Origin of the sequence: Prosthecobacter algae, from assembly GCF_039542385.1 — a bacterium.
GTDB lineage: Bacteria > Verrucomicrobiota > Verrucomicrobiia > Verrucomicrobiales > Verrucomicrobiaceae > Prosthecobacter > Prosthecobacter algae.
The window spans coordinates 115343-172215 of sequence record NZ_BAABIA010000007.1 but is presented as its reverse complement, the minus strand read 5'-3'; the positions used below and the strand labels follow the sequence as shown (position 1 = coordinate 172215).

The 56873-nt window shown below is 58.8% G+C and carries 49 protein-coding genes and 1 tRNA gene (1 of these 50 cut by a window edge); 29 read left to right on the top strand and 21 right to left on the bottom strand.

Annotation, left to right across the window (positions count from 1 at the left end; genetic code table 11):
- The 3 genes from ABEB25_RS17170 to ABEB25_RS17160 all read right to left on the bottom strand — a co-directional run.
- Window positions 1–757: the 5' portion of a hypothetical protein gene (locus ABEB25_RS17170; protein WP_345737661.1), read on the bottom strand. It extends 50 nt beyond the left edge of the window; the window shows 757 of its 807 coding nt (coding positions 1–757); its start codon is at window positions 755–757; its stop codon lies beyond the left edge, outside the window.
- An 11-nt stretch (window positions 758–768) separates the two neighbouring features.
- Window positions 769–1080 carry a hypothetical protein gene (locus ABEB25_RS17165; protein ID WP_345737660.1) on the bottom strand — a complete coding sequence of 104 codons (312 nt, stop codon included), beginning with the start codon at window positions 1078–1080 and terminating at the stop codon, window positions 769–771.
- A 121-nt stretch (window positions 1081–1201) separates the two neighbouring features.
- Window positions 1202–1984 carry an NIPSNAP family protein gene (locus ABEB25_RS17160; protein ID WP_345737659.1) on the bottom strand — a complete coding sequence of 261 codons (783 nt, stop codon included), beginning with the start codon at window positions 1982–1984 and terminating at the stop codon, window positions 1202–1204.
- Window positions 1985–2136: 152 nt separating this feature from the next.
- On the opposite strand from ABEB25_RS17160, the gene rpsT reads away from it, so the two are divergent.
- The 4 genes from rpsT (at window position 2137) to ABEB25_RS17140 (ending at window position 8219) form a co-directional block, all read left to right on the top strand.
- Window positions 2137–2409, top strand: coding sequence for a 30S ribosomal protein S20 (rpsT, locus tag ABEB25_RS17155; protein ID WP_345737658.1), 273 nt, complete (start codon window positions 2137–2139; stop codon window positions 2407–2409).
- 140 nt (window positions 2410–2549) lie between these two features.
- Window positions 2550–3464, top strand: coding sequence for an aldo/keto reductase (locus ABEB25_RS17150; RefSeq protein ID WP_345737657.1), 915 nt, complete (start codon window positions 2550–2552; stop codon window positions 3462–3464).
- 28 nt (window positions 3465–3492) lie between these two features.
- Window positions 3493–4464, top strand: coding sequence for a helix-turn-helix domain-containing protein (locus ABEB25_RS17145; RefSeq protein ID WP_345737656.1), 972 nt, complete (start codon window positions 3493–3495; stop codon window positions 4462–4464).
- 101 nt (window positions 4465–4565) lie between these two features.
- Window positions 4566–8219 (top strand): hypothetical protein, encoded by a 3654-nt coding sequence (locus ABEB25_RS17140; RefSeq protein ID WP_345737655.1) that lies wholly within the window; start codon window positions 4566–4568, stop codon window positions 8217–8219.
- A gap of 80 nt (window positions 8220–8299) precedes the next feature.
- On the opposite strand, the gene ABEB25_RS17135 is transcribed toward ABEB25_RS17140, so the two are convergent.
- On the bottom strand, window positions 8300–9457 hold the full coding sequence (locus ABEB25_RS17135) for a sialidase family protein (RefSeq protein ID WP_345737654.1): 1158 nt from the start codon (window positions 9455–9457) through the stop codon (window positions 8300–8302).
- A 216-nt stretch (window positions 9458–9673) separates the two neighbouring features.
- Here ABEB25_RS17135 and ABEB25_RS17130 point away from each other — a divergent pair, with 216 nt between their 5' ends.
- Both ABEB25_RS17130 and ABEB25_RS17125 read left to right on the top strand, forming a co-directional pair.
- A complete protein-coding gene (locus tag ABEB25_RS17130) occupies window positions 9674–10558 on the top strand; it encodes an alpha/beta hydrolase fold domain-containing protein (RefSeq protein ID WP_345737653.1) in 885 nt (294 codons plus the stop codon).
- 9 nt (window positions 10559–10567) lie between these two features.
- Window positions 10568–11092 carry an SMI1/KNR4 family protein gene (locus ABEB25_RS17125; RefSeq protein ID WP_345737652.1) on the top strand — a complete coding sequence of 175 codons (525 nt, stop codon included), beginning with the start codon at window positions 10568–10570 and terminating at the stop codon, window positions 11090–11092.
- On the opposite strand, the gene ABEB25_RS17120 is transcribed toward ABEB25_RS17125, so the two are convergent.
- On the bottom strand, window positions 11080–11979 hold the full coding sequence (locus ABEB25_RS17120; RefSeq protein ID WP_345737651.1) for a cation diffusion facilitator family transporter: 900 nt from the start codon (window positions 11977–11979) through the stop codon (window positions 11080–11082). The two genes, ABEB25_RS17125 and ABEB25_RS17120, sit on opposite strands and share 13 nt — an antisense overlap.
- Window positions 11980–12045: 66 nt before the next feature.
- On the bottom strand, window positions 12046–12669 hold the full coding sequence (locus ABEB25_RS17115) for a DUF2238 domain-containing protein (protein ID WP_345737650.1): 624 nt from the start codon (window positions 12667–12669) through the stop codon (window positions 12046–12048).
- Between the two features lie 124 nt (window positions 12670–12793).
- Between ABEB25_RS17115 and ABEB25_RS17110 the strand changes: the two genes are divergently transcribed.
- Both ABEB25_RS17110 and ABEB25_RS17105 read left to right on the top strand, forming a co-directional pair.
- Window positions 12794–13744 carry a YihY/virulence factor BrkB family protein gene (locus ABEB25_RS17110; protein ID WP_345737649.1) on the top strand — a complete coding sequence of 317 codons (951 nt, stop codon included), beginning with the start codon at window positions 12794–12796 and terminating at the stop codon, window positions 13742–13744.
- 104 nt (window positions 13745–13848) lie between these two features.
- Window positions 13849–13921, top strand: a tRNA-Ile gene (locus tag ABEB25_RS17105).
- 406 nt (window positions 13922–14327) lie between these two features.
- Here the strand turns inward: ABEB25_RS17105 and ABEB25_RS17100 are convergent.
- Window positions 14328–14501: a hypothetical protein gene (locus ABEB25_RS17100; protein ID WP_345737648.1), complete on the bottom strand. Its 174-nt coding sequence runs from the start codon at window positions 14499–14501 to the stop codon at window positions 14328–14330.
- A 14-nt stretch (window positions 14502–14515) separates the two neighbouring features.
- On the opposite strand from ABEB25_RS17100, the gene ABEB25_RS17095 reads away from it, so the two are divergent.
- Window positions 14516–15565: a hypothetical protein gene (locus tag ABEB25_RS17095; protein ID WP_345737647.1), complete on the top strand. Its 1050-nt coding sequence runs from the start codon at window positions 14516–14518 to the stop codon at window positions 15563–15565.
- Between the two features lie 152 nt (window positions 15566–15717).
- On the top strand, window positions 15718–17142 hold the full coding sequence (gene rpoN, locus ABEB25_RS17090; RefSeq protein WP_345737646.1) for an RNA polymerase factor sigma-54: 1425 nt from the start codon (window positions 15718–15720) through the stop codon (window positions 17140–17142).
- Between the two features lie 64 nt (window positions 17143–17206).
- On the opposite strand, the gene ABEB25_RS17085 is transcribed toward rpoN, so the two are convergent.
- Both ABEB25_RS17085 and ABEB25_RS17080 read right to left on the bottom strand, forming a co-directional pair.
- Entirely contained in the window at window positions 17207–18469 is a 1263-nt protein-coding gene (locus ABEB25_RS17085) for a Glu/Leu/Phe/Val family dehydrogenase (RefSeq protein WP_345737645.1), read from the bottom strand.
- Between the two features lie 163 nt (window positions 18470–18632).
- Entirely contained in the window at window positions 18633–19928 is a 1296-nt protein-coding gene (locus ABEB25_RS17080; protein ID WP_345737644.1) for a hypothetical protein, read from the bottom strand.
- 170 nt (window positions 19929–20098) lie between these two features.
- Between ABEB25_RS17080 and ABEB25_RS17075 the strand changes: the two genes are divergently transcribed.
- Both ABEB25_RS17075 and ABEB25_RS17070 read left to right on the top strand, forming a co-directional pair.
- The gene (locus ABEB25_RS17075; RefSeq protein WP_345737643.1) at window positions 20099–20734 is read left to right on the top strand and encodes a hypothetical protein; all 636 of its coding nucleotides are present in this window, start codon (window positions 20099–20101) and stop codon (window positions 20732–20734) included.
- A gap of 58 nt (window positions 20735–20792) precedes the next feature.
- Window positions 20793–21875, top strand: coding sequence for a hypothetical protein (locus ABEB25_RS17070; protein WP_345737642.1), 1083 nt, complete (start codon window positions 20793–20795; stop codon window positions 21873–21875).
- A gap of 107 nt (window positions 21876–21982) precedes the next feature.
- Here the strand turns inward: ABEB25_RS17070 and ABEB25_RS17065 are convergent, their stop codons facing one another.
- The 4 genes from ABEB25_RS17065 to ABEB25_RS17050 form a co-directional block, all read right to left on the bottom strand.
- The gene (locus tag ABEB25_RS17065; RefSeq protein ID WP_345737641.1) at window positions 21983–22294 is read right to left on the bottom strand and encodes a hypothetical protein; all 312 of its coding nucleotides are present in this window, start codon (window positions 22292–22294) and stop codon (window positions 21983–21985) included.
- A 79-nt stretch (window positions 22295–22373) separates the two neighbouring features.
- A complete protein-coding gene (locus ABEB25_RS17060; protein WP_345737640.1) occupies window positions 22374–22751 on the bottom strand; it encodes a rhodanese-like domain-containing protein in 378 nt (125 codons plus the stop codon).
- A 167-nt stretch (window positions 22752–22918) separates the two neighbouring features.
- The gene (locus ABEB25_RS17055; protein WP_345737639.1) at window positions 22919–24169 is read right to left on the bottom strand and encodes a hypothetical protein; all 1251 of its coding nucleotides are present in this window, start codon (window positions 24167–24169) and stop codon (window positions 22919–22921) included.
- A gap of 134 nt (window positions 24170–24303) precedes the next feature.
- Complete coding sequence (locus tag ABEB25_RS17050; RefSeq protein WP_345737638.1) at window positions 24304–25494, bottom strand: MFS transporter; 1191 nt, start codon at window positions 25492–25494, stop codon at window positions 24304–24306.
- Between the two features lie 129 nt (window positions 25495–25623).
- Here ABEB25_RS17050 and trxB point away from each other — a divergent pair, with 129 nt between their 5' ends.
- The gene (trxB, locus tag ABEB25_RS17045) at window positions 25624–26556 is read left to right on the top strand and encodes a thioredoxin-disulfide reductase (protein ID WP_345737637.1); all 933 of its coding nucleotides are present in this window, start codon (window positions 25624–25626) and stop codon (window positions 26554–26556) included.
- 82 nt (window positions 26557–26638) lie between these two features.
- Here the strand turns inward: trxB and ABEB25_RS17040 are convergent, their stop codons facing one another.
- Window positions 26639–27124, bottom strand: coding sequence for a sterol desaturase family protein (locus ABEB25_RS17040; protein WP_345737636.1), 486 nt, complete (start codon window positions 27122–27124; stop codon window positions 26639–26641).
- 221 nt (window positions 27125–27345) lie between these two features.
- A complete protein-coding gene (locus tag ABEB25_RS17035; RefSeq protein ID WP_345737635.1) occupies window positions 27346–27984 on the bottom strand; it encodes an RNA recognition motif domain-containing protein in 639 nt (212 codons plus the stop codon).
- 462 nt (window positions 27985–28446) lie between these two features.
- On the opposite strand from ABEB25_RS17035, the gene ABEB25_RS17030 reads away from it, so the two are divergent.
- The 3 genes from ABEB25_RS17030 (at window position 28447) to aspS (ending at window position 33307) form a co-directional block, all read left to right on the top strand.
- A complete protein-coding gene (locus tag ABEB25_RS17030) occupies window positions 28447–29736 on the top strand; it encodes an outer membrane protein assembly factor BamB family protein (protein WP_345737634.1) in 1290 nt (429 codons plus the stop codon).
- A gap of 248 nt (window positions 29737–29984) precedes the next feature.
- Entirely contained in the window at window positions 29985–31340 is a 1356-nt protein-coding gene (locus ABEB25_RS17025) for a C40 family peptidase (protein ID WP_345737633.1), read from the top strand.
- A 134-nt stretch (window positions 31341–31474) separates the two neighbouring features.
- The gene (aspS, locus tag ABEB25_RS17020; protein ID WP_345737632.1) at window positions 31475–33307 is read left to right on the top strand and encodes an aspartate--tRNA ligase; all 1833 of its coding nucleotides are present in this window, start codon (window positions 31475–31477) and stop codon (window positions 33305–33307) included.
- Window positions 33308–33343: 36 nt separating this feature from the next.
- On the opposite strand, the gene ABEB25_RS17015 is transcribed toward aspS, so the two are convergent.
- Window positions 33344–34003: a hypothetical protein gene (locus tag ABEB25_RS17015; protein ID WP_345737631.1), complete on the bottom strand. Its 660-nt coding sequence runs from the start codon at window positions 34001–34003 to the stop codon at window positions 33344–33346.
- A gap of 141 nt (window positions 34004–34144) precedes the next feature.
- Here ABEB25_RS17015 and ABEB25_RS17010 point away from each other — a divergent pair, with 141 nt between their 5' ends.
- Both ABEB25_RS17010 and ABEB25_RS17005 read left to right on the top strand, forming a co-directional pair.
- Window positions 34145–34822, top strand: a complete 678-nt coding sequence (locus ABEB25_RS17010) for an ABC transporter ATP-binding protein (RefSeq protein ID WP_345737630.1) — start codon at window positions 34145–34147, stop codon at window positions 34820–34822.
- Window positions 34823–34881: 59 nt separating this feature from the next.
- Window positions 34882–38511 carry a lipocalin-like domain-containing protein gene (locus tag ABEB25_RS17005; protein WP_345737629.1) on the top strand — a complete coding sequence of 1210 codons (3630 nt, stop codon included), beginning with the start codon at window positions 34882–34884 and terminating at the stop codon, window positions 38509–38511.
- An 11-nt stretch (window positions 38512–38522) separates the two neighbouring features.
- Here ABEB25_RS17005 and ABEB25_RS17000 read toward each other — a convergent pair whose 3' ends face one another.
- Window positions 38523–39521, bottom strand: coding sequence for a hypothetical protein (locus ABEB25_RS17000; protein ID WP_345737628.1), 999 nt, complete (start codon window positions 39519–39521; stop codon window positions 38523–38525).
- A gap of 129 nt (window positions 39522–39650) precedes the next feature.
- Between ABEB25_RS17000 and tmk the strand changes: the two genes are divergently transcribed.
- From tmk to sucD, 3 genes are all read left to right on the top strand, one after another.
- Entirely contained in the window at window positions 39651–40370 is a 720-nt protein-coding gene (gene tmk, locus ABEB25_RS16995) for a dTMP kinase (protein WP_345737627.1), read from the top strand.
- Between the two features lie 57 nt (window positions 40371–40427).
- Window positions 40428–40850 (top strand): phosphoribosyl-AMP cyclohydrolase, encoded by a 423-nt coding sequence (gene hisI, locus ABEB25_RS16990; RefSeq protein ID WP_345737626.1) that lies wholly within the window; start codon window positions 40428–40430, stop codon window positions 40848–40850.
- A 212-nt stretch (window positions 40851–41062) separates the two neighbouring features.
- A complete protein-coding gene (sucD, locus tag ABEB25_RS16985) occupies window positions 41063–41968 on the top strand; it encodes a succinate--CoA ligase subunit alpha (RefSeq protein ID WP_345737625.1) in 906 nt (301 codons plus the stop codon).
- Between the two features lie 91 nt (window positions 41969–42059).
- Here the strand turns inward: sucD and ABEB25_RS16980 are convergent, their stop codons facing one another.
- Window positions 42060–45827, bottom strand: coding sequence for a PAS domain-containing protein (locus tag ABEB25_RS16980; protein WP_345737624.1), 3768 nt, complete (start codon window positions 45825–45827; stop codon window positions 42060–42062).
- 467 nt (window positions 45828–46294) lie between these two features.
- Here ABEB25_RS16980 and rplM point away from each other — a divergent pair, with 467 nt between their 5' ends.
- The 4 genes from rplM (at window position 46295) to ABEB25_RS16960 (ending at window position 49180) form a co-directional block, all read left to right on the top strand.
- Window positions 46295–46729 (top strand): 50S ribosomal protein L13, encoded by a 435-nt coding sequence (gene rplM, locus ABEB25_RS16975; RefSeq protein WP_345737623.1) that lies wholly within the window; start codon window positions 46295–46297, stop codon window positions 46727–46729.
- A gap of 21 nt (window positions 46730–46750) precedes the next feature.
- Complete coding sequence (rpsI, locus tag ABEB25_RS16970) at window positions 46751–47143, top strand: 30S ribosomal protein S9 (RefSeq protein WP_133796562.1); 393 nt, start codon at window positions 46751–46753, stop codon at window positions 47141–47143.
- Window positions 47144–47348: 205 nt separating this feature from the next.
- The gene (locus ABEB25_RS16965) at window positions 47349–48554 is read left to right on the top strand and encodes a PQQ-binding-like beta-propeller repeat protein (protein WP_345737622.1); all 1206 of its coding nucleotides are present in this window, start codon (window positions 47349–47351) and stop codon (window positions 48552–48554) included.
- Between the two features lie 146 nt (window positions 48555–48700).
- Window positions 48701–49180: a glycine cleavage system H family protein gene (locus ABEB25_RS16960; protein ID WP_345737621.1), complete on the top strand. Its 480-nt coding sequence runs from the start codon at window positions 48701–48703 to the stop codon at window positions 49178–49180.
- Window positions 49181–49225: 45 nt separating this feature from the next.
- Here the strand turns inward: ABEB25_RS16960 and argA are convergent, their stop codons facing one another.
- From argA to ABEB25_RS16945, 3 genes are all read right to left on the bottom strand, one after another.
- A complete protein-coding gene (argA, locus tag ABEB25_RS16955) occupies window positions 49226–50542 on the bottom strand; it encodes an amino-acid N-acetyltransferase (protein WP_345737620.1) in 1317 nt (438 codons plus the stop codon).
- A 74-nt stretch (window positions 50543–50616) separates the two neighbouring features.
- Window positions 50617–52686: an SGNH/GDSL hydrolase family protein gene (locus tag ABEB25_RS16950; protein ID WP_345737619.1), complete on the bottom strand. Its 2070-nt coding sequence runs from the start codon at window positions 52684–52686 to the stop codon at window positions 50617–50619.
- A gap of 151 nt (window positions 52687–52837) precedes the next feature.
- The gene (locus ABEB25_RS16945) at window positions 52838–53536 is read right to left on the bottom strand and encodes a hypothetical protein (RefSeq protein ID WP_345737618.1); all 699 of its coding nucleotides are present in this window, start codon (window positions 53534–53536) and stop codon (window positions 52838–52840) included.
- A 377-nt stretch (window positions 53537–53913) separates the two neighbouring features.
- Between ABEB25_RS16945 and ABEB25_RS16940 the strand changes: the two genes are divergently transcribed.
- The 4 genes from ABEB25_RS16940 (at window position 53914) to ABEB25_RS16925 (ending at window position 56796) form a co-directional block, all read left to right on the top strand.
- On the top strand, window positions 53914–54591 hold the full coding sequence (locus ABEB25_RS16940; protein WP_345737617.1) for a DUF1573 domain-containing protein: 678 nt from the start codon (window positions 53914–53916) through the stop codon (window positions 54589–54591).
- Entirely contained in the window at window positions 54588–55025 is a 438-nt protein-coding gene (locus tag ABEB25_RS16935; RefSeq protein ID WP_345737616.1) for a rhodanese-like domain-containing protein, read from the top strand. Before ABEB25_RS16940 ends, ABEB25_RS16935 begins: the two co-directional genes overlap by 4 nt.
- A gap of 20 nt (window positions 55026–55045) precedes the next feature.
- Window positions 55046–55828 carry a M14 family metallopeptidase gene (locus ABEB25_RS16930; RefSeq protein WP_345737614.1) on the top strand — a complete coding sequence of 261 codons (783 nt, stop codon included), beginning with the start codon at window positions 55046–55048 and terminating at the stop codon, window positions 55826–55828.
- A gap of 71 nt (window positions 55829–55899) precedes the next feature.
- On the top strand, window positions 55900–56796 hold the full coding sequence (locus ABEB25_RS16925) for an alpha/beta fold hydrolase (RefSeq protein WP_345737613.1): 897 nt from the start codon (window positions 55900–55902) through the stop codon (window positions 56794–56796).
- Window positions 56797–56873 lie beyond the last annotated feature (77 nt).

Below are 56873 nucleotides of genomic sequence, written 5' to 3'. Positions count from 1 at the left end.
GATCAGCAATCTGCTTATTGAGTGAATCCAGCCGATTTTTAATGTAAAATCGTTTGGAAGGAGTGGTGGCAGAGGCTGCTTCCGCTTCAGTCTTGGCCAGTTCAGACTCAAGATAGGGGAGCTCCTTTTTCATTTTTTCCAGATTTCGTCTGGCTGTTGTGAGCTGGTCTGAGATGGACTCCACGGGGGCCGTGGTGCTGGCAGGCGGAGTCGTCGCGGCAGGAGAGGAAGGCTCTGCTTTAGCTTCCTCACTGCCCATGGCCATTCCGAAACGGAAACGGTCTTTCAGTTCCTTGGGCAGCATTTCAGGGGTGAGCTTGGTGATACCTTCGGAGTGGCTGATCGTGGTGATGTCACCTTCGACTTTTTCAACCCGCACATTGCGCAAGCGGATGCCGCTGGGCAGGACAGGGTCCACCAGCACGAGACCTGAGGCTTGATTGCGAGAGACGGCAACGGCCTGGTCAAAATCTTTGCGGGCGGAGATCTGGGCCTGGCGGTGCTGCTCGATCTCGGTGCGGAGGGCATACGCTTCTTTCTGCATGATGCCGTAGGCGGTGAGCAGGGCCACAGCCTCCTGGCGCAGCTCGATGTATGCTTTCTGCTTTTTGACCAGATCTTCCAGAGAGCCGATCTGGCTGGTGATCGCGATCAGTTCTTTGTTGGCATCATCAATCTCAGTCGTGTGATAGATGCCGTAACCGGCACCCAGCATGGCGAGAATCAGGAAAAAATAGACGACGAATTTACCTTCCATGGAAAACAGAATTAGAAATTGCGGAACTTAGAGCGGTAGGCATCAACTTCTGCCTGCATGGACTCAGCCTTGATTTTTGCGGCCTCGCTTTCGGCCTTGAGCTGGACCAGCTCGTTTTTCTGGCGCTCAATCAGTTGTTTGAGTTCCACGATGTGAGCGGGCTGGGTGCTTTGATAACGCCCTAGGTTGCCCGTCGAAAGGATCTCATTTTCCAGCCTTTTGGACTGGCTCTGAAGCTCGGTCATGGTCAGCCGATGCTGTTCCGTCTCATAAGTAATTTGGGCTTTCTTGTTGCAGCCAGTAGCCAGCGAAAGCAGCAGCATAGAAACGGCGCATTGCACCGAGGAAGAGAATAAACCTGAGCGGGTCATTGGAAATTCAGTAGGTTCAATGCGAGTTTTAGCAAGGTTTTTTCTGGCTCGAAACGTAGGTTTTGCTCAGGTGTTAGCGAATAGGAGAAAAATCTGTGGCACGCATGTAGATGCTTTTGACCCCATCTGGCTGCGGCAAAGTCAGTGAGCCGTCTTTCTCACTTTCACCCTTCGCCTTGATCCAGGCTGGATCTGCCCGAAAGGCGGTGAAGGAGGCCAGTCCCGCTTCATGGCTGGCGTGGGAAAGGATGTACACCAGCTTGGAGCCTTCATCTTTCTGCCCTGCTGCCGGGACCCAGTAGGCGACATGGTTCATCCCGTGCTTGCTAAAAAGGGCCATGGTATGGTTTTTGAATCGGGCGTGTAAGGCATCCAGCTTGCCTGGAGGCGTGGTGTAGGTGCGCAGTTCAAAAACTCGGCCGCCCTCTGCCGTGCCGATTTTGACCGGCGGCGAATAGTCGGTGCTGCTCAAAAACAGGGATTCCGGGGGCTTAGCGAGGATTTTGCCTCCTTCTTCGCTGGCTTTGCGGGCGGCCTGCCATTCGGGATCTTTGCCAAAGTTGGCGAAGGCGGCCTTGGCCCCTTCCACGCTTTCATGCTTCAGGATGTAGATCAGCGTCGTGTCAGCCCCATCGGCCTTGGCCAGGGGGACCCAGTAGCCTACATTGGTGATGCCATGCTTTTCAAAAAGACGGCAGGTGTGGTCGCGGAACCGGGCCAGCAAAGCATCCAGCTTGCCCTCGTTGGTGGTATAGATGCGCATCTCATAGACCTCGGCTTTGGCTGGCAGGGCAGTGGCTGCGGAACAGGCGATGAGGAGGGAACTGAAAATGGGGAAAAGTCGGCGGCGGGTCATGGCAAAGGAAACTCACGGTCTCCCATGAGTCTTACCGCTTCGCGAGTCATTTGTGACAGCATTTACAGGCATTCAAGCAGATGCAGATTCCGATTTGACAGGTTCTAAAGAGTGCTCTATACACTCCGCCCTCTCTCTCAGCAGAATTTTATATGGCTAACATCCGCTCTTCAGAAAAAGACATCCGCAAGACCGCCAAGCGCACGGCGGCCAACCAATCCGTGAAGAGCCGCATCCGCACGCTTCGCAAGAAAGTGCTCAGCGCGATTGAAAAGGGCGATGCCGCCGCTGCCAACACCAGCCTGAGCGAATTCTCCGCCGCTACGGACAAAGCCTCCAAGACCAAGGTGCTTCACAAGAACACCTCCTCCCGTCTGAAGAGCCGCCTGGCTCTCAAAGTGGGTGCCCTCACCAAGAAAGCCTAACGGACATCCCGGCTTCGATTTCTAAAAACCCACCTCGCTTAACAGCAGGTGGGTTTTTTGTGTTCCCATAATGCTGGATGCGAGGGAAGGTAAACTTTTGCGTTTTCAAACGCCCGGTTACCCTCTTCAATCGCTCACTCATGATTCCCCGTGTTTCTCTCTCCCCCCAAGGTCCTGCTTTTTCCCGTCTCGTTTATGGCACTTGGCGCTTTCTGGATGATCCCGCGACTGCACACTCGGACGATCTTCTGAAGCGTCTCCATGCCTGCCTGGACTTGGGAGTTACCACGCTGGACACTGCTGAAATCTACGGACTTTATCGCGTCGAGGAATTCATCGGCCAGACCTTAAAAAAGGAGCCAGGCCTGCGCGAGAAATTTGAGATCGTCACCAAGTCTGGTATCTACGTGCCTTGTGATTTTCACCCGGACCGGAAGGTGGCCCATTACAATGCTACGGCAGCCCGGATCGTGAAGAGTGCGGAGAAATCGCTGCGGCTGCTGGGGACGGATTACATTGATCTGCTCCTGGTGCATCGTCCAGACTGGCTGACTTCAGCCGATGAAACGGCGGAAGGCCTGAACCGCCTGCTCAAGGATGGGAAGATCCGCAGTGCCGGCGTATCCAACTACAACGTTCATCAGTTTGAGCTGCTGAATTCGCGAATGGACCAGCCGCTGGTCACCAACCAGATTGAATTCAGCCTGCTGCACATGGACCCGATCTATGACGGCACGGCAGACCAGTGCCAGAAGCTGGGCATCAAGCCGATGGCATGGTCTCCGCTGGCCAAAGGAGCACTCATGAATCCTCAAGACCCGGCGGGTGCTCGTTTGCTAAAAAAGGCGGTGGAGCTGTCTCCCAAGTACGGGAATGCCACTTTGGACCAGCTAGCCTATGCCTGGATTTTGGCTCATCCGTCCCAGCCCTTGCCCATCATTGGCACAAACAAGCTGGAGCGGCTCATCGCCACGGCCCAGGCCGCAGACATCCGGCTGGAGCGGGAAGACTGGTATGGCCTCTGGGAGGCCGCGCAGGGCCATGGCGTTCCTTGAAATGACGGGCTTCGGCGCAATGTGAACCATGAAAGCACTGCCTGCTGCGACAGCGGATCTGCTGGCGTTTTTAGCGACTCAAAAGGCGGAGATCTTTGACCTTTCTGGGCGCATTGATTCACGGCGTTATCTGGGGCGGCGGTTCCCTGAGCCGCTGCCTTTGATCATGAGCCTGCAGCAGTATCCGGGCTACCGCCGCATGGTGGGGGAAAACTGGATGCACTGGCATGACTACTATGAGTTCTTTGTGGCCTTGAGCGGCCGAGGGGACTTTCGCAGTGGCAATGATCGCTTCCTTTTTGACCCGGGTGATGTGGTCATCGTGGATCCATTGAAGATCCACGGGGTCATGCGCATGGATGCAGCCCATACGGCCTTCGTCATCTTGTTTCCTGCCCATCTGGTGGCGCAGGCTGGGGCTGTGGTGGACCAGGGCTTTCTGCTGCCCTGGGACCGTCGCCGTGCAGGGGTGCTGCCGCTCCTGAAGGCGGACAATCCGCAGGCTCCTGCCGTGCATGAGGCCCTGTTGCGCCTAGCTCAATCTTGGTTCCAGGCGGAGGTCGGAGAGGAGAGATGGGTGGCTTTGAAATTCCATTTCATGGCCGTTTTGTTCCAGATGCGGCAGGCCTTTGCCGCAGCCTCCAGCCAAAGCATTCCCACCACTGACCGCGCGGTGCGGGAGGAGCGGCTGCGCCGATCACTGGACTACGTTTCACTGCATGCGCATGAGTCCCTTTCCCAGCCTGAAGCGGCGCGCGCAGCGGGCATGAGCACCAGTCGTTTTCGAGCCTTTTTCAAAGAGACCACTGGCTGGGGTTTTGCCCAGTATGTTCGGGAACTGCGGGTGGAGCGTGCGGCCAAGCTGCTGCGCGAGACAGATGACTCTGTGGCCACCATTGCGCACATGACTGGCTTTGCGGACCAGAGCCATCTGCTGCGCTGTTTTAAGGGCAAGCATGGAGATGCACCACTGGCCTATCGTCAGCGCCATCGCTCTTAAGTTGGCGAGCGAAATATTCTAATCTCCAAGCGATTCGTTCAAGCGGTGGGAAGCGTGGTTTCCTATTCTCATTGGAACCAACCCAACCCGTGCCAATGACCATGAACTGGATACGACCTCTCGTAATGGCAGCCTGTCTGCCCTGTGTGCCTGTTTTCAGCCAGCAGGTGATCCCGGAATCTCCAGCCATTTGGCGCGAGGTGACGGGTGTGATCAAAAACTACTCCGGTACGACTTACCTGAACAGCAGCTTCACCCGCCCGCACATGCCTGGTCTGCGCGTCACGCAGGACGGCCGTGTGGGCGTCATTGTGGAAGGCGGCGGGACCGAAGGTGGCACACCACGGTTTGCGCTGATGATGCCCGAAAAGATGTCTCAGCCGTTTCTGCTGAATCCCGCAGGCTCTCATACGATGAGCAGCACGACCTTCAAATGGATGGACGGTTTTGCCAGTGCCTCCGCCAGCCGCTTTCAATACACCGATGGGGTCAAAGGTGTGTCCCATGCCTGCATGTGGGATGATGCTCCGCCGACGGTGAATGGCAGCGGCCAGGACGTGTATGACATCAAGCTCTTCGTCACCAGCAACACGACAGACCCCGTGACGGCAGACAAACGCACGCAGTTCTTTGTCACGCCTATTCGCGTGATCGTGAGCAATCCCAAGACGACCAGTGCGGCGATTACTTCCATCACCAAGACAGGCACCACGCTGGCCGGGCCTGTTTACAGCTTCTCAGCCCAGGCGTTTGAGCCGATGGTCGTAGGGGATGGCCGTCTCCTGGTGGTCCGTGTGGGCGCAGGTTCCATGCCTTGGACAGATCCGGTGACGGGCGTGGCCAAGGCCGCCCAGGGCTGTGACATTGTGTACTCTTATTATCCCACCGGAGCGACGGCAGATCCTGCGCAGTGGACGAATCTGATCCCCATCACCCATGCGCCGTATGACACACGGATTAACAACAAGTTTGGTTTCGCCCGGGCGCCTTTCCGCGATACGGAAGGTAACTTGATCCCCGATGGTGAGGACATCGGGGGTTCCTATCCCTGGATGGATCGCCACGCGAAGAACCTGATCATTGAGGCCGGCTTTGACCGCCTGCACTACCTTTCAGGCGGCACCTGGAACAACAGCCGTTATCCACAAACTGGCGTGCCGGAAGAGACTCCGATCTATGATGCTGAAGATGGTGGCAAACATCAGTGCCTTTCCATCATCGGCCTGTGGACGCACGGCAAGCTGGTGCAGTTCGACAACCTGAACAATGACATGGACTACGCTGTGGGAGCAGGGGATACCACCATGGGGCCTCAGTCGCGCATGGTCACCCTGTTCCAGCCTGCCACGGGTCCCCTCGGCACGGAAAACGGCAAGATCCGTCTCGGCTTTGGCCGTGCCACCAAGCAGATGCCAGTGGGCGAAAATGACAATGGCAACATCATCGATTCCCTGGAAAACCTTTTCAACTACCGCACCAAGTTCATGCCCATCAGCCTGCGCGATGTGGCCTGGCCCATCACCAATGGCAAGCAGACGGATGAGCTGGCCTTTGATGATTACCTGGATCCGGATGCCTTCATCATCGCCAATATGAGCGGCCTGCTCACCTTCGTGAATTCGGGCACCGGGCAGAATTATTACACCCACCACAGCGGGTGGAACACCAGCACGAACACCTTTTCAAATCCGGTGAAACTGCAGAATGCGGCCACTCCTCTGGCGACGAACTGGGTGGTGCCCAAGCACGGTCTGGTGATCGGCAACGGCCGCCTGGAGCCCGCCGCCACAGGCGGTGTGCATGGCAAAGGTTTCTGGATGAATGGCAGCATCGGCCTGGAATTCAATGTGCTGACCCAGCCCCAAAGCGTGAGGGCGAAGAACTGGTACATCGGCATGTTTGTGGACTGCCGCACGGCGGATGATGCAGTGGAGCGTCATCTGGTGACCTTCCCAGATGGCACCTCCATCCGTCTCAGCGGCCGTCGCCAACTTTTCTATGCGAATGCCGCAGGCACCGTGATCAGCAAGATCACCCTGCCGCCGGTGAGCGCCATCACTCCGGCCAGTGCCATGGATGATCTCCTACCGGACACAGGCTGGGCACACCTTGCCTTCCAGGTGCGTAAAAACGGCACCGAGGTGGATTTTCATCTCAATGGCATCCTCTACCATCGCTGGCAGGACATTTATACCTCCCTCTTCCAGCCAACCGTCGGCAAGCTCACGCTGGGCAAACCTGCGGGCAGTTCCGTCACCGGGTTCACCGGCTGGATGGATGACTTCAAAATGATCGCCCATGCCGTGGATTATGAAACGGCCTGCAATCACGCCGGTGGCACGTTGATCGGCCTGCCTGCGACTTACACCGGTGAGTTCAAAACGAAGTTTGCCGACCGCTTCCCCACCTGGGCTCACGATGAGATCTCGCTAGCTTTGAAGCACAACGGCGAGGTCACACATCCCCGTTATGCGAACTTCTACAACTACCGCGCGGACAATGGTGTGCATCGTGGCAACATCCCCAGCGGCACGGTGTCTCTCCGCCAAAGCATCCACTTTCCCGAAGGGCCGCTGTTTTACAATGCACCCCGTCCGCACTCGGTGCAGAACAAGTTCTGTCTCACCTGCCATCACAGTGCCGGACAACCTGGCCTGGACCTGGACGCGATCACTTGGGACAATACTTTCAATGCGGCGGATGACAATCGTCGCCAGCCCATGCAGCCGCCGAAGCGCATCCATGGTCAGATCCCAGCCGGCCTCATTGACAGCACCAACCAGCCCGCCACAGCCACCGCATTGGCCGCAGGAGGCAAGCTGATTGACGAGTGGATGCTCCCTGCCAAAACGGCTGCACCCGTGGTGCAAACCTTCACCGTGGTGGATGCGAACACGGGCAATGATCTCATGCAGTTGACTGCCGGAGCCACCGTGGACCCTGCACGTCTGGGCAGCAACAATCTGACGATCCGCGCCAACCTCAACAGCGCCCAGGGCGCTGTGGTGATGCAGTATGACACTGCGGCCACCAACTCCCGCCCTGTGCCGCCTTATGCGGTCTTTGGCACCGTTGGGAATCCGCTCCAGGGCGCGGTTCTCACTGCGGGAAGCCATACGGTGAAGGCCACGCCTGCTGGCGGCACGATGTCCTCCATCACCTTCACGGTCGCAGGTGGTGCCACCCGAGTGGTGGCTGACTATCGTGATGACTTCAAGCCGGTGGCCCCGATGCCCGGGTGGAGCTACTGCTGGAATGCCGCCTCGGCGATCAGTGACCCCTCTGGCTACATCTCTCTGAACTGGAGCCCGACGGCGAACCGCTACATGTCCAATGGCTTGGCTTTCCCAGATACCACAAGCTTCTGCTCTTACGGTTCCCTCAACTCGACCGGCGGCCACCCTGGAAAGGGATCTACTCAAGGAGCCACGGTGGACCGTTTTGCCATCGTTGGTTATACCGTTAAGTATGCAGGATACTATGGCATCAACAGCAGCTATGTCACCCAAAGCAGTGCCCTGGGGAATGGCGGCCAAGTGGTCGTTTACAAGGACATCGACAACGGGGCGACCTTTACCAACACCTTCAGCGGCACCTATGCCCCGGCCACCACATTGAACTTCAATGGCAACGTTGGTTACCTGGAGCCGGGCGATACCATCTATGTCGGTGTCGGTCCGAATACAACGGATGGCAACGATGGGTTCAGCGTCGATTTCAGCATCGTCTATAAGGAAACCGGAAATCCTTTGTGATGCTAAAAGCAGAGGGAGGGAAGCCGGTTCACGGTCCGTGCTTTCCTCCCTTTGTCATGTTCAGGTGGTTGGCTGTAATTTCAGCGGGCAGGCTGCCGGACCCAGGCTTCATTAAAGCGCGCGACCGTCAGGCGGCTGTCTCGTTCGTAAAAGCAAAGGATGGTGCCATCTGGTAGCACGGCGAGGTCTGAATAGGCGCTCTTGCCAGATTCGAGCGTCTTGTTCACTTCCCAGGTCTGCCCATCATTAGCACTGAGCTTGATGGAAAGGTTCTCGCGCAGGCCGCGCCCGCCCGGGATGGGTTGGCCTGCAGCATCCAGCTTCTGCGTATGAGGATTGGCAAAGACCAGGGTGCCTGGTTTTTGCGGCAGGGCGGTCAGGCTGCCCATGCAGATGGGTTCCCACAGGGCACTGTCAAAACGCGGTGTGCTCCAGCCCGTGGCTCCGTCCGCGCTGGTGGTGATGAGTCGGCGGCTGGCCTGGGAGACGCTGCGGGAGTTGAGCATTACGCGCCCGTCCGCGAGCAAGGCCAGGGTGGTTTCATTCGGGTTGGCAAATTCGCCTTCATTCGGCACGGCGATATCGCCTGCCTTCCAGGTTTGGCCGTGATCATCACTGTAAAGGGTTCCGGCCATGGAGGGGGCGTGGTCGCCTGGCTTCGGGCCGTAGGCCAGCCACACGGGCACCACGAGCCGACCGTTTTTCATCTGGATGCCGTGGCCCGGACCCGTCGCCAGGACATTCCAGGGGCAGCGTGGTTTGAAACCTTCAAAAGCAGCGGTAATTTCTTTGGGCGAACTGAATGTTAGGCCGTCATCGCTGCTGCTCATGTAAAAGCAGCGTGCATAGTTCAGGCAATAAAGGAAGTGGATCGTGCCGTTCGTGTCCACAATGGCCACGGGGTTGTTCACGGTCTGTTCTTTTTCGCCGCCCTCTTTTTTGCGTGGATTGCCCTCGGCACGTTCTGCCAGGTGAGCAATGTGACGGGCCTTGTCCCAGGTCTTGCCGCCATCCATGCTGCGGCGCAGATGCACCTCGATCTCGCCCCAGTCCTTGCTGTCGTGGATGCGGGCCTCCGCATAGGCCAGCACCGTGCCTTTGCTGGTGACGACGATGCCGGGAATACGGTAGAGGGCAGCGCCTTTACCGCCTTCAAAGACATCCGTTTTTTCCAGGAAAGGCGTGGCCGCGTGGGCTGAAATGGAGAGCAGGGTGCTGAACAGAAAGGTCTTTAGCATAACAAAAAAGAAAGGATGCTGGTTGTTATTTAGATGTCGTAGGTGTCGTCATTTTTCATCCATCCGTGTGGAAGTACGAGCCAGAGTGGCTAAGGCGGCGAGTCTCTTCACGGCAACAGATGGGTGAGACAAAGACGGTGACCAATCATCCATGTTGCTGGTAAAAGCGTGTGACCATTGAAGAAGCCACTCTGCTGCCTGCGTACTCCTTTCCGCATGAAACTGCTTTTCCTTGCCGTCTCCCTCCTGCTCACCAGCCTGCCCACCCTGGCGCAGACCATCCCACCGCACACAAAGACAGGCGATGTGGTCTATGGCCGCAAGTTCGGCTTTGCCCTGACGCTGGATGTTTACCAGCCGGAGAAACCGAACGGCTGCGCCATCATCTACATGGTCAGCGGTGGCTGGGTCTCCGGTTATTCCCCCAACACTCCGCCCATCTATGCCCCCTTTCTGGAGCGCGGCTACACAGTCTTTTCCGTGCGCCACGCCTGCCAGCCGAAGTTCACCATTCAGGAGATCACCCAGGACATCCATCGCGCCATCCGTTACATCCGTCACCATGCCAAAACCTGGAATCTTGACCCTGAGAAATTCGGCATCAGCGGTGGCAGCGCCGGGGGCCATCTTTCCCTGACGATGGGCGTCCAGGGAGGGCCAGGAAACCCGGAGTCCAAAGACCCGGTGGACCGCGAGAGCAGTGCCATCCAGGCCATTGCCTGCTTGTATCCGCCAACGGATTTTCTGAACTATGGCAAGTCCGGCGAAGATGCCGTGGGTGTGGGCATTTTGAAAAACTACAAGGCCGCCTTCGGCCCTGAATCAGACACACCGGAAGGCCGCCAGCGTCTGGGCAGGGAAGTCTCTCCGATCTACCGTGTTTCTGCCAAGCTGTCCCCCACCTTCATCATCCACGGTGACAAGGATGAGCTGGTGCCGATCCAGCAGGCGGAAACCTTTGTGGCCCGTGCCACCGCCGCAGGTGTGGTTGCCAAACTTGTTGTTAAACCAGGCGCTGCCCATGGCTGGCCTGACCGCCAGCCCGACTACAACCAGTTTGCCGATTGGTTTGACGAGCATCTGCGTGGTCTGAAAAAATAGACCTTCACCATGACGGAAGCCGACATCGCCAAAATCGAATCCGCCCTGGGGCTGACGTTGCCGCCAGACTATCGCTGTTTTCTCACAGGGGAGGCAGAGCTGGATGGCGACATGGATGACACCACCGCGCTGCGTGAGGCAGACTCGATCATTGAGTCCACGCTGGAGTATCGCCAGGGTTTTGCCGGGCTGCCGCCCTGGCCTCAGCATTGGCTGTATGTGGGTGATGAGGCCGATGCCTGCCCCTACGTGCTCGATTGTCAAAACGGTCGGCTCCTGCGCACAGACAAGGGAAATCTCCATCGCCCTCTGCTGGATGAATACCCGTCTTTTGCGGACTTTGCGGCCAGCCGTGAAAACACAGCGATTGAGATAGATGACACGCCTGACACCTGGCGGGAAAGGATACGTAGTTGGCTGGTGATGGCAGCCGCTCTGCTGCTGGTTTTTGTGGTGCTGCCAGCAGTGGCCTTCAGCATCAAGCTTCTCTATCGCTGGCTCATCTATGGGGAGGTGCCACGCTATGAGCCCTGATGATCATGCTCGTCATGGTGGCCGTAGGGCTCCACGTGTACGATGACATCCAGAAAGCGGCGGTCGGAGGCCAGCAGCGCACGCTGCACATCGTGGCCGATGCGGTGGCCCTCATGCACGCTCAGGCTGCCATTCACCTGCACATGAATGTCCATGTGATAGCCCAGGCCGGATTTTTTCATGCGCAGTTTTTCGATCATGCACACGCCCGGTACCGCGGCCCCGATGGCCCGGGCTTCCAGGTACAGATCTTCCTGTGCCGCTCCATCCATGGTCTCATGCAGGGTGGCTTTGAAAAGCTGCCCCCCATTGATGAAAATGATGATGCAGCCCACCAGCGCGGCCACATCATCGGCCATCTCAAAGCCATCCCCACCGATGAGGGCGATGCTGATGCCCACCAGAGCTGCGCCCGAGGTGATGGCATCCGCCCGGTGATGCCACGCATCTCCCTTGAGGGCCGTGCTCATCGTCTCATCACTCTTCCGCATGGCATAGCGGGACAGGCCTTCCTTGACCACGATCACCAGCACCAGCACCGGCAGCGTGAACCACGCGGGGGAAGAGTGTCGGTGCAGGATGTTATGAATGCTGTGGTAGGCAATGGTTCCCCCGGCCAGCAGCAGGGACAGCGCGGAAAACAGGCCGGCAAGCTGCTCCGCCCTGCCATGGCCATAGGGGTGATTTTTGTCCGGTGGTTTTTCAGCCACCTTCAGCCCCACCAGCACCATCAGCGAAACAAAGATGTCATTCACCGACTCGATGCCATCTGCGATAAGCGCATAGGAGTGCCCGGCAATGCCCACGCTGACCTTGATGCACGCCAGCACCGCATTGAGCGCAATGCTCCATGCGACGGCTTTGATGGCGACCTGGTTTTGGCTCATGCGCGGGGAGGGGGACTAAAGCGGGGGGCGAGTATCGGAACCACGCCTGATAAGTCAACCGCAGCTTCATCCCTGCTGGCCTGCCTTTAGCCGAATCCATACGGCGGCAACAAGTGCCCCCACCAGATTCGCCACCAGATCCCAGCCCGTGTTTTCATAGCCGCCCACGTTTGTGTTTGGGATCGTGAGCACGGCGATGAATTCAATGACTTCGTTCAGCGCCCCAAATCCCACACCTGCCGCAGCACACAGCGTCATCATGCCCAGCGTCGGCCTCAGGCGGATGGCAAAGGCCTGCTTCAAGGCTGTGCTCAGCCCATGCCAGCAGAGCCAAGTAGTGACGCCAAAGCCATAAGCGTGGACGATCTGGTCATACTTCAGCTTTTCCGGAATCAGCCACAGGCTGTACAGCACCCCGTGTTCACCGTGGTAGGGCCAGCCTTCCGGCACAGGCACCAGCCCCCCGGCCATGTGCATCAGGCCCCACACAGAAAGCGCCCACAAAAGCGGCGTGCTGAGCCCCACCCGGCGATGGACCAGGGCCATGACACCGATGAGCACGCACATGATCACGATGTAAAAGATGAACTCACGATTGCCCTTGATCATGGAAGCCGCCACAGCCGCTGCCATGTAAGCTGCATTGAACAGAAAGACGGGCAGCAGGCGCGGAGCGGGGGTGTCAATCATGCGTGCATGACATCACGTCCCACTGGCTCTGTCCAGCCAGACTTCCCAGAGCGGGCCGACTTTAGTTTGGCCAAAAAAGCCCGGGCAGAAGGCCAAAGCCGCCACTCAGGACGATACCCCTGGTATGAAGTGGAAGCGCCTCCGGCAGAACCGCGTATTGAACTTGCTCTATCAGGCGGTGTGCAACTGGATTGATGACGGCGCACTGCAGCTCAGCGCCGCCTTGGCCTACTACTCGGTTTTTTCCATGGCCCCATTGCTGATCATCGCCGTCAGCATCTCTGGCTTAGTCTTCGGTGAAGATGCCGTCCGGGGCCAGTTGGAGGCACAGTTGCAAAACTATGTGGGAGACCGCGTGGCGGGCACCGTACAGCAACTGGTGCAAAGTGCCGCCCGCCCGAATCAGGGTTGGATGAATGCTACCACAGGCTTTGTCATCCTTTTGGTGGGGGCCTCCAGTGTCTTCGCGCAGTTGAAGGATGCCTTGAACACCGTCTGGGGTGTCAAAGAAACCAAGTGGCGCGGCTTCATGAATTTTATCATGACTCGCCTGCTGAGCTTCGGCATGGTTTTGGTCATCGGCTTTCTGCTGCTGATCTCGCTCTTCCTCAGCACCGCCGTGGCAGGCCTCAGCAAATACGTCAGTTTCGTCTTTGGCGTGCCGGTGGAGGTCTGGGGCATCGTGGGGATGATCATCTCGTTGATGCTGGTCACCCTGCTGTTTGCCATCATCTTCAAGGTGCTGCCCGATGTGGCCGTGAGATGGCGGGACGTCTGGGTGGCCGCTGCCATGACCGCCGTGCTCTTTGAAGTGGGAAAGCACGGGCTCAGCTATTATCTGGGCCGTGAAAGCGTGACCTCCAGCTACGGAGCCGCAGGCTCGCTGGTGCTGCTTCTGCTCTGGGTCTATTACGCCTCCTGCCTGCTGCTCTTCGGGGCCGAATTCAGCCAGGTTTACTCCCGTACCGTCAGTCCTGACGTCATCGAAGACCCCGAAGAAATGCCTCCCAAAAAACGTCCAGGCGATCTGGATGCCGAACCTCTGAAAAAACACGGCGACCGCAAGCCGTGGTGACAGGATGGAGTGCCCGATATCAAGCTTACAGAACGAAGTGGCTGCCTGAAATGCTCCCCGGTTGCATTTGCTGGCGAAACGTTTTAAACAGCCCCTGTCAAAAGGCGCTTGTAGCTCAACGGTTAGAGCAGGGGACTCATAATCCCTTGGTTCTCGGTTCGAATCCGGGCGGGCGCACTTGTGGATGTCACTGTGCAGGTGAATGAACGGCGGGCTGGCGGGATTCGTAATCTGCGTCATAGTTCTTGCCACATGGTCAATGGTGTCGTCAGCCTGCGCTGCCCTGCTTGCACGCGTCCGTTTCTTTCTCTGCCTCAGCAGGCGGGGGCGAGGGTGACTTGCCCGCATTGCGCAGGCAGTGCTCCTTATGAGGCTTTTCCGATTGCGGCGAGCGCTACGGGGCAGGCCGTGACCAGTCTGCCGATTCAGCGAAGGGTGATTCCTGCGCGGCCCGCTTTCCAGCCGACTCCTCCATCAGCCAATTTGACCCCGGCGGCGGTTTTTTCTCCGCCTGCGCAGCTTCCTGCGCAGCTTCCTGTGCAGCCTCCGGCGTGGCCGCCTGCACCGGAGCAGCCGCCGATTTTCAGTCCTTCACCGCCATCTCCATCTCCTTTTCCACCAGCTCCGGTGGCGACGCCTGCTTGGCCGCCGGTGATGCCAGCGGGGGCGTCGCCTTTCGGGGTGGCGGCAACTGCTTCTCCTGCTTTGTTTCAGCCTCAGTCGGGGGCACCTGTGGCGGATCCTGTTGGGCACGCATCCCCGATGCAGGAGGTGCCTTTGATGCCCCAGCAGCCTGCGGTGAATGCATCCCCTGCGGATCAGGCTTACACGCCGGGGCCTTCCTGGAAGCCTCAGCGGGATGAGCGCAATGTGCCGCTGGGGATTCTGCTGGTTTTGGTTCTGGGCTTTGGCGGGTGGCTGTTTTGGCAAAGTTTGCAGACTCCTTTGTCGGTTGAGTTTGAGGCTCCTGAAAAGCCCTCTGCGGTGGCAGAAGGTGCGCCGGAGGAAAAGCCGACTGCTCCTGTGCCGGAGGCTGCCATGGTGGCCTCGCCTACGGAGCCTGCGGTCATGCCTGCGCCTGAAATCCGCCGTGCGGAACTGCCCCTGACTCCTGGGGCGGTGCCTGTGGCCCAGGCTGCGGCGGAGGTGGATCTGGTGGCGGCTGGCAAGGCGGCGGAAAGTTTGGTGAAGGTTCTCTTGGGGGCCTCCACCCTGGACGAGCGGCTTTCAACCATTGCCCAGGCGGATGAGCACCGGGTGGATATGGAGGAGTTTTTCGGTGAGGGCTCGCCGAAGCTCAAGAGCTTTAAGCTTGCGAATGCGACGCCCCGCACTCTGCCGGGACAGGAGCTGGTGCCGCTGTTTCAAATCACCACGGACCTGAATCCGAAGGCTGGGGCGCTGATGCGTGGGGTGCCGCAGGAGGGCGGGGGATTTCTCATGGACTGGCCGCTGTTTGCTGAAACGCATGCTCGCCGTCTGGACTCTTTCTTGGAGAAAAAATCTGAGCAGCCTTCGTGGTTCCACGTCGTCCTGCGCCGCAGTCACGGGCTGGAGCTTCCGGAGGCTGTGCGTGTGCAGCATCTGTGCGTGAATCTCCAGGCCAGTGCGGATGAATCTGTGCAAGGGGTGGCGGTGACTCCGGCGGACACGCCGCTGGCGCGTTTTTTGGAGCGGGAAGCGGAGTGGGGAACGGTGTATGTGGGGCGGCTGCTGTTGCAGCATCGTCCGCAGGCGGGGGGCGGTTCGCTGGTTGTCATTCTTGACTGTGAAGGGGCGGTGACGGGGGCTGTGTTTCCCAGTGGTGCGCTGAAGCGCTGAAGGCCTTTTTGGCCTGGTGCGTGAGGACGGCACGGAGATGCAATTGCGTGCCAGGAATGTTTTTTCTCACCAATCCTCAAGGAAAGTGATTTTTGGCCCGATCTCTGCTTGATAGTGTTGTGCGCCAGTGAAAGGGGTGCCGCCAACCAACCATGGCAGATCAAGGACTTTACCAAACCCAGACCCAAAAGCTCGCCATCGGCCCCCAGATGCAGCAGAGCCTGCAGATTCTGCAGGCTCCGACGCTGGAGCTGAGGCAAATCATCCAGCAGGAGATCGAGATCAATCCAGTGCTGGAGCTTGAGGCTCCTGAAGTGTCTCTGGAGGATGCTGTGCCGGATGATCCCGATGATCGTGACGGGGGGGAGCGGGACGAGCTGGATGTGATGTCCCAGATGGATGAGGAGTGGCGTGAATACTGGGCGCAAAGCCGCATGCAGACCACGAACCGATCTGCGGAAGACCAGGAGCGCTGGCAGTTCCTCATGGACTCCATTGTGGCTCCCACGACCCTGCAGGAGCATCTGGTGACGCAGCTACGCACGGCGGAAATCACCGATCCTCTGCTGGTCAAAAATGTGGAGTTTCTGATCGGCAGCCTGGATGACCGGGGCTTTCTAAATTCCTCGGTGGAGGACATGAGCTTGCTGCAGGGCATTCCTATTGATGACCTCCATGCGGCCAAGGCGGTACTGATGTCGTTTGACCCCGTGGGGGTCGGTTCCGATGACTTGCGTGAATGCCTCATCGTGCAACTGGAGCGGCTGGGTAAAAAGCACAGCCTGGCGCACCGGCTGGTGGAGCAATATCTCGAAGACCTCGCCAACAAACGTTACCCCATCCTGGCGAGGAAGCTGGGCGTGCCTTTGGAGCAGGTGTCTCGTGCGGCGGATTTCATCAGCACGCTGGACCCGCGACCTGCCTCCCGTTTCAACCCCAGCAGCAACAATTACGTGAGCCCTGACATCATTGTCGAGCGGCAGGGCGGTGAATGGGTGCCGGTGATGAACAATGACGACCTGCCCAGCCTGCGTCTCAGCAATGCCTACAAGGATTTGCTCGGGCAGGCCAGCAGCAGCGGCGAGGTGCGTAACTACATCCGCGACAAGATCCGCAGCGGGAAGTTTCTCATCCGCTCCATTCATCAGCGCCAGCAGACGATTCACAAGATCGCTACCCAGATCCTGGCCCACCAGCGGGAGTTTTTGGACAAGGGGACCAGCTTTCTACGACCGCTCAACATGGCGCAGGTGGCGGATGAAGTGGGGGTCCATGAGACCACGGTCAGCCGTGCCATCTCTGGCAAGTACATGGCCACGCCCTATGGCGTTTTTGAGCTCAAGTTCTTTTTCAGCCACGGCGTGAAGACGGATTCTGGCGAGGACCTCAGCAACACCAGTGTCAAAAACGCCATCGCCGATCTCATCAAGACTGAGACCAAGGCCAAGCCGCTGAGTGATGACAAGCTGGCCAAGCTGCTGGACAAGCAGGGCATCAAAGTCGCACGCCGCACCGTGGCCAAGTATCGCGAGGCTCTGGGCATCCTTCCCAGCCACCTGCGCAAGTCCTTCTCATAAGGGAGTCTGGCAGATGTGAAGGGCCTCTTTCGGTCCTCCAGTCCACCCTGGCCACCAAAAGCGTTCAAGGATATAAACCGCGCGTCTGTTTGGCCTCCCAGACCCGCTTGATGCCCAGGCTGAGCGCCGCAAAGCGCATGGAGACTTGGCGTTTGCGATGAAACTGCAAAGTCTGGGTGAAGGACTGTTCCAGGATGCGGAACAGTTTGTCCATCACCTCGCCCTCGCCCCAGAAAAAGCTCTGGAGGTCCTGCACCCACTCAAAGTAGGAAACGATCACGCCACCGCTGTTGCAGAGGATGTCCGGGATCAGGAAGATCTCCGGGCGCTGTTCCAGGATGAGGTCGGCTTCAGGGGTGGTCGGCCCATTGGCACCCTCGGCCAGAATCCGACATTGGATCTTGGCCGCATTTTCACCGGTGATCTGTCGTTCCAAGGCCGCAGGGATGAGGATATCGCAGGGAATGAGTAAGAGTTCCGAATTGGTCACGGCCTCTGCCCCCGGGAAGCCGACGACAGTCCGAGTCCTCGCCACATGGTCATTGAGGGCGGTGAGATCCAGCCCGGCAGCATTGTGAATGCCGCCGTAGGCATCGCTGACAGCCAGGATCTTCACGCCTTGTTTGGCCAATGAGGTGGCCGCGACAGAGCCGACATTTCCATATCCCTGAATCACAGCGGTGGCTCCTTCGGCCCGCATGCCTAGGGTGTCCATGGCTCGGGACACCAGGTAGGCCACGCCGCGTCCAGTTGACTCGCGACGTCCGAGTGAGCCGCCCAGGCCTACGGGCTTGCCGGTGACCACCCCAGGCACGCAGTGGCCAATCTGGAGTGAATAGGTGTCCATGATCCAGGCCATCACCTGCTCATTGGTCCCCATGTCTGGAGCAGGCACGTCCAATTGAGGGCCGATGAATGGGATCAGTTCCTGCGTGTAGCGGCGGGTCAGCCTTTCCAGTTCACCGGCGGAGAGCTGGCTGGGATCACAGCAGACGCCTCCTTTGGCACCTCCGTATGGCAATCCTGTGAGGGCGCATTTCCAGCTCATCCACATGGCCAGCGCGGCCACCTCTCCCATGGTCACATCGGGATGAAAGCGGATACCGCCCTTGGTTGGCCCAAGGGTCAGGTGATGCTGCACGCGGTAGCCGGTAAAGACGGTGGTGCTGCCATCATCGCGGCGGACAGGGATGGAAACTGTCAGTGCCCGGCGGGGCATCTTCAGGCGGTCCCGAAGACTTTCAGGGATTTCGAGGAAATCAGCCACCAGGTCAAATTGATGGCAGGCCATGTGAAACACAGGGGAGTCGTAAACGGAGGTGCTCATAGCAGATGTGATTAAAGAACGTCTCAGGCGTTTGCCAAGATCATTGATAGACCGTCTTTCCTTAGTTCTGTATGCATTCTGCCGGAGGCAGGTGAGATTGCATAAAAAATGCGAAGCCGATGAGGGCTCCGCATTCTTCAAATGCTAATAAATTTGCGAGGGCTTAGTTGCCTCCGCTCGCGTTATTGGCCGGTCGAGGCCCCTGGGAAATACCGCCACCGAGACCCATGCCATTGGCACTCGGTGCTCCAATGGTGACTCCATTGATGGTCGGTGCCTCCCCTGACTGAGCCGTGTTTTCACCGTTGACGTCCACGGAAGGTCCGCTTGCACCAGGGCCTGCGTCGCTGCCAGTCACAGTGACGTTGCCATTGGCATCCACAGTGATGGTGAGGTTGGTTTGGCCATCGGCTTCCACGGTGGTCACCTGATCACCTTCGGCATTGGTGGTGGTCTTCACCGTCACGCCAGAGCCGCTGAAAGTTACGTTCGCTGCACCCGTGATGGAGACCGAGTAGGAAGTGAAAGCTGGTGGGTTGAAGTCAGGTTCCCAGCGCAGGGCGATGTAGCGGGACTTGATGGCCTTGCCGGGTTTGGCTTTCACAAAGCCGGAACCGGAGGTGTCTTCGGCCTTGGCCACGGGCTCTGCGGCATCAAAGACGGTGGGGTCAAAAGCCAGGCGACCGCGCCAGTCTTCCTTCTCAGGCAGGCTATCAAAGGCGTAGACAGAAAAACGAACCGGACGAGGAGAATGGACTGAACCAAACTCACTCAGCGTGCGCACCTGGCCAAGATCGTAAACCGCCGTGCGATATTTTTCGTCAGACTCTGGGAACTCCAGAACGCTGCTCTTGACTGCATCGTTGCGGGAACCGAAAAGCTCAGGGCTGATGTAAAGCAGACGGCCACCACCGATGCCGGCGGCAAAGTTCACCGGAGCTCCGGTGCCATCGGCGTTTTGGCTGACGGTGTAGTTGGCATCGGTGCTGGTGCCGATGGCCTGGAAGCTGCGGATCACACCCCCGCGGACCAGGTCAAACTGCATTCTCAGGAAGCGTCCCTGGGCAGCACCGCCATCCAGCTTGATCACGCGGTCAGTGGCGGAGAAAACTTCATTGTCCACGGGGCTCCAGGCGTTGCCGTCTGTGCTGGTGGAGAGGGCGACCTTGCCTTCGATACCGTCGTTCACGAAGGAGACATTCTTGACCACAGACTGCTTGGCGAACTTGAGGACCGCTTCGCTCTTGCCAGCGGCGAGGTTCACAGGCTTCACGGGATCGCCCATGAGCAAGGCGTTGGCCGGATTCAGACCTTTGGAGTCGTGGACGGTAGTGCCGGCGAGAATCCCGGCGATGCTCACAGGTTTCTCATCCACAGAAGGCAGCCTGCTCCACTTGGCCTGGGTTTGCAAAGTCAGGGAAGCCAGGGCTGCCAGGGTGAATAAATGGTATTGTCTCATGATAGGCGGTGCTGGGGGGTATGGGTCGAAACGGCTCAGCGCAATAAACGGACCATGTCCAAAGAGATTTCAATCACAGCGTTGATCGGGTGTAAACACTTTTTTCGTGAACAATCTTACTCTAAAGAGAATTATATTGCTGAAGTTGAATTTTAGATTTTATTGAAAGTATGAATTGTCCACATTGCTCGGCCCCTCTGGCATCCGATGCGGATGAATGCCATCAATGCCGATTCAGTGCCACGGCCATTCGGTCCTACCTTGGCTCTGAGTGGGTGCGCCTGGAGCGCCTCACGGACAATTCCAATGCGCTCAGCCTCAGGGAGCAACGTCAACTGGAGGTGGTGCTGGATGATTTTGAGCGCAGTTTTCCGCAGTGTTTTTTCGCCGTCTATCTTGGCGTGCTGCCCACGATGATCACCGCCCGGGACCTTGGGTTTTGGCTGATCAACCACGGGGCTTTTCACACGCAGCAGATCGCCAAACGCAACGATTTTGGCTGCGCTCTGGTGATTGACAGTCAGCGTGGCATTGCTGCCCTGACCTTAGGTTATGCGCTGGAGCCTTATGTCAGTGAAGCGGATGTGACCCTCCTTCTTGAGCAAGTGCGGTCCCCGCTCATTCGGCAGCTTTACGGGCTGGCGGTGGAGCGTGCGGTGGCCATATTCGGGAAAAAATTGAGTCAGTCCGCCAGCTCCGCTTCGCTGGATGGAGGCATGATTTCCAGCCCGACCGATTTGAACGGACTGGGACTGCAAACTTTGCGAAACGCGCATCGCTCCTCCCGGCCGATGACCAAGCATTGATCTACGTATGAAGGCTTTTTTGACAGCATGGGCGTTCTGCTGCTTGTCGGCAGTCTCCATGCTGTTGCTTTCCAGCAGCCCGTTGGCGGCTGCGGATGAACCCCCGCTACCGACTTGGGATGGGCAGGCCTGGGAGTCTCCTGTGCTGACCCCTGGGAGCCAGTTTTCGGATTTGCTTCCCGAAAATACGGCCTCTGACAGCGTCGATGGATTTTTCCTGGAAGGGTCCGGCCCTCTGAAGTCGCCTCGGCTGATGGTGGATGATTCGGGACTCAGTTCCCATGACCTGTCGCTGTTTCTGCGTGGAGGTCTTCTGAACACGCCTCAGGAACCAACTCTCCATCGCCCCACACCCAGCCTGGCTCTCCGCGATGTACCGACCTCCGTGCTGGAATCCCTGAGGCAGGTACCGGTCAACGAATACCTCATCAATCCGCAGTCCTTGGTCACTGAAATGCCGATGCTGGATCTGGAACGGCTGTTGCAGTTCCATTCGACGGAATGCCGCATTCGCCTTTACATCCTGGTGCTGGACCGTGACCAAAAGCTCGCTTCCACAGCTCTGCTGAATCCGCTCATTTCGAGACTGCGCAACCAGCGCGAAATTTGCCTAGCCATCTACCCCCTGGGCGAACCATGGCGGGCACGTTTCATGGTCAGCCCTCTCATCAGTCAGACGAGCTCGCTGGCCAGCATGACTGAGATGGCTGAGGACTGCATCCAGGATGCGATGCAGGTGAATGATGCAGAGCAGCAGTTGCAGCGGTTTGCCGTCCGGCTTTCTACGCGTCTGTTTTGGTTGGAGAAATCCTTGCCACCAGCAAACAGCACCGTCCATGCGACTGTGGCTGGATTGACGGAGGTGGTCACCTCGCCGCCTGGTGCTGTCAAAGCTTCGGGTGACGCCACTCATGGCGGCAGCTTTCTCATGACGGTGGTCACCAGCCTTCTTTCCCTGGCTGCGGCTGTGGGCATCTATGGCGGCATCCGCTACTGGTTACGACTCCGCGTGGCGAGGGGAAAGCAACGTGTCTGGATGCTGCCGGAAACCGAAGTGGCACCGCGGCTGGGCGGGGCCTTTTCAGGTGGTGCCGGTGCGATGATTCAATATGGCAGCAAGACTCGGACTTCTGGGCAGTGAGCAGACTGGCGAAGCCACCATGGCCAGGAGTCTCGAAATGAAACAGGTCTAACAAAAAGGGTCGCTGAAGAGCGACCCTTTCAAATGTAATGTATGAGAGCCGGAGCTTACTTTTTCGCCAGGCTGAGGATCTGGTAGTTCTTGGCGTAGGTGCCCAGGGCCTCGGTGGCCGTTTCCTTGGTGATGCTGTCATTGTGGGCCACAACGATGAGCTTCTGCGTCTCAGGTGTCTCGCCAGCCTTCACATCCACACTGACGACGTCGGTGAGTTTCTGACTCAGGGCAGCGGTGATGTGGGCCTTGCAGGAAGCGCAGACGACGCCGGTGATCTGGCCTTCGTAAGTGACGGCCTTGGGAGCATCAGCAGCGTTAAGGGTAGCCGTGACGAGGAGGGAAAGGGCGAGAAGAAACTTTTTCATGAGCGCAAGGGATACTACGGATATAAAAACGCCGGGATGCTGGTTTGTCCAGCACCCCGGCGTGAATCAGTTCAGAGAATTACTTCTCCAGGGTTTCGCCAGCCTTTTTCCAGCCGGAGATGCCAGCGGAAAGGTGCTTCACGTTGGTGTAGCCCAGGGCGGTGGCCTTCTTGGCAGCAGCCTTGTAGGCGTTGCAGCTAGGGCCGCCACAATAAGCGACGACGAGGGCGTTCTTGTCAGCAGGAAGGACTTTCTCGAGTTCGCCACCTTTGGCTTCGAAGTCCACTGCGGTTGGCACGCGGCCTGCCGTGAAGGAGTCGGAGCCATTGACATCAATGACAGTGACTTTCTTCTCAGCGATGGCGGTCTTCAGGTCGGAGATGCTGATGTCCGGATACTCAGCGGCCATTGCGGAGGCGGCGATGAGGGAGAGTGCGAGTGCGAGCAGTTTCTTCATAGGATGTTCGTTGGTTAGTTTTATCGGTTTGGTCAATTGCACGGATTCCTCCAGTAGAGGGCTGTCGTGCACAGCTTTCAGACGCAAGGCCTGGAAATTTATTCCCGGTCAGGATGATTAGTTTTCATAACGAAGCGAAACGTTGAATCGTGCACGGAATCGTCACGTTAGCGCCACCAAGCAGGCAGACCGGGCAGGGTTTCTTTCAGAATGGCGCGGATGGCACGTTTCTCTTCTGGCGGGAGGTGTGCATAGGCGGGGTTGGGGTTTTGATCACGCAGGCCCTCGGCCATTTTGAAATAGACACGCTCCCGCAGCATGGAGGGCAGCTTTTGCCAGGAGTCGGTGTACAGCATGTAGCTGCAGCGGTATTTGAAGATGCGGTTCCGGAGGTCAAAGTCCTTCAGGGAGGGGCCGGCGTTGACGGGCTTTTTGTTACGCTGAAATTCGCGGATGAATTCCGGGTCGCCCTCGATGCCATCGGGAGGCAGCTTGGCCTCATCGGCGAAGAGGACATATCGGGCCAGCTCTTCAGCCAGTTCTTCCATCTCCGGCTTGGCCTTCATGGGCAGGCTGCCGCGCCCTTCGGCTAGGAGTTGGCGCATGACGTAGGCGGCATGGAAGACGCGGTTTTCAAAGCCGATCTGGTGCTCATGCACCAGGTGGGGCAGGATGTCGCTGGTGGGCAGCAGGTGCAGGCCGAGATCAGACATCTGGCCTGGCTCGATCCGGGTCTTTTCAAAGCCGCGCGAGGAACTGGTGCGGCCCATCATGTTGGCCAGGTTGTCTTTGAGATGGTGCTGGCCTGTGAGGTGCCAGCCGCCAAAGCGTTTCTCCAGGGGGATCTGGTGTCCCTGCTCATCGCGGCGGTAGGTCTCCAGGCTGGCTCCACTGAGCATGGGCAGGAGGGATTCTGCGATCAGGCCAGGCACCCGCCGGGTGGCATTTCCGGCATGGCAGTTGAAACATTTGTCCGACCTCATCATGGGCGGCACCTCTCCTCCGGGCCGAAGTTTCTCAAAGATATAAAACATGGCTCCCATCTCGGGATCCATGGCAATGATCTCCACCTTTCCTCCAGGAACAAAACCCACGTAGGTGTCCTCATTGAAGTACAGCGCCCGAGGGTTGCGAGGGTTGATGATCTCACTCTGGAGGGAGCTGGCGGAAAACACCAGGAGCTGGGATGAAACGGGGATATCCAGTGACTTCAGGATGCTGGTGAGGAAGCTTTTATCATCGGACGTATCCAGCTTCACCTCGCCCTTTTCGATCTGTTTTTGAAGCCGGGCAAAGCGGTCATCGGGCTTGTGTTCCAGGTATTTGTGAGGTGCCTCCCGGAAAGTCACCGGCGTCTCCAGCGCCTCCAGGGAGGAGGCTAAAAGGAGGAAGGATAGAAGACCGAGGCGAACCGTCATGCAGCACATACGAAGGGGAAACGGATGAACATCGCTCTTTTTTGATTTCATTGTTTCCAATCAGGCACGGAATCACCCCATGACCTTGTTTTCAGCATGAGGCTTAGCTTTATGGACGAGGGGGGCTGCCGCTTTTATTTCGCCGCGTGGATGCCGCGATAGGCGAAGGCAAAGAAGAGGCAGACGAGGGCCGTGAGGGCGGATTCCCCTAACCAGAAGCGGGTCCAGTCTGTGATGCCGCTGTGGGTGCAGGCGGCATACCACCAGCCGCCACCGAGGTAACCGATGAGGTTGCCCACACCGCTCATGAGGAGGTAGAGCAGGGCCTGGGCGCGGACACGCCATTTGCGGTCAATGCGCTCTTCCAGGTAGATCTGGGTGGTGATGAAGTAGAGGGTGAAGGCGAGGCCGTGAAGGGTGGTACCGACCATGATCCAGCCCTGGGTATCCAGCGCATTGATCGCGTAGCGTAGGACACAGATGATGATGCCGCCGAGGAAGACCCATTTCAGCCGGATGCGGGCCAGGACGCCGGCAAGGAGCAGCATGGCGATGATCTCCGTGGTCTGGGCGAGGGAGATGACGGCGGAGATGTTCTGGGTGCCGAGGTCTTTCAGGTGCCGCGCTGTGTAGGGGTAAAAGGCGGCGAGCGGGATGCTGTAAAGGGCGGCGGTGATGAAGACGACTCGGTGGTCGCGATGGCGGAGAAGATCCAGGGCATCGAGGCCGAGGATCTGGCGGAAGCTGCGTTTTTCCTGAATGTCGGCCGGCTGGATGAGGGGCAGCATCCAGGAAAGGCCCATGACGACGAGCCAGAGCCCGGCGGCCGTGTAGCCTGCGACGAGGGATTCATCGGCATGGAGGACGAGAGAGACGATCCAGCACCCCGCCATCCAGCCAAAGGTGGCGCAGGCACGCAGGGGGCCAAACTGGACTTTGGGACTGTGGAGCTGGGAAAAGACGATGCTGCTGGCGATGCTCCAGACTGGGGTGGCCACGAGGGCCTGGATCTGGGCGCAAACGAGCACGGCGGAGTCGCTCCAGCCCAGGGCCAGGGAAGTGCAGGTGAGGGCCAGGGCGGCACCAGTGGCCAGGGCCAGCCAGCGGAGCAGGAGGGTGGGGGAGAGTTTTTGATCTGCCAGGGCGCCGACAAAGAGGGGCGAAATAAAAGCGGCAACGGCCGTGGTGGCTAGAACCCAGGGGACCAGATGCCCGCGCCCATAGGCGGTGTAGATGTTGGCGAGCGGCACGCTCCACATCCCCATGGGCATGGCGGTGCAAAAGAAGAGAAGGGCGAGCTTGCTGCGGCTGGTGGGGACGTCCACGGAAGGTTAGGTAGGAATAAGGGAATAGCGCAGGACTTCTTTTCCTCCAACTGACAACCTCTGGAAAAAGCACATCTTGCACCCGCCCTTGGCCTCCCCATCATTCGTTACCTCTTTTACACCCTCATCATGGAAAACGTCATCATCATCGGCACCGGCTGCGCGGGTTTCACCGCCGCCATTTACACGGGACGCGCAAATTTGAACCCTCTGATTCTTTCTGGCAACCAGCCGGGTGGGCAGTTGACCACGACCACGGAAGTGGAAAACTTCCCCGGTTTCCCGAATGGCATCATGGGGCCTGAGCTGATGATGAACATGCAGTCGCAGGCGGAAAAATTCGGGGCACGCATCGAGTATACCTTGGTCAACAGCGTGAAAAAGACGGCGGAAGGCCATTTCGAAGTGGTGAGCGACGATGGCACGGTGCGTGAGGCACGCACGGTGATCATTGCTACCGGAGCTTCCCCCAAGCACCTGGGCCTGCCTAATGAAAAGGGCCTGATCGGCCATGGCCTGACGAGCTGCGCGACCTGTGACGGCGCTTTTTACCGCAATGTGCCGGTGTGCGTCATCGGTGGTGGCGACAGCGCCTGTGAAGAGGCGGGCTTTTTGACCAAGTTCGCGAGCAAGGTCTATCTGATCCATCGCCGCGATACCCTGCGTGCCTCGAAAATCATGGCGGACCGCGCACTGGCCAATCCAAAGATCGAACCCGTGTGGGACAGCACCGTGTGCGAGTACCTGACCGACGAAAAAGGCGAGATGCGCGCCGTGATGCTGGAAAACCTGGTGACGGGTGAAAAGCGCGAACTGGAACTGAAGTGCGTGTTTGTGGCAATCGGCCATGTGCCCAACGCTGGCTTCCTGGGAGACCTAGTGGACACGGACGAAGGTGGCTACATCCTGCAGACCCAGGGCACCCGCACTAAGACGGAAGGCCTCTTTGCTGCTGGTGACGTGGCTGACCACGTTTACCGCCAGGCCATCACCGCCGCAGGGCAGGGATGCGCAGCGGCGCTGGAAGCCGAGCGTTACCTCGCTGACATCGGCGTGCATTGAGCCGCCCAAACCGAGCAACAAAAAGCCCCGCTGTTTTCGGACAGCGGGGCTTTTTATTGGGGAGGTTTCCTCAGCGGCTTATTCAGGCCCGGGGCTGCACGTCAGGGACGGAGGGGCCCATGGCCTGGGCAAAGCGAGTCTTGGCGCGTAGCATGAGGGTGCCCAGGCAAAGATCCGCCAGAGGGAAGACCACATTGAAGTTTTTGTGCATGTAGCGGTGATGCAGAAGGTGGTGGCCATTCAGACGACGGAAGAGCCAGGACTGCTCCAGGCGACGCGACTTTGGCAAGTGCATGCACCAGTGGATGCGCTCATACATGACGTAGTAGCTGGTCATGCCGATGGCGGCTCCCGTGACGAGGCCCCACTGGCCGATGAACCAGGAAACGAGGGCAAAAGGGATGGCGCTCAGCAGGATGAGAACCGGGCCATTCCACCATGCCATGGGTATGGTCTCCTTGTCATGGTCATGAATGAGGTGGTAGGTGTGGTCCGCCTTGAAGACCTGATGGTGAACCACGGCATGGGCGCGGAAGGCATATTGAAATCCACCGAAGGGACGGTGCATGAGGAACTTGTGAACCGACCATTCAAAGAACGATCCGTAAATAACTGCGAGTGCGAAGCCAATGAGTGACCAGATCCAGAAAAAATCCATACAGGTTGATGAGAGCGCGGGCATTCGTTGCAAATGCCTTGCTAGTCAATACGAATTGCAGAGCGATAATGGGACAAAAAAGCCCGCCGACCCTCTCGGGAAGACGGGCTTCAAAGGAGAACGAAGGGCGATTAATTGTCGCTGCTTTCGTCGTCGCGGCTGTCGCGGCCTTCGCCAGAGCCGATCGGCTTGGCTCCGCTGAGCTGGAGGGCGCGATTCATGAAATCTTTGCCACCCAGTTCCTGAACGGCACGGCGAGCTTCATCCACGCTGCCCATGGTGACGAAGGCGAAGCCTTTGGAACGCTGGGTGCGGTTGTTCACCACGACTTCGCAGTTGCGCACGCTGCCCAGACCGCTGAAGAGCTCGAAAAGGTCGCTCTCGGTGGCATCATAGGACAGGTTGCCGACGTAGAGACGCTCGGTGGTGATGTCGGCCGGACTGACGGAGGCTGGCTCACGACGGGGTTTGGCCTCGCGCGGTGGGCGGCTGTCACGGTCGCGGTTTTCGCGGTTGCCGGAAGATTCCGAGCGGGGGCTGCTGTTGCTGGTGCTCCGTGGCTGCGGGGTGGCAGCACGGGGAAGGGACTTGGTTTTGCCGAGCAGGCCAAAGGAGATGGCGCTGAGGAATTTCTGAAGGCCGGTTGGCTCCTGGTGGCCGGCACGTGGGGTGCTGCCTGGGCGTGGACCCTGGCTGTTAGAGCCTGGGCGATTGCGGCCACCACGGTTGCGGCGGCGGCGATTGTTTCCTTGGGTAGTCGTGTCTGACATGGGTCGTTCGTTCTGGGGTGGGTTGGGTTCTGGGCACCGCGCCATGAGGCGTGCTGGGGTTCGGCAGTGGGGATGGACTCCAGGTCACATCCACGAGGCCGGGCCGGGTGACGGACCGCCGATGCGGATCGTCGCAGCCCCATTGGGTGCCGCAGTCGACTGAGCCGGACCACACGGGGTCCCGGTGCGTGTGACCACAAGTCACGATGAGGCCGCCCCGCGATGCTATCGCTGGTCCATTCATAGCTTTAGGCACGATCAGAGGTCTGGCGTGGCACATTCCGCAAGGTTAGGTGGGGGTAGTCGGCCTCAGAGCACCGATGCTCTGATTAACTGCAAAATCAGCCTAACTGTCTGGACGAGACTGGTCAACTGCCGATTCTGAGGGGGCGGGGAAAGTCTTTGGCGAAAGAAAATGGGCCTCGCCAACGATACAAGCGTCCGTCATTCTGCCCGCTATCCATGAAAGTCACCTTCGCCCTTGCCCTCCTGTTTGCCACTTTCGCCTCAGCCAAGACGGACTGGAGCCGCTTTCGTGGACCTAACGGCACGGGGGTGGCTGAAACCAGCGGCCTACCAGAGTCAGTAACGGCGGAATCGACGCTCTGGAAGGTGGAACTGGACAAGGGGTGGTCTTCCCCTGTCCTTTGGGAGGACAAAATTTTCGTCACGGCAGAAACCGGCCCAGGAAAACATGCGGTGATTGCCCTGAGCGCTAAAGACGGCAGCGAGCTGTGGCGGCACGAAGAAAGCTTTGCGGAGCATAAAAAGCATAATTTCAACAGCTTTGCCAGCAGCTCGGTCTTTGTGGATGCAGAGCGCATTTACGTGAACTGGGGGACGGGCACGACCATTCAGGCCCTGGCCTTGGACCACAGCGGCAAACAGGTGTGGAAGAATGAGCATGTGGCCGATTACATCCATGAGCACGGGACGGGGATTTCTCCCATCGTCGTGGACGGCATCATGATTGTGCGCAGCGAGTTCGACTGGCAGCGTGACGGGAAGGTTTACACCGAGGACCCTGAGCAACAAAAATGGAAAAGCTGCGTGGTGGGCCTGGATTCCAAGACGGGCAAGCAGGTCTGGCGTCTGGAAATTCCGAATTGCCTGAACACCTACTCCACCCCTGTGCTGAATGTGCGGGCCGATGGCAAAAAGGAAATCATCTGCACCAACAATGCGAGTGGCGTGATGGGCATTGACCCGGCCACGGGTAAGATCAACTGGCAGCATAACGAAGGCTACAAGCAGCGCAGCCTCGGCTCCGGCGTCCTGCATGATGGTGTGTACTTCTGCACTTTCGGCACAGGTGGCGGAGTGAAGGAATTTGCCGCTATCGACATCACTGGCGCCAAGCCCAAGCCTGTGAACTTCACCTTCAGCAAGGGGCTGCCCTATGTGCCCTCACCGCTGGTGATGGGTGACAACATGTATCTCCTGGGTGATGGCGGCATCTTGAAGACCGTCAAATTCAAGACGGGCGAACTCATCTACGAAGAGCGTGTGAATGGCAGCAGCGGCAGCAGCAAGTTCTTCAGCAGCCCGGTGGCCGGCGATGGCAAAATCTACTGCGGCAGCCAGCAGGGCGATCTCATCGTCCTGAAAGCCGGTGACAAGTTTGAGCAGCTTTCTGCCAACAAACTCGACAGCACCATCAATGCGACTCCCGCCATTGGCGACGGCCGCATCTATGTGCGCACGGAGAAGATGCTCTGGTGCATCGGGGCGAAGGGTTCCCCGCTGCCATAAGTCGCCGACTGTGCGGCTGTGAATATGGTTTCTCGCCTGACTTGTAATCAGGCGAAATGCCCGATTGGTTGCAATGGCTGGGGCGTTTTGCCACGGATGTAACCGACATAGGGCTGGGCATTCGGATAGACTCTCCTGGCCAAGATGGAGATTCTTCCCCTGGTAAATGCGGGTTTTAGACCCGTGCAGAAGGCGTGAAATGAGGCGGATGTGAACAAACGGCCCCGGCCTTGCTTCAAAAGTAGAGTATGAAACGAATCTTAACGTTCGCTCTGGTGGCTTTTGCCGCGATGACGCAGGCCCAGACTTCCGAGAAAAAGGGCAGCAAGTCCGGCTCTTCCTCCAAAGCTGCTGCGGAGAAGAGCAGTGCAGCCAAACCGAAGGCGGATGCGGCCAAAGCTGACACCAAGGAATCCGATGCCATCAAGGAAGGGCCATCTACGGAAGGCCCCGCTGTGGCAGCCGTCAGCAGCATTGAAGTGGAAGACATCCAGAATTTCGAACACTACGCGCCTCAGATCCAGCAGCTCATTCGCAAATCGCTGGGTCTCACCAAACTCAACCTGACCTACACCTTTGGTTCGGCGGATCCGAAGAAAGGGGGGATGGATTGTTCCGGCACCATTTATTATGTGCTGCATGATTTTGGATTCAAAGGCGTGCCCCGGCAATCGAATGAGATGGCGGCTTGGGTGAAGGATAAGACCTTGCTGCACCGTGTCCAGAAGGCCGATGCCCTGACGCACCCCGAATTCTCGGCTCTCCAGCCGGGGGACCTGCTTTTCTGGTCCGGCACTTACACAACCGCTCCGCGTGAAATCCCAGTGACCCACGTCATGCTCTATTTGGGCAAGCTGAAAAATAGCGGCAAGCATGTGGTCTTTGGTGCCAGCGATGGCCGTGCGTATCAGGGCAAACGCCGCACAGGCGTGAGTGTCTTTGATTTCTCTCTGCCTAAGTCCACCAGCTCCGCCAGCTTCTATGGTTTTGGCATGATCCCTGGAGTGGGCAAGATCGAGATCAAACCTGAGCCTCCTAAACCGGAAGTGGTAGTGGCGACTTCTACCGAAACCGTCGCTGCTGACGACGCTGGAAAGATGGCCCAGCCCTCTAAGGTCGCCGAGTCCCCGCCTGAACAGAAAACAGACATTTCCAAATCTGAGAGCCCGGGGGGCAAGAAGACTGAAGTCGCTTCCAGCAAAGCCCCGGCCTCGAAACCGGACCTGCCGCCTGCTAAAAAGGAGATGGTGGAAACTTCCGTGGCGTCGGTTTCTGAGGAGGTCCGTCCGGCGATTCGTGTGGAGTCGGAGACCAAGTCCATGGCTTCAACCTCTTCTGAGAAAGCTGAGGCAGACAAGCCTGCGACCTCTTCGAAATCCAAGGCTTCGGCAGACAAGCCGTCGTCGGCCAAGGTAGCGAGCACCTCAAAATCAGCTCCCGCGAAGCCGAAGAGCACGACTCAGAACCGCTCGACAACGACCAAGTCAAAGTCGGTGGCGAAGGCAAAACCCGCACCGCCGCCCCCCACTCCTTTGGACAAAGCTAAAAGGGCCGCAGGTGACTTTTTTGAAGATGTTAAAAGGTCGCTCCCGTCCGGACGATGAGGGCAGTGTGGATGGGGTGGATGAACGCACGGCGGGTTCTTGAGCCGTTGCATTTTGGCCTTTGAGCAGGGCAGGGCACCAAGTAGCTCTTGCACTCTGGCGTTTTCCCCCGAATTTCCGCGCCCCTTTCAGCCATGATTCCGAACGCCTACCGCTCCCTTCACTGCAACGCCGTCCGCCCAGAGCACATCGGCCAGACCGTCACACTTTGTGGCTGGGTGAATTCGGCCCGTGATCATGGCGGCGTGATCTTCATTGACCTGCGCGACCGCGAAGGCCTCACCCAGGTGGTTTTCCGCCCGGAAGAAAACGCGGAAGTCGCTGCCCAAAGCCATGTCCTGCGTGACGAAGACGTGGTGCAGATCATCGGCAAAGTTTCCGCCCGCCTCACCGGTACGGAAAACGCCAAGCTGCCAACGGGCAGTGTTGAAGTGGTGGCCCTGGAACTCAAGGTGCTGAACAAGTCCGACGTGCTGCCTTTCCATCTGGATCGTGAGCTGTCCAACGAGGACATGCGCATGAAGTACCGTTACCTGGACCTGCGCCGTGAGCGGATGAACAAAAACATCCGCACGCGTCACAAGATCACCAACGCAGCCCGCAACTACCTGGACGGCAACGGCTTTGTGGAAGTGGAGACCCCCATCCTTTCCAACCCGACCCCCGAAGGTGCCCGCGATTTCCTGGTGCCGGCGCGTCTCAGCCCGAGCAAGTTTTTTGCCCTGCCTCAGGCCCCGCAGCAGTACAAGCAGCTCCTCATGGTGGCTGGCCTGGAGCGCTATTTCCAGATCGCCCGTTGCTTCCGCGATGAAGATCTGCGCGCCGACCGTCAGCCTGAGTTCACTCAGATTGACATCGAGGCCAGCTTCATTGAGCAGAACGACATTGTGACCCTCGTCGAAGGTTTGCTCGGCAGCATGTTCAAAGCCGGACAGGGCGTGGACATCCCCACTTCGTTCCCGCGCATCACTTACCAGGAAGCCATGGACCGTTACGGCTCTGACAAGCCGGACACCCGTTACGGCCTTGAGATCACGGACATGGCCGATGTGTTCGCGGAGAGCGGCTTCAAAATTTTCCGCAGCACGCTGGAAAACGGCGGTGTGGTGCGTGCCATCAACGCCAAGGGCTTCGCGGGCATCACCACCGGGCAGATGATTCGCCTGAACGAACTGGCGATCCAGGCTGGCATGAAGGTGAAGCAGCTGGCTTTCATCAAAATCGAAAACGGTGAGTACAAGTCTCCGCTGTGGAAGTTCTTTGGTGAGGTCGAGCAGAAGGCCCTCGTCGAGAAGATGAATGGCGAAGAAGGCGACATCATTTTCTTCTATGCCGGCACCTGGGAAGACGCCTGCAACATCCTGGGCAAGGTCCGTCTGGAAATCGCCAGCATGATGCAACTGACGAAGGGCAGCACCGCGCTGAACTTCCTCTGGGTCGTGGACTTCCCGCTCCTGGCCTACAGCCCTGAAGACCAGAGCTGGGTGGCGGTGCATCACCCCTTCACCCGCCCGAAGGCGGAGGACGTGCCGCTGCTGGAAGCTGGCGAATACGGCAAGGTGCGTGCAGAAGCCTATGACGTGGTCCTCAACGGCTACGAACTCGGCGGCGGCTCCATCCGAATCCACGAAAGCGACCTCCAGGCCAAGATGTTCAGCGTTCTCGGCGTCACGCCTGAGGAACAGCAGCTCAAGTTCAGCCACATCCTGGAAGCCTTCAAATTTGGCGCACCTCCGCACGGTGGTCTCGCCCTCGGTTTGGACCGCATCGCCATGCTGGTTTGCGGTGAAGACAGCATCCGCGAGGTGATTGCCTTCCCGAAAAACAACAAGGCCTGCGACCTCATGACCGACAGCCCTACGAACGTGGACTTCAAAGCCCTCCGCGAGCTCTACATCCAGAGCACTTGGAAGGAAAAGAAGGCCGAGGCCGCGGCGGGGACCGTGCCCGGGGCACCGATTATCTGAGAACAGTTGATTTGATTTAATTTTGGGCCGTTGGAGTCATTCTCCAACGGCCCTTTTTCTTCCTGCCAGAAGTGTCACGATGAGGACGAAGAAGCACATCACGACGGAGAAGAGCGGGAACTGGAGAGCGGCGGGGAGGCTGTAGATGAGTGCCAGGGCTGGGATCCAGACGAGCCAGTTGGTGACCATGACGGCTGGGCAGGTGCGCATCCAGAAATGGCGGTCCAAGGAGGCCCAGGTGCGCTTCCAGCTGGCTCCCAGATCAATCCAGCGAAGGGCAATGAGGTAGGTGGGTACAAACCAGACCGGGCTGAAAAGGAACTGGTCGAGAGCCACCTTTTTGAGGAGGGTGAAGACATCATTGCCATCTCCAAAGACGAAACCCTGAAAGCGGTAAAACAGGTCGATTTCCATGCCGCGATAGCCCCAGAACAGCATGCTCAGGATGAGGTGTTTCCACCGTGCGCCCTCTGGCAATGTGCCCATCAGCGCCTGAACACAAAAGGGAAGAACGGCGGCGGCAAAGATCGTGGAGGTGAGTGAGAAGGCGAAGGACCAGCGCAGTTTAAAATTGCCAATGGCCTCCCAGACTCCCGCCACTGCGGGGACTTGGTAGTAAGAAGTCACCAAGGTGATCACCAGCACATTCAGCAGCAGACAGGCGGTCCGGTTCTGCCGGAAGGCGGCTCCAATCATGGTGAAAATTCCTGATGATTGGGGAAGAGGAGATTGCATGAATCGCAGGCAGGGAAGAATGTAAAGGTGGCAAGAATGCCATTGCTATGAGTCAGACTGCTGCGCAACTGGAGCTTCATTACGCACGTTTATCTACTACCCATGCCTGAAGCCATTCTTGCCGCTACCGATCTTCATCGCAGTTATGCCTTGGCTGAGTCGGCCGTGCCTGCGCTGCGCGGGGTTTCATTGAGCCTGGATGCAGGCGCTTTTGTGGCGGTGATGGGGCCTTCAGGGTGTGGCAAGTCCACCCTTCTCCAGCTTTGCGGGGCGATGGACAAGGCGGACTCGGGCTCGCTGAAACTCGACGGTCGTGAGGTGACCACGATGAATGATGCTGACCTCACCCGGCTGCGGCGGGAGAGGATCGGCTTTGTGTTTCAGTTCTTCAATCTGCTGCCGACTCTGAGCGTGCTGGAAAATATCGCCATGCCGCTTTTGCTGGCACGGGTGAGTGAGAAAACGGCTTTTGAAAAAGCCCGCTCTTTGGCCCATCGGGTCGGCATTGACCATCGGCTGGACCATTACCCTAACCAAGTGTCTGGCGGGGAGGCCCAGCGTGCCGCCCTGGCCCGTGCGGTGATCCATGAACCGGCGCTGCTGATTGCCGATGAACCGACGGGCAGCCTGGACAGCAGCAATGGCCAGCGGGTGCTGGAGCTTTTCCAAGAACTGAACCGGGATCTCGGCATAGCCATTCTGATGGCCACTCATGATGCCCAAGTGGCGGCGGTGGCCAAACAGACTCTGCGAATGAAGGACGGCCGAGTGGTGGAATGAAAAACGCGATTCAGCCTATGAACCGTTTTTCTTTATTCCGATGTTTCATCCTTCGCCCGATGCTAGCCGAGCCTGTACGCACGGCATTGACTGCGCTGGGGGTGATGTTGGGTGTCGCGGTGATGCTGGCCATCCAGCTGGCGAACAGCGGTTCGCTGCGTGGCTTTTCAGCGGCCTTGGATGCAGTCTCTGGCAAGGCCGCCCTGGAGATCACCTCGGCACCTTTAGGCGTGGATGAAACATTGCTGCCTGGCCTGTCTTGGTTGCGTGAGTTTGGCATCGCAACACCTGTCATAGAATCCGATGTCATGGCCGTCGCTGGAGAAAGCCGTGAGATGCTGCGGATCATCGGCGTGGATGCCATGCGTGATCCTGCGCTGCGTGACTATGCCGTCTCTGGCGGGAACACGGGCACAGCCTCAGGGATGGAACTCATGGCGCTGCTAGGGAAGCCTGATTCGCTTCTCCTCACCCGCACCTTTGCTCAGCGTCATCAGCTCAAGCAAGGCGATTCGCTGAAGCTGCTAGTGGGCGATCGTGAGCGGATGTGCGCCATTTCGGCGATTTTGGGGACAGGGGAGGCTGATGGGAAAAAGGGGCCCCAGTCTGCCCTGGCGGCGCAGTCTTTGGCCATCATGGACATCGCGAATGCGCAGGTGATCCTGGACAAACCTGGGCGCATTGATCGCATCGAGCTTCGCCTGCATGAGGGAGCCAAGGTGGAGGATGCCGAACAAGAAGTGAAACAACGGCTGGGAGTGGGCCTTTCTGTTTCGCGACCCCAGCGCCGCAGTGCCGCCGTGGAAAAGATGCTGGCGGCTTTTCATTTTAATCTCACCATGCTCTCTGGCATCGCCCTCGTGGTGGGGCTGTTCCTGATCTACAACACGGTTTCTGTGGCGGTGATGACCCGGCGGCGGGAGATCGGCATGCTGCGCACATTAGGGGTGACCCAGGGACAGGTGCTGCGATTGTTTTTGGGGGAGGCAACCCTTCTGGGACTCATGGGAGCTTTGCTGGGCGTGCCTTTGGCCAAGGTGATGGCTGAGGCGGCCATCGCGCTGACCTCCACCACAGTGGACACGCTCTATGTGGCGACCGCCGCCCAGGTGCCTGCTTTGGCATGGGGGCATTGGGCCATGGCGTTTGGGGTGGCCCTGCCTTTGTCCCTGCTGGCAGCTGCGCTGCCTGCACGCGAGGCGGCCCAGGTGACACCGATGGAAGCCATGCGTGAGAGTGGTTCCGCCGCGCAGAGCCACTCGGTTGGATCCAAAAGGAAGTGGGGGCTGTGGCTGCCTGCTGTTCTTTGTCTCATCGTTGGTTATGCTGCGGCAAGGCAGCCCGCTGTGGCAGGTCTGCCCTTGTGGGGCTATTTTGCCTGCCTATGTGCCATTGCCGGAATGTCCCTGCTGGTGCCGATGGTGCTGCGCGGAACGGCGCAACTGCTGCGCGGGATTTTAGGGCGAATTTTTGGCATTGAAGGCCGATTGGCGGCTTCGCAAATCCGGGCCTCGACCCATCGGCTTTCTGTGTCTGTCGCAGCGCTGGCGGTAAGCCTGGCCCTGACGGTGGCCATTGCCGTGATGGTGGGCAGCTTTCGGCAGACGGTGCTGTATTGGGTGGATCAAACCCTGGGTGCGGATCTCTATGTGCGTCCAGGTACTCCGCCGCGCAGCCAAAGCCCGCCGACCTTTTCAGAAGCCACACTCAAGACGCTGCGCGAGCACCCTGCTGTGCTGACCTTTGACGGGTATCGTTCCATGGACCTGCCTTATCAGGACCGCATCATCAAGCTGGGCACCGGAGATTTTGAGGTGCAGATGCAGCATGGACGGATCTCGATGAAGACGCGTGGGGATGCCAAGGCGATGATGCGTCAGGCCAAGGACAAAGGGGAGGTCTTCGTCTCGGAAAGTTTTGCGCTGCGTTTTGGCGTGAAGGAGGGAGATCTGGTGACACTGCCCACTCCGAAGGGGGATCACGCTTTCCGAATCGCGGCGCAGTTTTATGATTACTCCAATGACAGCGGCACCCTGACCATGGACAAGAGCTTGTTTCAAAATTGGTTTGGCGAGAGTCTGCCCACTCATGTGGCAATGTATCTGAAGCCTGGGACCGATGCTGAGGCGGTGAAGACAGAACTGGTGCAGCAGCTCGATGGACGGGGTTTTGTCGCCATCTTTACCAACACCGGTTTGCGGCAGGAGGTGCTTCGAATCTTTGACAGCACCTTTGCCATCACCTGGGCGCTGGAGATCATCGCCATCCTCGTTGCCATGGCGGGAGTGGCGGCGACCATGATGACGCTGGTTCTGGAACGGAAAGAGGAGATTCGTTTGCTGCGGATTGCAGGGGCGGAGGCTGCGCAGGTGAGGCGCACGATTGTCATCGAGTCTGGGTTGCTGGGCGCGGTCAGCCAGGGACTGGGGCTGGTGGTGGGCATGCTGCTTTCGCTGGTGCTCATCCATGTGATCAACCCGCAGAGTTTTGGCTGGAGCATCCAGTTTTACACGCCCTGGCTCTTTCTTCTGGGCTCGACATTGCTGACCATCGTGGGCACCATGATCGCGGGACTGTGGCCTGCGCGGCGCAGTGTCTCGCGCACTTTTGTGGCCAGTGCGCTGTTGGTTCTGCTTTGTCCCTGGGGTGCTGGGGCCCAGGAGTGGAAACCCTCGGTGCCGGGTTACACTTATGCATTCCCGCGAGATCACGGGCAGCATCCGCAGCACAAGATTGAGTGGTGGTATTTCACGGGGAACGTGAAGTCGAAGGGAGGAGATCGCTTCGGCTATCAGCTCACCTTCTTCCGCATCGGTGCGGTGGCTGAGCCTGCGGTGAAATCTCCCTGGGCGCTGCGCGATGTGTGGATGGCGCATCTGGCCCTGACCGATGTGGCCGGGAAAAAGTACTATCATGCTGATCGCCTGAACCGTGCAGGCCCCGGCCTGGCCGGGGCGACGGAGCAGCGCGTCTGGAATGAGGATTGGCAATGCCTGACTCTGCCTAACGGGAAGTTTGCTATGAAGGCGGGGGATCGAGATTTTGCAATCGAACTGGAACTGGACTCCGGAAAGCCGCCTGTCATTCACGGGGCGGATGGCATCAGCCAAAAAGGTGTGACGGCTGGCAATGCCAGTCATTATTACTCACTCACGCGCATGCCCACGCGCGGCAATATTCGGGTGGGAGACACCACCTTTGAGATCACGGGCGAAACCTGGATGGATCATGAGTTTGGCACCAGCTTTCTGGAAAAGGGCACCGTCGGCTGGGACTGGTTCAGCGCGCAGCTCAGTGATGGCAGCGATCTGATGCTTTTCCAACTGCGTGGCGATGCCAAAAGCGATTCCAGTGCGGGAACCCTGATTCGTCCCGATGGCCGTGTGGTGAGCCTGACGGCCAAGGACTTCAAGCTGTCTCCAGGCCAGGTCTGGAAGTCGCCCGGAGGGGCTGCCTATCCCATCCAGTGGCAGATTGAGATTCCTGGCCACGGCATCACTTTAAAAAGCAGTGCTGTTTTGCCCAACCAGGAGTTTAGAGCGGAGGCGACTCCGGGGCTAGGCTATTGGGAGGGGGCTGTGGATTACAGCGGTAAGTCCAATGGCCGCGAGATCACAGGGCAGGGGTACCTGGAGATGACGGGCTACTCTGGCAAGGCCATGAGCGTGTGGTTCGGCCAGGAACCCTGAGGTGCTGCGGGCTATTTGCCAAAGGCCTGAATGAAACCGACTTCGAGGGCCAGGCCTTCGTTCACATTCGTGTGCAGGTGAGATTCCAGCTGACGCAGGGTGCGCAGCCGTTTGGTGGTTTCACCTGGATCCCAGCGTTGGGCGAGGGCTGCTGTAGCGGCTGCGTATTCGGGGAGATCGAGATGCTCCGCCCCGACCTGCTGCCGGGCGATGTCGCCCATCCAGGCGAGCAAAAGATCCATCAAAGCATCGCGCTGCTGTAGGTAGGTGGCCTCGATTTGCGCCGTCACCTGCTCCTCACGCTGCTTCAGCCAGGCCCCATCGGTGGTCTGCTTGTAGTGGTCCTGCTCCTTTTCGAATTCGTCTTCCTGCTCCTCTTTGATGTCGCCATGCAGGTCTTCTAGGATGGCTTGGAAATCTGCTTTCAGCCCAAGTGCGGCAGAGATGCTGCCGCCAGCCTGGCTGCGGGTCAGCTTTTCCAAAACGGCCAGCAGCTTTTGCTCGTGCTCCGTGAATTTGCGCAAGCCTCCTGGTGGCAGCAGGGGAATTTCGATGACGCGGGAGCGGATGGTGGGCAGGAGCTGGCCGGGCTGGGTGGTGAGCAGCAGCAGCAGGGTGCGCGGAGGAGGCTCTTCCAGGGTTTTGAGAAAGGCATTCTGTGCCTGGTCGTTCATGCGCTCGGCATCCACGATGACTCCAAGCTTGTAGCCGCCAGGGCCGGTGGTGCGGTGAATCATGCGCTCCAGGTAGCGGATGGTGCCCACATCATCGGCATCGTCCCCCACCTTGATTCGTCGGGATTTGCTCTGCGGGCGCAGGATGATGGCCCCTTCCTGGGACCAGGAATCCAGATCCGAGTGCCGGGCGGCAGTCACAAGGCTCATGACCTGGGCCGCAAAGCCTTCACGGTCGGCTTCGCGAGGGCCCGTGATGAGGTAGGCATGCGCCAGCCGACCCAGCTTTTGGGCGCGGGTGATGAGGTTCAGGGCGTGGTCGGGCTTAAAGGGCATGGCGGCGGCGACTTAACATCTTATCAGGATGTATTCCAAACCAGAAATTTTGGCTCATTAAAGCCGAGTTTCACTTTTTCCAATCGGCTGTTGTCTTGACGAATCCTGCGCATAGACTGCACGCTTTATATGTTTCGACCAATCCCAGGAGGTCTATTAATTGCCGTTGAGGGCGTCGACGGAGCCGGAAAAACTTCCGTCGCCTCTCTGCTTGCGCAATGGTGCGGAGAAAGGGGACTTGGTTGCGTTATCTCAAAAGAGCCCACTGGGCTAAAGTGGGGGACAGAGCTCAGGGCTTCTGCAAAAGCTGGAAGATTAACCCTGAAACGGGAGCTTGAACTCTTTGCTTTGGACCGCCAGGATCATGTCAAAAGATCGATAATGCCTGCGCTAGTCGAAGGAAATATCGTTATTTTGGACAGATATTATTGGTCTACTGCCGCTTACCAGGGGGCAAGGGGTGCAGATGCAGATCAAATCATTATAGAAAATGAGATTTTTGCTCCTGTCCCTGACCTAGTGCTAGTTTTAGATGTCGACGTCGAATTAGGGCTAAGTCGCATTAGGAGCCGAGGAGACAGCCCAAACTTGTTTGAAGCTCAAGCAGCTTTGGAGGAGTCTCGACGGATCTTTCTGATGTTGGCGGATAAGCACAAGAACGCTATTTTGCTAGACGCGAGCGGTCAAATAGGAATCACATTTCCTAAAGCTTTACAGGCATTTCAGAAAATTGCCCTACAGAAGATAGAAAAGCATTCTGGCGAGATTGGTCTTGACGCTGAAAATACGGCGAAACTCTTTTTTGGAGGCCAGCAATTGGCTGAAGAATATGAACCCGTTAGAGCGTGAAACTAGCCGACAAAAGCGTTTTGGTTTTGGCAAAGTCGCGTATCTTCTTCGCCCCCAATGACAACCACCACCCCGTACCAGTTCGGTCCCCGAGAAAGCAAGCTGGCCATCGAAGAAGGCCTCGTTTTTGCCCCCAAGTTCGATGAGCATGGCCTCATCGCAGCCATGGCCGTGGATGCTCATACCGACGAGGCACTGATGCTGGCCTACATGAACGAGGAGTCCCTGCGCATGACCCTGGAAAAAGGCCAGGCCGTGTACTGGAGCCGCAGCCGCAAGCAGCTCTGGCACAAAGGGGCGACGAGTGGTGAATTCCAAGAAGTCGTCGAAATCCGCACGGATTGCGATCAGGACGCCATCATCCTACGGGTGATCCAGCACGGCGGCGGCTGCTGCCACACCAAGCGCAACAACTGCTTTTACCGCAAAGTAGTGGCCCCAAAACAGGGCGGACTGGTGAAGCTGGCGATGGTGGAGTAGGCTCGTCCCCTGGTTCGAATTTTAAACCGCCGTCCTTTCGAAAGGGACGGCGGTTTTGTTTTAGGGTATGAATCAGTCAAAGATCCCGACTGCCGGGGCGATCCTCCAAAAGGGAATGATTTTATTCAGGACCGCTCCTTGACGCTGCGTGCCGAGTTTCTATGATGGCGTGCCCAAGCCTGGGCAGCCCAGTTTTACGCCCCCTCACCATCATGGCCATCCTCGTTGACACAAACACCCGCATTCTCGTCCAAGGCATCACGGGGGACTTCGGTTCCCGCCACGCTAAGGCATCGCTTGATTATGGCACGCAGCTCGTGGCCGGTGTGACCCCTGGCAAAGGCGGCCAGACCTTCGATCACGGCAGCCATAAGGTGCCTGTGTATGACACCGTGGCCGAGGCCGCCAAGCAGAGCGGAGCCACCGTCAGTGTGATCTTTGTGCCGCCTCCCTTTGCGGCGGATGCCATCCTGGAAGGTGTGGATGCAGGTCTGGACCTCGTCGTCGCCATCACCGAAGGCATTCCTGTCAATGACATGATCCGCGTGAAGGCCGCCATGAAAGGCAGCAAGACCCGCCTCATCGGCCCGAACTGCCCCGGTCTGGTCACCCCAGGTCTGGGTGAGAAATCTCACGGTGGCTGCCGTATCGGCATCGCCCCGGGTTACATTCACAAGCGCGGCAACGTCGGCGTCGTCAGCCGCTCCGGCACCCTCACGTATGAGGCCGTCTGGCAGCTCACCACCCGCGGTTACGGCCAGAGCACCTGCGTCGGCATCGGCGGTGACCCGGTGAATGGCACCAACCACCTGGACATCCTGAAGATGTTCAATGAAGATCCTGAAACCGAAGCCATCATCATGATCGGTGAAATCGGCGGCAATGCCGAAGTGGAAGCCGGTCTCTGGGCGAAAGACAACATCAAGAAGCCCATCGCCGCCTTCATCGCCGGTGCTACCGCCCCTCCAGGGCGCCGCATGGGCCATGCGGGTGCCATCATCGGTGGTGCGGACGACACCGCCGAAGCTAAGAAGCGCATTCTCGCGGAGTGTGGCATCTCGGTGGCTGATTCCCCTGCCGACATGGCTGCGGCTCTGCTGAAAGTGTGGGGCAAGTAAGTTATTGCCCGGCAATTTTCCGCCGTGATTTTCAAAGCGCATCCTGGGACCAGGATGCGCTTTTTAGTAGGCTGTGGTGATTACTGGATCGTCAGATGGCAGGCTCCGTCAAAATATCTCGAAGCTTCGTCAGCAAAGTCTCGGCGGTGTAGGGTTTGGGGATGAAATGTTTGACTCCGGCATTCATGGCTTTGGCCACCATGCTGTTCGCATTCAGGCCGCTGGCGGCGATGATGCGGACGTGAGGGTTCATGCGGATCAGGACCGGGATGGTGGACGGGCCATCCATGACCGGCATCATCATGTCAGTCAGAACGACGGTAATGTCCTGCTTTTTCGCCGCGTAGAGGGCCGTCGCCTCGGCCCCATCAGCCGCGGTGAGCACCCGGTAGCCGAAGGCCTCCAGGGTCTGCTGGGTAATGTTGCGCACGGCTTCTTCATCATCCACCACCAGGATCATCTCTCCTTGTCCACGTGGCAGTTCTGCTGCGAGTTCGCAGTCTTCAGCGCAGGCCGATTCTGCGGGGGCAGGCAGGTAGACCCGGAAACGAGTGCCCACGCCCACCTCACTGTAAACACGGATGTAGCCTCCATGGCTCTTGATGATGGCCTGGGTCGTGGAAAGCCCGAGTCCTGTGCCTTTGCCGTGTTCCTTGGTGGTAAAAAACGGCTCAAAGATGCGCTCCAGAACATCTTGTTTGATCCCTGTGCCGGTGTCCTCCACCTGGATGACAACGTAAGGGCCCGGTACGGCCTCCAGGTTCATGGCGGCGTAGTGTTCGTCCATCCGCCGATTGCAGGCAGAGAGAGTCAGCATGCCGCCTTGGGGCATAGCATCGCGGGCATTGACACAAAGGTTGATCAGCACCTGGTGGAGCTGGGTGGGATCTCCATGCACAGTCCACAGGTCTTTTTCGATCTGGGTGTGGATGGTGATGCTTTTAAAGAAAGTCTCATTGGCGATCTTTTCCACCTCATGGACCAGGTGGCCCACATCCAGTTCTAATTGCTGTCCCTCGACTCCTCGGGCAAAGGACAGGACTTGTTTGACCATCTCAGCTCCCCGCCGGGCACTTGCCTCAATGGTTGAAAGGATGCTGAGGCGACGGCTGCTGGTTTCATCCATTTGCAGGATCTCGATGGACATCATGATTGGTGCCAGAATGTTGTTGAGGTCATGCGCGATGCCTCCCGCCAGGGTGCCGATGCTCTCCATGCGCTGGGCGCGCAGGAACTGTTGCTCCAGCTTCTTGCGCTCGCTGTGGTCTGTCATGCCGCCGATCATGCGCACGGCCTTGCCATCGGCGTCGCGGATGATGTATCCGCGGTTCATCACATGGGCATACTGATCGTCCTGACGGCGGAAGCGGTGCTCGGCCATCCAGGATTCTTCCCCACTGTTAATTGCATGGTGGATGCTGGCCATGATGTTCGCTTTTTCCTCGGGATGAAGGAGGTCGTACAGGGAGCGTATCGTGGGCGCAATCTGGTTTCTTGGATGGCCAAAAAGCGTTTCCAGGCCATCGTTCCACCAGATCATGTCCGTCAGTAGGTTCCAATCCCAGATGGCATCATTGGTGGCTTTGGAAAGCAGGCGGAAGCGTTCTTCGCTTTCGCGGATCTGTTCGTCCGCCAGCTTGCGTTCCGTGATGTCACGCATGGTTCCCACAATACGTTCCACCCTGCCTTCGGCGTCCATCACGGGAACGCCATGCTCATGCACCCAGCATTGGCTGCCATCCGGGCGTATCACGCGGAACTCCACATTCGTGGCTTGCCCGGCTTGCTGGAGTTCAAAGGCCCTTTCTGCGGCAGTTAGGTCATCAGGATGGATGTATTTGAGATAGGAGGTGGGATCTGCATAAATGCTGTCGCAGGATCTGCCCCAAATTCCAGCATACGTCTGGTTGGTGTAGAGTAGCCGTTGGTGGATGACATCGTAGTTGTAAAAGATCTCGCCGATGTTTTCCGCCATCTCTTGGAAACTTAGCTGCGATTCCTGCAAGGCGTCCTCCGCCTGCACTCGTTGCTCCTCTTTCAGGCGGGCTTCGATGGCAAAGGAGATGTTGCTGGCCAGGGCACTCAGCAGTGCGAGTTCTTCTTCTTGGAAGTAGTCCGAATGATCTCCGTAAACGGTGTAAACGCCCACTGGTTTTCCTGATACGCGGAGAGGAAAGGCCGCGCAGGAGCAGTAGCCCCTGTCCCGCGCCTGCTGCTGCCAGACCTGGGTGTCCGGGTCTGCCGCCAAGTCGTTGCTGAAGACGATCCTGTCTTCATGGTAGGCACGCATGGAAAGGCCGCCTACGGCTGGCAGGGAGCCAAGCCCCATCTCCACCGACGCCAGAAAACCTGCGTCATGGCCATGCCTTGCCATCACAGACATCCTGTCCCCGTTCGCCATCACCATGCCCAACCAGGCCATGCGCAGGCCGCCCAGTTCAGCGGCGATGCGGCAGGCCTGCTCATAAAGTTCCTGCGTGCTCTGCAGCCGCACAATCGCCTGATTGATGCTGCTGGAGACCGCGTATAGCCGGTTGAGCCGGTGAATCTTATCTTCCGCTTGCCTGCGCTCCGTGATGTCGTGGACAATGCCGATCATCTTGGTCGGCTGGGCATTTCCCTGGCTGTAAAACAGTTGGGCCGTTTCATGCAGGATGCGTTCCTGCCCATCCGCCCGGATGAAGCGATGAATGATGGAGTACTGTTGCTGCTCACGGATGGCCTGTGAGACGGCCTGGCGGATCGGCTCATGGTCTGAAACCGGCACCATGCTGAAGAAAAGCTCATGTGTCGGCTCTACCTCGCCGGGCTCAAACCCGGCGATGCGGAAGACTTCGTCAGACCACCGCAAGGTGGAGGCTGTGGGGGTGCCCAAGCCCACAAAGTCCATCTCCCAACTGCCAAAGCGCGAGATACGCTGGGCCGCCGCCATGGTGGCCTCGCTGGCCTGCAGGGCCTGTTCTGCCCGCTTCTGTTCGGTGATGTCTGTGTGGGTGCCCACCAGCCGAACAGGCCGCCCAGCCTCGTTTCGGGAAATGGCCTTGCCGCGATCCAGGATCCAGCGGTAGCTACCGTCTTTGGCCCGCAGGCGGTGTTCGGAGACGTAGTGGGGGGTTTTGCCTGCCAAATGTTCCTGGACCAATTCAAGAGTGGCTTTCAGGTCGTCTGGATGTATCCGCCCCGTCCATTCCTCCAACCGGTTGCTGATCTCCGCCTGTGTATGGCCCAGCATGCTGCACCAAATTTCGGAATAGAACACTTCGCCGGTTGCCGCATTCCAGTCCCACACCCCGAGATCACTGCCGAGGAGGGCGAACTGCCAGCGTTCCTCGCTCTCTTTCAGCGCGGCTTCCGTGCGCTGCTGCTGGCGTAACTGGCGCCGCAACTGCAACTGCGTCATGACCTGCTGTCCCAGCACCTCGAGGCCGTACTTTTGGGACTCGGTCAGCTCACGGGGCACCACATCTACCACGCACAGGGTTCCCAGGGTTTCTCCTTCAGGCGTCACCAGCGGTGCTCCGGCATAAAAGCGCACTTTGGGGTCACCGGTCACGAGTGGGTTATGGGCAAACCGCTCGTCGTTCAGCGTATCGGGCACCAGCAGCAGTCCCTCATTTTCCAGCGCGTAGGCACACAAGGCCGCCTCACGGGGAATGAAATCCACCTCCAGCCCCACCTTGGATTTGAACCACTGCCGGGCATCATCCACCAGGGTGATCGTGGAGATCGGGGTGCTGCAAAGGCTCGCAGCCAGTTTCGTCAGCGCATCAAACTCCGGCTCCGAGGGAGTGTCGAGAATGGCATACTCTTGCAAAGCCCTCAGGCGTCGGGGTTCATTGATGGGGGGCGTTGCCTTCATGAAAACAGGGAGGAAATCAGCAGATCAAAACAGCGGGCGGAAAGTCGATGGCAGTATCCCAGCAGCCCCATCGAAGGCCCTCGGGAGTCGTCAGAAGACGGCCATGAAAGGATGCCCGGTTCTTTCGCATCACTTGGTTTAGCGTATGCTAGGCCGATAGCGCACTTTATTTCGGTATCTAAAAAGTATGATTTTTTCTGTCTTAGGTGTTTTCAGATAAGACGTGGCTGCCGAAAGAGCTTTTACAGGTCCCAAAAGAAGGTGAATGCAGCGGTGCATTCTCAAAGATCGCTCTTGATTTGCCTCGGGTCTGACCCGATGGGGAGGGCGGAAGGCGGCTGCGTTTGCGATTCTTTGTGAATAAGACCGAGTTTCCGTTTGACACTTCGCGGGAAACTTTTACTCTCGCGGCCCTCATTTTAACGCGGCGGCTCGTTGCCACTCACCGCGCTTTTCTCAAGAACCTTATGAAGACATTCTCTGCCAAAGCCGAAGACATGAACCGCCAGTGGTGGGTCATTGATGCCAAGGACAAAGTCCTGGGCCAGGTCGCCGTGGCTGCCGCTAACCTTATTCGCGGCAAGACCCGCCCTACCTTCACCCCCCATGTGGACACGGGTGATTTCGTCGTCGTCATCAATGCAGACAAAGTCCGCGTGACTGGCAAAAAAGAGACTCAGAAGATTTACACCAGCAAGCGTGGTGGTTTCATCGGTAACCAGAAAGTGGAGACTGTCGAAAAAGTCCGTCAGCGCCGCCCTGAGCTTCTCGTTCACCGCGCAGTCAAGGGCATGGTTCCTCACAACCGCCTCGGCAACGCCATCATCACCAAGCTGAAAGTGTACGCTGGTGAAGAGCATCCTCACGTGGCTCAGAACCCGAAGGCTTTCTCGGTCGCCTAATTTCTTTTTAGATCACGTTTCATGAGCAAGCCCATCACCAACGCCACTGGCCGCCGCAAGACCGCCATCGCCCGCGTGCACATCCTGGCCGGTTCCGGTTCAATCACCGTCAACGGTCGCGACTTTGAGGAATATTTCCCAACCGTCGCCCTTCAGAATCAGATTCTGACCCCCCTGGCCCTGACGAACACCCGTCAGCAGTTTGACTTCAACGTGAACGCCTGCGGCGGTGGCATCACCGGCCAGGTTGGCGCAGTGAAGCTCGGCATCTCCCGCGCTCTGATCACCGTGAATCCTGAGCATCGTGGCATTCTCAAGAAGGCTGGTCTTCTGACCCGTGACTCCCGCGCCAAAGAGCGTAAGAAGCCAGGTCGTCCAGGCGCCCGCAAGCGTTTCCAGTTCTCCAAGCGTTAATCGCTTCCTGGTTCCGTTGGTTGTTTTCAAAGCCCCGCCTTTTTGGCGGGGCTTTTTTTGTTTTGTGCGAGTGAAGGAAGGGCACCGAACCAAACTCCTGCCGCCTTGCTTGTTTCGGGACTCGATTTCCTAATTCGCTCTAATGCGTTGCTGCCTCAAAGCCGCAGTTGCCAGAAGCCCCCCTCCGCACGTTAGTAAAGTACGCATGAAGGCCACCCCATTCCTCCCCAGCCTCCTTTTCATTGCCAGCGCCACCACTGCTGCCTTTGCGGCCGATTGGCCAGTTTGGCGAGGCCCTGCCCGCGATGGCATTTCTGCCGAAAAGGACTGGCAGTTGAAGGCCGACCCCAAGGTTCTCTGGGAGGCCGAAGTCGGCCTGGGTTTCTCCTCCTTTGTCGTGTCTCAGGAGCGTGTGCTCACCACCGGTCACGCGGATGAACAGGATACACTCTTTTGCCTGGATGCCAAGACTGGCAAGCAACTCTGGAAGCACAGCTATCCCGCAGATCTGGGCGACAAATATTATGAAGGCGGCACCTCTGCCACGCCGACTTTCGATGATGGCAAAGTCTATCACCTGAGCCGCTGGGGTGATCTCTTCTGCCTGGATGCCGCCACCGGCAAAGTTCTCTGGGAAAAGAATGTGCAGAAAGAGACGGAGGCCAATATCCCGGACTGGGGTTTTGCAGGTGCACCGTTGGTCCAGGATGAGTTGCTTATCCTGAATGTGGGCAAGGCTGGCATGGCTGTCGAGAAGGCGACGGGCAAGACCGTCTGGAAAAGTGAAGTGGACAATGCCGGTTACTCCACACCCTATCCCATCACCCAAAATGGCAAAAAGCTCGCCGTCATCGGTTCCGGCGATTCCTACATCGCTGTGGATGTGAAGACGGGGGCTCAGCTCTGGTCTTTCAAGTGGAACACGCGTTATGGAGTCAATGCCGCCGACCCCATCCTGGCCGGCGACACTCTTTTCATCTCCACCGGGTATAACAAAGGGTGTGCCCTTTTGAAACTCGGCGCGGGCGAGCCTGAAAAAGTGTGGGAGAACAAGGCTCTCAAGAACATGTTCAATTCCAGCATCGTCCTGGAAGGGCATGTTTACGGCATTGATGGTGACCATAACAGCCGTTGTGCCATGAAGTGTGTGCGCCTCAGCGACGGGCAGGAAATGTGGGCTGAAAAAGACGTCGGTTTTGCCTCGCTCACCGCCAGTGCGGATGGCCGTCTCCTGGTTCTCACCTCCAAGGGCGAACTCATCGAAGTCAAAGCCAGCCCTGAAAAGTACACCGAAAATTCCCGTGCCCAGATCCTCAACGGGAAATGCTGGAGCACTCCAGTTTTGGCCGATGGCCAGCTCTATGCCCGCAATTCCGAAGGGCACGTCGTCTGCCTGGCACTTGGAAAATAAGTCTGCGGGCACAGCCCTGCCAGATCCTTTGAACAACTGTCTGTTTTCGCAGCAGGGGCGAAGGCTCTCCGCCTGTCACTCTTTTTTGCAATACTTTCCATCCGCCCAATAGACGGCCCTTTCTCGCACCGTTCTCTGCCGCCCGCATGTCCCTCCCGACCGTCCGTTTTAAACACGCCCGATTTTCCGCCCGTTTTCCTGAGGCCTATCGTTACTCCCGTTCCCATTACTGGATGGCCCCAGTGGAGGGTGACCCGGGTCTCTGGCGAGTCGGCTTCACCAAGTTCGCCACACGCATGCTGGGCGAGCTGGTGGACTGCGAGTGGCCGACCAAGGAAGGGGACCCTGTGGAGCCAGGTAAAAACATCGGCTGGGTGGAAGGATTCAAAGCCGCCTCGGATGTGTATGCGGTCATGCAGGGCCAGTTTGCCGGAGGCAATCCCTACCTCAAGCAGGACGCCTGCGTGGTCCGCACGGATCCCTATGAGGTCGGCTGGCTCTACGCCGTCCGCGGCGAACCTGAGCCGGACCACCTGGACGTCCATGGCTACATCGAGTACCTTTCGGGCATCATTCAGCGCATGGCCGAAGAAGGCCACGGCGAGGAAGGTGCCCCCGAGGACTGAAACGCGAGTGTCTCCGCTGAAGGTTCTCTGGCTTTGGCCAGAGGGTCACTTCAGGGGCTTCATCAGCACCTTCGAATTCCGGCCGCTGATGTCATACTTCTCGCGGCGTGGAGCCGGGAGTGAATCTGGCGTGGTGACTTCAAAGCCCATCTTTTCTTCAAAGAACCGGAAGGCCTGGGTGCTCAGCGCCACCAAAACATCGCAGCCGCGCTGGCGGGCGATCTCCTCCGCGTAGGCCACCAATTTCTGGCCATGGCCCCGGTTTTTGTGGCTGCGCCGAACAAACAGGCAGGCAAGTTCGCCGATTCTCTTGCCGCCTTCATCGTAGCTGTGGACGGCGACGGAGCCGATGGGGTTTTCATCCACCTCCAGTACAAAGAAGTCCTGAATTTTTGCCAGGATCTCCTCCCGTGTCCGTGGCACCAGCGCGGCATCGTCCATGGACTGCTGCATGAGGGACAGCAGGGCTGGTACATCCTGGGCATAGGCCTTGCGGATCTGCTGATAGTCATCGGCATGGATCATGGTGCCCACGCCTTCGTTGCTGAAAAGCTCTGACAGCAGCGCTTCATCCTGGCTGCCATCCACGATGTGTACGCGCGGCACGCCCTCCTGGCAGGCCAGGGCCGCGTAGCGTAGCTTGGACAGCAGGTTCACATCATGACGGGGATCCTTCATCCGGTAGATTTCCCGTGCACCGGCTACGGAAATCTGGGCCAGTCGGGTGCCATCGGGAGCGGTGAGGCCCGCTTCGGAGACGAAAATCACTTTGGCAGCCCGCAGTGCGATCGCTACCTCCACGGCCACGGCGTCGGAATTCAGACGCAGCGTTGTCCCACGGCTGTCATAACCCAGAGGCGGCAAGACAGGAATGATGTCCGCCTTCAGCAGCGCACTCAGTGTTTCCGTGTCCACGCGTTCGATCCGGCCCGTGAATTCCTGGTCAATGCCATTGATCACGCCGGCGGGGTGTACAGCCAGGGCGTTGGAGACTGCCACAGGCATCTCCAGTGCGGTCAGGTCCGCCATCAGGGCGCTCGTTTGGCGCGTGATTGCATCCACGGCCACCTCGAGGGTCGCCGGATCTGTACGGCCCATGCCGTCGTCGCTGCTCAGCTCCACACCGCGTAGATTCGCCAGGTAGCGCAACTGCGCCCGGGCACCGAAAATGAGTACCACCTCGATGTTCAGAGACTGCAGCACGGCCACGTCTTGCAGCAGGCTGGCAAACCCGGGCTGGTGCATTAGCGCCCCGTCAATGGCGATGACAAACACACGCTGCCGGAATTGCGGCACATAACGGAGGATGCCGCGCAAATCTTCAAAGCGCGGGGCGGGTTTGGTTGGGTCGGTCTCTGCCACCCGACAGTTTCGCGCAAACCCACGTCTCTGCAAGGATCAAGGGGCCTTGCTGCACCCCATCCGGCGGCTTTTTCTCACTCCACATCCACCGTCGCCCGCGCCGTGGGTTTTGCTGTCAGTTCCAGCACCACCAGGGCCTCCACATCATTCACCGCCTTGGCGGTCAGTGGCAGGTGGTAGGTCACATAGCCCTCGGTCCCTTGCAGCGTCAGCCGCACGCCCAGGCCCATCTGGCTGTTGCCATTGTCTAGCGCCCACTCGTGTAGATACAGATAGCTGCGTGGCACCGTCAGCGTGATCTGCCGTCCTTCACTGCCAGTGCTCAGCCCAGCTTGAAATTCCTTGGGGGCAAAGTTGGCTGCATAGCCCGTGCCAAAGGCCCACTCTGCCACTGGATGAACCTTCCCGGCTCCATCCACCGCCATGCCGGTGGCCCGCACGGTTGCCGTGCTGCCTTGTTCCAGCCGCTTGCCATAGCTGCGCGCATCCAGATTCATCTCCACCTGCCAGGAGGGGCCGCTGCCGTCAGGCGCATCCTGCAGGGCTCCGTCTCCAGGCAGGTCGAAGGTCAGCGTCAGCGCCTTGGCATTGGCCTTTGCTGTCAACGTCACGGGGGCAGGGGATTTGGTTCCGGGCGTGGCCGTCAGTGGTATCGCCTGGTCCAGGCCCAGGTTGCGGGTCAGGGTCACCTGCCGGGTCGCCGTCAGTGTCTGTCCTGCGACATTCAGGGTCAGCTTGAGGGGCACCCGGTTCACCGCCGGGCTTTCCTTGGGCAGGTCAAATCGCAGGTTCAGGGGCTGGGTCCCCTCGGAGGGTAGATCCAGGGTGCCGGTCAGCTTCTGCCCGGCGAATTCCGCCTGCCAGTCGCCCTTGATCAAGGTCTTGCCCGGATTCACCACCTGGCAGCTGGCCAGGAATCCTGTCTCCTGGTTAAACTGCGTCTCCAGTCCCCACACGATCCCCACTGGCTCCACGCTGGCACGCAGGGTTTCCACGTGGGTATAGGTGCCGCTGCAGATCAGCAAAGGCAGCCGCAGCACGGCTTCTTGCAGCGGTGGCACTCCGTTTTCGGCCACATAGCGCACGGTCATCACTGGGGCGGCTCCAGGCTCCACCTTCACCTTCGCTTTCGCTTCCACGGGTTTCCAGCCGCTGGCGATCAGCGGCAGGGCCGTGATTTCCATCGCCTTCGTTCCTGAATTTTTCAGCGAGTAGGTCAGCGTCAGGCCATCGCCTCCTTCAGGCCTCACCTTGGCCCCTGTGGTTTGCCAGGGCAGGCTCGGCGGGGCATCCAGCAGATCTTTGTAGATGAGCCGCCCGAGGGCCTGGTGCAGACCCACCTTCGGGGTGAAACCTCCGTCTTCCTCCAGGCGAAAAAACTCCCGGTAAGCACTCTCCACCCGCTCAAACACCTGCGCCTCATCCTGCGTTTCCGGTGCGGGAATCGTCAGCAGGCGGGACAGATCCCCCAGGTCTGCATAAAGCACACCCAGCTCCTGTGCGGCCTCTTTCAACGCATCCGCCAGAGGGCGGGTCAGCCCCAGCACGCTTTCAGACTGCGCCGCCACGGGCAGCCACGGACTGCATAAAATCACCTCTGCCCCCAGTTGTTTCGCCCCCGCCAGCGCTGCATTCACCGCCCTGGCAAAGGCGGGTGGCTGCATGCCCGCATCTCCCTGGCCATAGCAGATCATCACCACATCCACCGGGGCCTGTCTGGCTGTGGATTGCAGGATCGACGCCGCATCCAGCACACTCCCACCGGGCCTCGCCAGCACCCGCAGGCCGATCGTCGGCGCTTCGGCGGCCCCCCGCGCAGGTCCCACCTTCACCCCGCCGGTGTAGTAAAACTGGGCTGCCAGGGCCTCGGCGAATACACCCGGAAAGGTCTCCACCGGTTTTCCCTCATGGATTTTCAGCGCGCTGGCATCGCCCAGCACCAGCACCTGCAACGGCTCCCTTTGGGAGAGCTTCCGGTAGGTTTTGGGCAAGAAGGTCTGGAACCGCTCCTGCCGCGCCGGGCTCAGATCAAAGCTCACTTTGGGGGCCAGCGTCGGCACAGGCAGCCGCTTCTCCAGCGCACGTGCTTCCGCCTTCTGCGCCGTCAGGTCCGGCGTCGTCTGGCCCAGGGCAGCCCCGGCCATGAGGCCCAGCCATCCTGTTGCCCACGCTGCGCTTCGGATCCTGCGTTTACCTGCAATCATCATCCCCTCACTTCAGCGAGTTGGGCCAGCTTTTCCAGCGAGAAGATGCCCTCTGTTCCACGCTCATTGGCAGGGATGAGAAAGGTCACCTCTATCGTCTGGGCATCATCAGGACTGCAGCCCCGTTTTCCACCGGAAAAGCCGCCGCATCCACCGGCACCGTCACCGGATACAGCAGGGCGCGCCCCACCATGCCCGCACGGGACCTCGCCATCCAGGGCAGTTCGACCGCTCCGGCGGCGGTCACGTAGCGGTCTCCCGGCCCAGGTTTGTAGCCGAGGGTGCAGGTCATCACCTCCGGGCCTGGTCCCCGCTTCTCCACGTGCAGGCCCAGTACTAGCTGTGTGGGCAGGCCCAGGTCCTGGGAAAAATGCGTCTCTCGGTTGATCACCTCAGAATTTCCATCAAAGACGCCCGTCAGCATCACCAGGGTCACGCTTTGGGCATGGGAGCCTGAATTGGCAGCCGACGGCAGGATGGCCACCTGGGCATCTCCACGGCGAGTGCGCCCAGGGTTCTTGGGAAATCGGATCGTCAGATGATGGCCGGACTCCAGGAGATCTATCACTCTCAGGTTCCAGTGGTCATTCTCACTCCACAGCAGCCCCTGGCACCCTGCCAGCCAACCAGGGCGAAACTCTTGCTCGGGCTCCTTGGCCTCCCGCATCCCCTGCGTATTTTTGCGGGTCAGGCTGCAACCCGTCAGTCCCAGCAGGTACCCCAGCGCCAAGGTCAGGACGATCAGGACTTTTTCGTGAAGGCGAAATTCGCGGCGTGAATAGAGATTCATATCCGCTCATGCGGATTCCCGCCGCCCATCGGATCACTCTTGGATGGAAAGTGGGGCTTCAGATCTGGGGCAGGCAAGAGCGCGCCTCCCACGCCTGCCGTTCCATCTCCTGCTGCTGTGCCGCCTTACGGCTGGTACAGTTCGCCCCAAAGGTGCATACCACCCCAAGCGCCAGGAGTGGCCAGATACGCAGCATCCGGCTTGGCAAGAAACGTAGAAAAGAATTCATGGCAGAAGATCATGCGTCTTTTCCTCGCCGGAAAGATCATTTTCACTCCCAAAAAGCAGGTCCGTCACTGGCAGGATGGATTTCGCCTGCCGGGGCGTCTTTGAGGGACTGGTTGACGTAGCCATTGGGGGCAGGTTTATTTTTCCACATGAGAGCTTTTTTATGCCTGGGTCTTTTGGCGGGGCTGCTGCCAATGGCGGCGGTGGCGGAGCTGGCGCTGGAAGTGCCGGTGATCGAGCTGAAGCCGAAGCCGGAGGATGAATCCATCACGACGACGTTTGTGTTCCATAACAAGGGGACAAAACCGGTAAAGGTGCTTGATATCGAAAGCGCGTGCAGTTGCCTGAGTGCATCGCTGGACAAGGCGGTGTATGCCCCTGGCGAGATGGGCACGGGAAAGGCCGAGTTTAAGGTGTCGAGCTTCGTCGGCAGGCATGAAAAGACCGTGCATGTGCGCACGGATGATCCGGCGCAGGCGGAGTGGGTGATCCCGTTTGTCCTGGAGGTGCCGGAGGTGATCCGGATCGAGCCGAAGACATTGCAGTGGTGGTTGGGAGATGAGACCTCCCCGAAGACGACGCGGGTGACGATGACAGGCAGCGGACCCATGAAAATCAAGGCCATCACTTCCACGCGGGAGAATGTCGAGTTTAGCTGGAAGGAGATCGAGCCAGGCCGGGTCTATGAGGTGACGCTGCGTCCGAAGTCCACGGGAGAGGTGATGCTGGGGGCGTTAAGGATCGAGACAGACAGCACCATTCCGAAATACCAGCGGCAGATGGCGTTTTTCTCCGTGTATCGGAAACCGGAGTCGCAGCAGCCATGAGGTCTCCCTGGATCCAGGCTTTGATGTTGTTGATGCTGGCGGTAGGTGCGGCGGGGGTGACCCAGGCGCTGCACCCGCGGGCACCGGCACTCTATGTCAGCGATGCCCCCAGGGCAGCGGATGAGGTGAATCTCAAAGACATCCAGGAACGCTGGCAGGGGAAGGTGCTGTGGATTGATGCGCGGCCTGCGGAGGTGTTTGAAAAAGGGCACATTCCGGGGGCGATGCTGCTGAATGAGCAGGGATTCATGGAGCAGTCACTGGCGTTGCTGGATGTGCTGCAGACGACGACTCTGCCGGTGATCATTTACTGCGGCGGAGAGAAGTGTGAGGCGAGCCGGGAGGTGAAGCGGCGGCTGCTGGAGGTGGTGCCGCTGGATGAGTGCTATGTGCTGAAAGGGGGCTGGCCAGCCTGGGTGGCGGGCCAGAAGTGAGGAGGCATTTTTGACTGACTATGACACCGATGCTGCCGCTGCATGAGGCCCACAGTTACCGCGCGCTGATGCGCCGCTGGCGCGAGCTGGCACGGCGGCTGGGGGTGCGATTGCAGACGCTGGCGGTGGTGGAGGATCTTCCCGTGTGCTGGCTGGAGACCGGGGCCAAGGGGGCGATGGCGGGGGAGGCAGCCGTGTATCTTTCCTCCGGCGTGCATGGGGATGAGCCTGGGGCTGCCTGGGGGCTGCTGGTGTGGGCGGAGGAAAATGTGGATCGGCTGCGGGCGGGACGCTTTTTGATTTTTCCCTGTCTGAATCCGCATGGGCTGCAGCGCAATACGCGGGTAGACCATCTGGGGCAGGATCTGAACCGGCGATTTCACGTGGCGGAAGATGCGGTGTGCGGGCCGTGGCGGCAGGTGGTGGCGGGGCGGCGGCTGGCTGTGGGCCTGTGCCTGCATGAAGACTATGACGGCCAGGGCTGCTATGTCTATGAACTGGGAAGGCGGGGACGGCCACGGCTGGCACCGGACATGCTGGCGGGAGTGCGGGCGATCCCGCCAGATGGGCGGCGGCGCATTGATGAAAGCCGGGCGGCAGGCGGGGTGATCCACAAGAGCCGGGTGCCGAAGCATTTGCCAGGGATGCCGGAAGCCGTGGTACTGCATGAACTGGGCTGCGGGCTGACGCTGACGTTTGAAACGCCGTCGGAATTTGGTCTGGATGTGCGGGTGAGGGCGCAGGTAGAGTTTGTGAATGCGGTCTTGTCAGGCATGTGCATTGCAGGGAATACTGGGGAATGACCAACCTTGTCTGCCGGTGGCTGGCGCTGTCCGCGCTGGGGCTGGTGTTATTTTTAGCGTCCTGTTCGTCCATGCCCACTGGGCAGGCGCGGCCGGAACTGCGACCAGGCGGCTGGGTGAGCTATGACGGCAAGGTGATGCCGTGGCAGGAATGGCCGGCGGCTGCGGGCCTGAAACCGCGCGGGGTGGTGATTGCGGTGCATGGGCTCAGCGGGGCGGCCTCGGACTTTTGGTTCATCGGTGACAAGCTGCCAGCGCAGGGCTATGCGGTGTATGCCTATGACCTGCGCGGGCAGGGAAAGGACCCGGTGAAGGAGGAGCGTGGGGACATCGGCTCGGCCCGGCAGTGGATGCGGGATCTGGAGGCCTTTCACCTGCTGGTGCGAAAGCGGCATCCCGGGGTGCCGGTGTTTTGGTATGGGGAGAGCCTGGGCAGCCTGATCTGCCTGCACACAGCAGCCAGCCGACTGAATGACCGGCAGGATCCGGCGGGGATTGTGCTGGCTTCGCCAGTGGCGGGGCTGCGAGTGACGGTTTCCGGCTTCCGGCGGTTTTTGCTGGAAACGGCTGCCACGCTGTCACCCCGGTCACGCTATTCGTTAGGCGATCTGGCGGGGGTGGATGAGAAGAAGATCCAGGTGACAAGCGAGACGACGCATGGGGCGCAGATGGCCGTGACGGAGCATCACATCAACAGCTTCACGCTGCGCCTGCTGACGGAGATCGGGCGGCTGCTGGATGCGAATCCGGATGCGGCGAAGCGGCTGCGGATGCCGGTGCTGTTTTTGGCCTCGCCCAATGATGTGCTGTCTTCGCCGGACCAGGTGCAGGGGTTGTTCAGCCAGGTGCGGTCGCCGAAGAAACGGCTGCTGTGGTACACGCGGAGCTATCACCTGCTGCTGCACGATGTGCAGAAGGCTGAGGTGACAGCGGACTTGGTGCGCTGGTTGGACCGGAAGGGCCGCTGAGGGTGGCTTGAAGAGTCTCGATTTTTATCCGCGCTTTTTGTTAGGTATGCCTGCACTGTCTCTGCTTTCCACTTTCC

Bases quoted from the DNA above. Each gene is read 5' to 3' on its own strand.
- ABEB25_RS17165 (WP_345737660.1), bottom strand. From the start codon at position 1,080: ATGCTGCTGCTTTCGCTGGCTACTGGCTGCAACAAGAAAGCCCAAATT.
- ABEB25_RS17160 (WP_345737659.1), bottom strand. From the start codon at position 1,984: ATGACCCGCCGCCGACTTTTCCCCATTTTCAGTTCCCTCCTCATCGCC.
- rpsT (WP_345737658.1), top strand. From the start codon at position 2,137: ATGGCTAACATCCGCTCTTCAGAAAAAGACATCCGCAAGACCGCCAAG.
- ABEB25_RS17150 (WP_345737657.1), top strand. From the start codon at position 2,550: ATGATTCCCCGTGTTTCTCTCTCCCCCCAAGGTCCTGCTTTTTCCCGT.
- ABEB25_RS17145 (WP_345737656.1), top strand. From the start codon at position 3,493: ATGAAAGCACTGCCTGCTGCGACAGCGGATCTGCTGGCGTTTTTAGCG.
- ABEB25_RS17140 (WP_345737655.1), top strand. From the start codon at position 4,566: ATGAACTGGATACGACCTCTCGTAATGGCAGCCTGTCTGCCCTGTGTG.
- ABEB25_RS17135 (WP_345737654.1), bottom strand. From the start codon at position 9,457: ATGCTAAAGACCTTTCTGTTCAGCACCCTGCTCTCCATTTCAGCCCAC.
- ABEB25_RS17130 (WP_345737653.1), top strand. From the start codon at position 9,674: ATGAAACTGCTTTTCCTTGCCGTCTCCCTCCTGCTCACCAGCCTGCCC.
- ABEB25_RS17125 (WP_345737652.1), top strand. From the start codon at position 10,568: ATGACGGAAGCCGACATCGCCAAAATCGAATCCGCCCTGGGGCTGACG.
- ABEB25_RS17120 (WP_345737651.1), bottom strand. From the start codon at position 11,979: ATGAGCCAAAACCAGGTCGCCATCAAAGCCGTCGCATGGAGCATTGCG.
- ABEB25_RS17115 (WP_345737650.1), bottom strand. From the start codon at position 12,669: ATGATTGACACCCCCGCTCCGCGCCTGCTGCCCGTCTTTCTGTTCAAT.
- ABEB25_RS17110 (WP_345737649.1), top strand. From the start codon at position 12,794: ATGAAGTGGAAGCGCCTCCGGCAGAACCGCGTATTGAACTTGCTCTAT.
- ABEB25_RS17100 (WP_345737648.1), bottom strand. From the start codon at position 14,501: ATGCGTGCCCAACAGGATCCGCCACAGGTGCCCCCGACTGAGGCTGAA.
- rpoN (WP_345737646.1), top strand. From the start codon at position 15,718: ATGGCAGATCAAGGACTTTACCAAACCCAGACCCAAAAGCTCGCCATC.
- ABEB25_RS17085 (WP_345737645.1), bottom strand. From the start codon at position 18,469: ATGAGCACCTCCGTTTACGACTCCCCTGTGTTTCACATGGCCTGCCAT.
- ABEB25_RS17080 (WP_345737644.1), bottom strand. From the start codon at position 19,928: ATGAGACAATACCATTTATTCACCCTGGCAGCCCTGGCTTCCCTGACT.
- ABEB25_RS17075 (WP_345737643.1), top strand. From the start codon at position 20,099: ATGAATTGTCCACATTGCTCGGCCCCTCTGGCATCCGATGCGGATGAA.
- ABEB25_RS17070 (WP_345737642.1), top strand. From the start codon at position 20,793: ATGCTGTTGCTTTCCAGCAGCCCGTTGGCGGCTGCGGATGAACCCCCG.
- ABEB25_RS17065 (WP_345737641.1), bottom strand. From the start codon at position 22,294: ATGAAAAAGTTTCTTCTCGCCCTTTCCCTCCTCGTCACGGCTACCCTT.
- ABEB25_RS17060 (WP_345737640.1), bottom strand. From the start codon at position 22,751: ATGAAGAAACTGCTCGCACTCGCACTCTCCCTCATCGCCGCCTCCGCA.
- ABEB25_RS17055 (WP_345737639.1), bottom strand. From the start codon at position 24,169: ATGACGGTTCGCCTCGGTCTTCTATCCTTCCTCCTTTTAGCCTCCTCC.
- trxB (WP_345737637.1), top strand. From the start codon at position 25,624: ATGGAAAACGTCATCATCATCGGCACCGGCTGCGCGGGTTTCACCGCC.
- ABEB25_RS17040 (WP_345737636.1), bottom strand. From the start codon at position 27,124: ATGCACCGTCCCTTCGGTGGATTTCAATATGCCTTCCGCGCCCATGCC.
- ABEB25_RS17035 (WP_345737635.1), bottom strand. From the start codon at position 27,984: ATGTCAGACACGACTACCCAAGGAAACAATCGCCGCCGCCGCAACCGT.
- ABEB25_RS17030 (WP_345737634.1), top strand. From the start codon at position 28,447: ATGAAAGTCACCTTCGCCCTTGCCCTCCTGTTTGCCACTTTCGCCTCA.
- ABEB25_RS17025 (WP_345737633.1), top strand. From the start codon at position 29,985: ATGAAACGAATCTTAACGTTCGCTCTGGTGGCTTTTGCCGCGATGACG.
- aspS (WP_345737632.1), top strand. From the start codon at position 31,475: ATGATTCCGAACGCCTACCGCTCCCTTCACTGCAACGCCGTCCGCCCA.
- ABEB25_RS17015 (WP_345737631.1), bottom strand. From the start codon at position 34,003: ATGATTGGAGCCGCCTTCCGGCAGAACCGGACCGCCTGTCTGCTGCTG.
- ABEB25_RS17010 (WP_345737630.1), top strand. From the start codon at position 34,145: ATGCCTGAAGCCATTCTTGCCGCTACCGATCTTCATCGCAGTTATGCC.
- ABEB25_RS17005 (WP_345737629.1), top strand. From the start codon at position 34,882: ATGCTAGCCGAGCCTGTACGCACGGCATTGACTGCGCTGGGGGTGATG.
- ABEB25_RS17000 (WP_345737628.1), bottom strand. From the start codon at position 39,521: ATGCCCTTTAAGCCCGACCACGCCCTGAACCTCATCACCCGCGCCCAA.
- tmk (WP_345737627.1), top strand. From the start codon at position 39,651: ATGTTTCGACCAATCCCAGGAGGTCTATTAATTGCCGTTGAGGGCGTC.
- hisI (WP_345737626.1), top strand. From the start codon at position 40,428: ATGACAACCACCACCCCGTACCAGTTCGGTCCCCGAGAAAGCAAGCTG.
- sucD (WP_345737625.1), top strand. From the start codon at position 41,063: ATGGCCATCCTCGTTGACACAAACACCCGCATTCTCGTCCAAGGCATC.
- ABEB25_RS16980 (WP_345737624.1), bottom strand. From the start codon at position 45,827: ATGAAGGCAACGCCCCCCATCAATGAACCCCGACGCCTGAGGGCTTTG.
- rplM (WP_345737623.1), top strand. From the start codon at position 46,295: ATGAAGACATTCTCTGCCAAAGCCGAAGACATGAACCGCCAGTGGTGG.
- rpsI (WP_133796562.1), top strand. From the start codon at position 46,751: ATGAGCAAGCCCATCACCAACGCCACTGGCCGCCGCAAGACCGCCATC.
- ABEB25_RS16965 (WP_345737622.1), top strand. From the start codon at position 47,349: ATGAAGGCCACCCCATTCCTCCCCAGCCTCCTTTTCATTGCCAGCGCC.
- ABEB25_RS16960 (WP_345737621.1), top strand. From the start codon at position 48,701: ATGTCCCTCCCGACCGTCCGTTTTAAACACGCCCGATTTTCCGCCCGT.
- ABEB25_RS16950 (WP_345737619.1), bottom strand. From the start codon at position 52,686: ATGGCCGGGGCTGCCCTGGGCCAGACGACGCCGGACCTGACGGCGCAG.
- ABEB25_RS16945 (WP_345737618.1), bottom strand. From the start codon at position 53,536: ATGAATCTCTATTCACGCCGCGAATTTCGCCTTCACGAAAAAGTCCTG.
- ABEB25_RS16940 (WP_345737617.1), top strand. From the start codon at position 53,914: ATGAGAGCTTTTTTATGCCTGGGTCTTTTGGCGGGGCTGCTGCCAATG.
- ABEB25_RS16935 (WP_345737616.1), top strand. From the start codon at position 54,588: ATGAGGTCTCCCTGGATCCAGGCTTTGATGTTGTTGATGCTGGCGGTA.
- ABEB25_RS16930 (WP_345737614.1), top strand. From the start codon at position 55,046: ATGACACCGATGCTGCCGCTGCATGAGGCCCACAGTTACCGCGCGCTG.
- ABEB25_RS16925 (WP_345737613.1), top strand. From the start codon at position 55,900: ATGCCCACTGGGCAGGCGCGGCCGGAACTGCGACCAGGCGGCTGGGTG.